General features: G+C 62.5%; 46 protein-coding genes and 1 pseudogene (1 of these 47 running past the window's edge). 23 read left to right on the top strand and 24 right to left on the bottom strand.

Translation table 11 applies throughout. The features are described from left to right. The 4 genes from dctP to ACOY6C_RS04740 all read right to left on the bottom strand — a co-directional run. Positions 1-1,627, bottom strand: partial view of a TRAP transporter substrate-binding protein DctP gene (gene dctP, locus ACOY6C_RS04755; RefSeq protein WP_420904350.1) — the 5' portion only. Its footprint begins 518 nt before the window's first position; only the first 1,627 of its 2,145 coding nucleotides appear in the window; it begins with the start codon at positions 1,625-1,627; the stop codon falls past the left edge of the window. 313 nt (positions 1,628-1,940) lie between these two features. After that, positions 1,941-2,315 (bottom strand): diacylglycerol kinase, encoded by a 375-nt coding sequence (locus ACOY6C_RS04750; RefSeq protein ID WP_420904349.1) that lies wholly within the window; start codon positions 2,313-2,315, stop codon positions 1,941-1,943. 28 nt (positions 2,316-2,343) lie between these two features. Further along, on the bottom strand, positions 2,344-2,991 hold the full coding sequence (locus ACOY6C_RS04745; RefSeq protein WP_420904348.1) for an esterase/lipase family protein: 648 nt from the start codon (positions 2,989-2,991) through the stop codon (positions 2,344-2,346). Positions 2,992-3,015: 24 nt separating this feature from the next. Further along, entirely contained in the window at positions 3,016-4,113 is a 1,098-nt protein-coding gene (locus ACOY6C_RS04740; protein ID WP_420904347.1) for an aminopeptidase, read from the bottom strand. A gap of 219 nt (positions 4,114-4,332) precedes the next feature. On the opposite strand from ACOY6C_RS04740, the gene ACOY6C_RS04735 reads away from it, so the two are divergent. Further along, positions 4,333-4,509 (top strand): hypothetical protein, encoded by a 177-nt coding sequence (locus tag ACOY6C_RS04735; RefSeq protein ID WP_420904346.1) that lies wholly within the window; start codon positions 4,333-4,335, stop codon positions 4,507-4,509. A 305-nt stretch (positions 4,510-4,814) separates the two neighbouring features. Here the strand turns inward: ACOY6C_RS04735 and ACOY6C_RS04730 are convergent, their stop codons facing one another. The 6 genes from ACOY6C_RS04730 to ACOY6C_RS04705 all read right to left on the bottom strand — a co-directional run bounded on the left by ACOY6C_RS04730 (position 4,815) and on the right by ACOY6C_RS04705 (position 10,782). Further along, positions 4,815-7,406: a putative bifunctional diguanylate cyclase/phosphodiesterase gene (locus tag ACOY6C_RS04730; RefSeq protein WP_420904345.1), complete on the bottom strand. Its 2,592-nt coding sequence runs from the start codon at positions 7,404-7,406 to the stop codon at positions 4,815-4,817. 235 nt (positions 7,407-7,641) lie between these two features. Continuing rightward, entirely contained in the window at positions 7,642-8,043 is a 402-nt protein-coding gene (locus ACOY6C_RS04725) for a PilZ domain-containing protein (protein ID WP_420904344.1), read from the bottom strand. Between the two features lie 292 nt (positions 8,044-8,335). Beyond that, positions 8,336-9,037, bottom strand: coding sequence for a FecR family protein (locus ACOY6C_RS04720; RefSeq protein ID WP_420904343.1), 702 nt, complete (start codon positions 9,035-9,037; stop codon positions 8,336-8,338). A gap of 10 nt (positions 9,038-9,047) precedes the next feature. Next, positions 9,048-9,449: a peptide-methionine (R)-S-oxide reductase MsrB gene (gene msrB, locus ACOY6C_RS04715; RefSeq protein ID WP_420904342.1), complete on the bottom strand. Its 402-nt coding sequence runs from the start codon at positions 9,447-9,449 to the stop codon at positions 9,048-9,050. A gap of 523 nt (positions 9,450-9,972) precedes the next feature. Then, a complete protein-coding gene (locus ACOY6C_RS04710) occupies positions 9,973-10,185 on the bottom strand; it encodes a cold-shock protein (RefSeq protein WP_420904341.1) in 213 nt (70 codons plus the stop codon). Between the two features lie 273 nt (positions 10,186-10,458). Next, positions 10,459-10,782: a hypothetical protein gene (locus tag ACOY6C_RS04705; protein WP_420904340.1), complete on the bottom strand. Its 324-nt coding sequence runs from the start codon at positions 10,780-10,782 to the stop codon at positions 10,459-10,461. Between the two features lie 536 nt (positions 10,783-11,318). On the opposite strand from ACOY6C_RS04705, the gene ACOY6C_RS04700 reads away from it, so the two are divergent. The 9 genes from ACOY6C_RS04700 (at position 11,319) to ACOY6C_RS04660 (ending at position 22,991) form a co-directional block, all read left to right on the top strand. Next, the gene (locus tag ACOY6C_RS04700) at positions 11,319-11,948 is read left to right on the top strand and encodes a Rieske 2Fe-2S domain-containing protein (protein ID WP_420904339.1); all 630 of its coding nucleotides are present in this window, start codon (positions 11,319-11,321) and stop codon (positions 11,946-11,948) included. 445 nt (positions 11,949-12,393) lie between these two features. Beyond that, a complete protein-coding gene (locus ACOY6C_RS04695) occupies positions 12,394-14,847 on the top strand; it encodes a tetratricopeptide repeat protein (protein WP_420904338.1) in 2,454 nt (817 codons plus the stop codon). Beyond that, positions 14,844-15,056 (top strand): hypothetical protein, encoded by a 213-nt coding sequence (locus tag ACOY6C_RS04690; protein WP_420904337.1) that lies wholly within the window; start codon positions 14,844-14,846, stop codon positions 15,054-15,056. Before ACOY6C_RS04695 ends, ACOY6C_RS04690 begins: the two co-directional genes overlap by 4 nt. Before the next feature lie 197 nt (positions 15,057-15,253). Continuing rightward, entirely contained in the window at positions 15,254-16,114 is an 861-nt protein-coding gene (locus ACOY6C_RS04685) for a tetratricopeptide repeat protein (protein WP_420904336.1), read from the top strand. Positions 16,115-16,372: 258 nt separating this feature from the next. Continuing rightward, positions 16,373-16,603, top strand: a complete 231-nt coding sequence (tatA, locus tag ACOY6C_RS04680; protein ID WP_420904335.1) for a twin-arginine translocase TatA/TatE family subunit — start codon at positions 16,373-16,375, stop codon at positions 16,601-16,603. A 50-nt stretch (positions 16,604-16,653) separates the two neighbouring features. Beyond that, positions 16,654-17,238 (top strand): Sec-independent protein translocase subunit TatA/TatB, encoded by a 585-nt coding sequence (locus ACOY6C_RS04675; RefSeq protein WP_420904334.1) that lies wholly within the window; start codon positions 16,654-16,656, stop codon positions 17,236-17,238. Continuing rightward, complete coding sequence (tatC, locus tag ACOY6C_RS04670; RefSeq protein ID WP_420904333.1) at positions 17,235-18,023, top strand: twin-arginine translocase subunit TatC; 789 nt, start codon at positions 17,235-17,237, stop codon at positions 18,021-18,023. Before ACOY6C_RS04675 ends, tatC begins: the two co-directional genes overlap by 4 nt. Beyond that, the gene (locus ACOY6C_RS04665) at positions 18,020-19,702 is read left to right on the top strand and encodes a ribonuclease J (protein WP_420904332.1); all 1,683 of its coding nucleotides are present in this window, start codon (positions 18,020-18,022) and stop codon (positions 19,700-19,702) included. Before tatC ends, ACOY6C_RS04665 begins: the two co-directional genes overlap by 4 nt. A 4-nt stretch (positions 19,703-19,706) precedes the next feature. Beyond that, positions 19,707-22,991 carry a DNA translocase FtsK gene (locus ACOY6C_RS04660; RefSeq protein WP_420904331.1) on the top strand — a complete coding sequence of 1,095 codons (3,285 nt, stop codon included), beginning with the start codon at positions 19,707-19,709 and terminating at the stop codon, positions 22,989-22,991. 355 nt (positions 22,992-23,346) lie between these two features. Here ACOY6C_RS04660 and ACOY6C_RS04655 read toward each other — a convergent pair whose 3' ends face one another. After that, a complete protein-coding gene (locus ACOY6C_RS04655; protein WP_420904330.1) occupies positions 23,347-24,198 on the bottom strand; it encodes a PilZ domain-containing protein in 852 nt (283 codons plus the stop codon). A gap of 227 nt (positions 24,199-24,425) precedes the next feature. Next, entirely contained in the window at positions 24,426-25,286 is an 861-nt protein-coding gene (locus ACOY6C_RS04650; RefSeq protein ID WP_420904329.1) for a hypothetical protein, read from the bottom strand. Positions 25,287-25,575: 289 nt separating this feature from the next. Between ACOY6C_RS04650 and ndk the strand changes: the two genes are divergently transcribed. The 7 genes and pseudogenes from ndk (at position 25,576) to ACOY6C_RS04615 (ending at position 30,130) form a co-directional block, all read left to right on the top strand. Continuing rightward, a complete protein-coding gene (ndk, locus tag ACOY6C_RS04645) occupies positions 25,576-26,001 on the top strand; it encodes a nucleoside-diphosphate kinase (protein WP_420904328.1) in 426 nt (141 codons plus the stop codon). A gap of 62 nt (positions 26,002-26,063) precedes the next feature. Further along, on the top strand, positions 26,064-27,170 hold the full coding sequence (rlmN, locus tag ACOY6C_RS04640) for a dual-specificity RNA methyltransferase RlmN (protein WP_420904327.1): 1,107 nt from the start codon (positions 26,064-26,066) through the stop codon (positions 27,168-27,170). Between the two features lie 100 nt (positions 27,171-27,270). After that, a pseudogene (rpsP, locus tag ACOY6C_RS04635) lies at positions 27,271-27,495 on the top strand (30S ribosomal protein S16); the annotation flags it as partial. Positions 27,496-27,532: 37 nt separating this feature from the next. After that, positions 27,533-28,183, top strand: a complete 651-nt coding sequence (locus tag ACOY6C_RS04630) for a ribosome maturation factor RimM (RefSeq protein WP_420904326.1) — start codon at positions 27,533-27,535, stop codon at positions 28,181-28,183. 41 nt (positions 28,184-28,224) lie between these two features. Beyond that, positions 28,225-29,043 (top strand): tRNA (guanosine(37)-N1)-methyltransferase TrmD, encoded by an 819-nt coding sequence (gene trmD, locus ACOY6C_RS04625; protein WP_420904325.1) that lies wholly within the window; start codon positions 28,225-28,227, stop codon positions 29,041-29,043. Then, on the top strand, positions 29,040-29,387 hold the full coding sequence (gene rplS, locus ACOY6C_RS04620; RefSeq protein ID WP_420904324.1) for a 50S ribosomal protein L19: 348 nt from the start codon (positions 29,040-29,042) through the stop codon (positions 29,385-29,387). The genes trmD and rplS overlap by 4 nt, the downstream gene beginning before the upstream one ends. A gap of 5 nt (positions 29,388-29,392) precedes the next feature. After that, positions 29,393-30,130, top strand: coding sequence for a ribonuclease HII (locus ACOY6C_RS04615; RefSeq protein WP_420906081.1), 738 nt, complete (start codon positions 29,393-29,395; stop codon positions 30,128-30,130). A gap of 1,127 nt (positions 30,131-31,257) precedes the next feature. Here ACOY6C_RS04615 and acpS read toward each other — a convergent pair. From acpS to ACOY6C_RS04555, 12 genes are all read right to left on the bottom strand, one after another. Continuing rightward, positions 31,258-31,662, bottom strand: coding sequence for a holo-ACP synthase (gene acpS / locus ACOY6C_RS04610; protein WP_420904323.1), 405 nt, complete (start codon positions 31,660-31,662; stop codon positions 31,258-31,260). Next, positions 31,659-32,393 (bottom strand): pyridoxine 5'-phosphate synthase, encoded by a 735-nt coding sequence (pdxJ, locus tag ACOY6C_RS04605; RefSeq protein ID WP_420904322.1) that lies wholly within the window; start codon positions 32,391-32,393, stop codon positions 31,659-31,661. Before pdxJ ends, acpS begins: the two co-directional genes overlap by 4 nt. Positions 32,394-32,568: 175 nt before the next feature. Further along, on the bottom strand, positions 32,569-33,090 hold the full coding sequence (locus ACOY6C_RS04600) for a chemotaxis protein CheD (protein WP_420904321.1): 522 nt from the start codon (positions 33,088-33,090) through the stop codon (positions 32,569-32,571). A gap of 18 nt (positions 33,091-33,108) precedes the next feature. Next, complete coding sequence (locus ACOY6C_RS04595) at positions 33,109-33,759, bottom strand: hypothetical protein (RefSeq protein WP_420904320.1); 651 nt, start codon at positions 33,757-33,759, stop codon at positions 33,109-33,111. Positions 33,760-33,771: 12 nt separating this feature from the next. Continuing rightward, positions 33,772-36,432 carry a response regulator gene (locus tag ACOY6C_RS04590; RefSeq protein WP_420904319.1) on the bottom strand — a complete coding sequence of 887 codons (2,661 nt, stop codon included), beginning with the start codon at positions 36,430-36,432 and terminating at the stop codon, positions 33,772-33,774. Positions 36,433-36,478: 46 nt separating this feature from the next. Next, complete coding sequence (locus ACOY6C_RS04585) at positions 36,479-37,990, bottom strand: response regulator (protein ID WP_420904318.1); 1,512 nt, start codon at positions 37,988-37,990, stop codon at positions 36,479-36,481. A gap of 19 nt (positions 37,991-38,009) precedes the next feature. Continuing rightward, positions 38,010-38,948: a diguanylate cyclase domain-containing protein gene (locus tag ACOY6C_RS04580; protein WP_420904317.1), complete on the bottom strand. Its 939-nt coding sequence runs from the start codon at positions 38,946-38,948 to the stop codon at positions 38,010-38,012. A gap of 21 nt (positions 38,949-38,969) precedes the next feature. Then, positions 38,970-41,741 (bottom strand): response regulator, encoded by a 2,772-nt coding sequence (locus ACOY6C_RS04575; protein WP_420904316.1) that lies wholly within the window; start codon positions 41,739-41,741, stop codon positions 38,970-38,972. A 19-nt stretch (positions 41,742-41,760) separates the two neighbouring features. Next, a complete protein-coding gene (locus tag ACOY6C_RS04570) occupies positions 41,761-42,471 on the bottom strand; it encodes a hypothetical protein (protein ID WP_420904315.1) in 711 nt (236 codons plus the stop codon). Between the two features lie 44 nt (positions 42,472-42,515). Further along, positions 42,516-42,875 carry a response regulator transcription factor gene (locus ACOY6C_RS04565; protein WP_420904314.1) on the bottom strand — a complete coding sequence of 120 codons (360 nt, stop codon included), beginning with the start codon at positions 42,873-42,875 and terminating at the stop codon, positions 42,516-42,518. A 57-nt stretch (positions 42,876-42,932) separates the two neighbouring features. Continuing rightward, positions 42,933-44,636, bottom strand: coding sequence for a chemotaxis protein CheA (locus tag ACOY6C_RS04560; RefSeq protein ID WP_420904313.1), 1,704 nt, complete (start codon positions 44,634-44,636; stop codon positions 42,933-42,935). 305 nt (positions 44,637-44,941) lie between these two features. Next, entirely contained in the window at positions 44,942-48,214 is a 3,273-nt protein-coding gene (locus ACOY6C_RS04555; protein WP_420904312.1) for a YhdP family protein, read from the bottom strand. 251 nt (positions 48,215-48,465) lie between these two features. On the opposite strand from ACOY6C_RS04555, the gene grpE reads away from it, so the two are divergent. The 6 genes from grpE to ACOY6C_RS04525 form a co-directional block, all read left to right on the top strand. Then, on the top strand, positions 48,466-49,098 hold the full coding sequence (gene grpE / locus ACOY6C_RS04550; RefSeq protein ID WP_420904311.1) for a nucleotide exchange factor GrpE: 633 nt from the start codon (positions 48,466-48,468) through the stop codon (positions 49,096-49,098). A 393-nt stretch (positions 49,099-49,491) separates the two neighbouring features. Further along, positions 49,492-51,438: a molecular chaperone DnaK gene (gene dnaK, locus ACOY6C_RS04545; protein ID WP_420904310.1), complete on the top strand. Its 1,947-nt coding sequence runs from the start codon at positions 49,492-49,494 to the stop codon at positions 51,436-51,438. Further along, a complete protein-coding gene (gene dnaJ, locus ACOY6C_RS04540) occupies positions 51,435-52,598 on the top strand; it encodes a molecular chaperone DnaJ (RefSeq protein ID WP_420904309.1) in 1,164 nt (387 codons plus the stop codon). The genes dnaK and dnaJ overlap by 4 nt, the downstream gene beginning before the upstream one ends. Positions 52,599-52,991: 393 nt before the next feature. After that, entirely contained in the window at positions 52,992-53,816 is an 825-nt protein-coding gene (gene dapB / locus ACOY6C_RS04535; RefSeq protein WP_420904308.1) for a 4-hydroxy-tetrahydrodipicolinate reductase, read from the top strand. 375 nt (positions 53,817-54,191) lie between these two features. Further along, the gene (locus ACOY6C_RS04530; RefSeq protein WP_420904307.1) at positions 54,192-54,443 is read left to right on the top strand and encodes a hypothetical protein; all 252 of its coding nucleotides are present in this window, start codon (positions 54,192-54,194) and stop codon (positions 54,441-54,443) included. Positions 54,444-54,872: 429 nt separating this feature from the next. After that, positions 54,873-57,671 (top strand): helicase associated domain-containing protein (locus ACOY6C_RS04525; RefSeq protein ID WP_420904306.1); only part of this gene is annotated, 2,799 nt, incomplete at its 3' end.

Raw genomic sequence — 57,671 nt, 5'->3', positions numbered from 1 at the left:
CACCGGTCTCCCTCAGTCTGGAGATCAACGTGTCGAACCGTTCCTGACCGTTGTCCACCCACTGGAGCACCACCGGGCGAACCCCCCTGGCGTTCAGATGGCGCGACACGATCTTCTCGAACTCCACGCCCCAGCTGGAGTTTTCGAGCACCAGTGCAATCCTGGAGCCACGCCGCAAGGCGGAATCCGCCAGAAACGGGGCGGTCCAGCGGTCGTTGAGACTCAACCGGAACACCTGATTGGGTTTGAAACCGTTCTCGGTCAGATGGCGCGCCGCCGACCAGGGCAAAAGCATAGGCAGTTCCAGGTCATGCACGAGATCCACCTCGGCAGCGACCACCGAACTTTTCTGCCCCCCCACCACAGCCACCAGATCCTCGAGGCCGGCAAAGAACTTCAGATTCTCCAACCCACGGGTGGCCAGACCATGATTGTCACGGGCCACCAGACGCATCCGACGTCCCAGCACGCCCCCCTTGTCGTTGATCGACTCGATGGCCAGACGGATCCCGCGCGACAACTCCAAACCCGCCCGCGCACTCTCTCCGGAAAGCTGCGCGTCCAGACCGATCAGGATCTCACCCACGCGCGTCGCCTCGTTCTCATGCAACATCTGCCATTCCGCCAGCTTGGCCATGACGTCGGCGCCGATATCCTCCTCGAAGCCATGCTCGACCGGGGAAAGAATCGCTCGAAACCGCTCCCTGGCCTCGGCGGGCAACTCCTCGATCCCCATGCCCATGCCGCGCAATCGTTTCATGATCTCGACCTCGCGATCGCGCTGCTCGACGCGGGTCCACCAGGCGATCTCCCGCGCCGCCTCCAGCAGGATCTCCTGTTGACGGGCCGTCAACAAATCCTGGACATCGCGACCGATCGCCAGCAGGTGGCCGAAATAGGTATGTCCGCTCAGGGTCAGATGCGCGGAGGCCAGACGATCCGAGTGACTCTCCACCCCGGAGAGCGTCTGTTCCCAAGCCTGGGCCGAAGTGTCGTCCGGGGTGACGTAACGGACTCCCAGACGGGCGAAAAAGGCCCGGTTCACCCGATTGTCCGACTCCACGACGCGCAGATCGGCAAAAGCCTCCGGACTGGACAACGGACGGTCCGCCAGCAGATGGCGACACCCCCCATCCCAAAAGGCGAGCCCCTCCAGATTGAGTTGACGCGCCTTGTCCAGCAGCACCCGACCGAACTCCCCATCCAGGGCCCGATGCAGGGCATCCCGCGATGAAAAAAGAAACGGCAGATCGAACACGCGCAAGGCCTCGATCCGCCTGGCCAGAAAGTCGCTGGTGACCAGCACCATGGAAAGCTCGCCACGGCTGACCAGTTTCAACATGCGTTCGTCGCCGCCGAACTCCGTGGAGGGGTGGATGGTGAGTTTGAGGCCATTCTGACTCAACGCGGCGAGCCGTTCGGCCAGACGGGTCGCCGCCGCGCGCGGCACCGGACCCACGCTGGTGGCGATGCCGAGCCGCAGGGCGATCTCACGGTTGTGGGCCGTCTGGGAATCGACCAGCGTCTCCACCGGATCGCCCAGACTCTTGGCGATGCGTCCGCCCAGCATTGCGAGTGCGATCACCAGCAGAACGATCAAAATGCGTTTGAAGCTCTTCTCCGACATGCCGACCGTTCAGTCCTCTCCTACCGGTTTCACGATTGAGACCTCCCTGACATGGCCAAAAGGCGGGATGCGCACACCCGGCCCGTCGGCATCGTCGCCAGAAGGGATCTGACTTGCTTGGCAACTCTGCACGCCCCTCCATCTGGTGGGGTCCAGGGGTCAATGGCCCCTGAGGGATCCAAGGGCAACGCCCTTGGGATCCGTGATATTGCCTTTTGCGCACTTTTGTACGAACCAGCACGCGGTTTACCACCTCCCTGACGGGAGGTCCACGGTACGGGGGGTAAGGAGAATCTCCCCCCATCATGCGAAGTTAGAATGACCCGAACCGCTCCCAGGCCACCAATCCCCAGACCACCACCGCCATCGCCAGTGCCACGAACACCGCCGACGAGCCGAGATCCTTGGCCCGCCCGGATAACGGATGGCGCTCCGGCCCGATCCGATCGACCACGGCCTCGACCGAAGAGTTGAGCAACTCGACGATCAGGACCACCAGCAGGGAGCCGATCAGGAGCGACCGTTCCACCGCGTTGCCCCCCAGCCACACACCGATCGGCATCAACAGCAAGACGCCGATCAACTCCTGCCGGAAGGCCGCCTCATGACGCCAGGCAGCCTGAAAACCCAGCCAGGAATATCCGGCGGCATGAATCACCCGGGTCAATCCCGTCGCTCCGGGTTTCATGCGTCCACCCGCCGATCGAAGGTTCCACTCACCATGCCGACTCCCCTGTTCTGATGAAATGTTGCACCCAATGCGCCGCCCGGCGCGAAAACACCAAGCCCACATGCATCACCGACAGGGTGGCATGGACCGCGCCCGGCAGGCAGGTCTCGGAGACCGCCACCACCCCGTCGTTGGGGGACTCCACCCCCCAGATCATATGACTCAACCCCAACGGCAAGGTGCCGGCCAACACGCCGACGCTGCGCCCCTCGGGAACCCGCCAGGCGTACTTCCCATCCAGGGCGCCGCGCATGCTCTCCCCCAGAAACCAGGATCCCACCGGCCACCTGGCCAGACGTTGCGCAGAGAAGGAGCCCTGGAACGGGCTTCCCAGCGCCACCATGCGTCCCACCGGCGCCTCGGGATGGCGTTCGAGCATGCGCAGCCCCACGAGTCCGCCGAGACTGTGGCAGATCAGATGGACCGATCCGGGCTGGACGTTCCGCATGCCCGTCCCAAAACGCAACTCCAGGAACTCCCACAGCCCATCGGCGTTCTGATCCAACCCACGCCGCACGGTGGGATAGTGAAAGGTCAAGACCCGGAATCCCGCCCGCCGCAAATGCAGATCCAACCACTTGAACTCCGTGCCATCCAACCACAGGCCATGCACCAGCACCACACTTTCGCTCACCGACATGCCATCCTCGCCTCAGCCTCACCGACGCTCCGACCCAACCGTCGTCCCGCCTCGCAAACGCTCGTTCCGCGCCTCCATCGGCAGCTCGGCCAGCGCCTGCACCGAACGATAGAACCCCTCCAGATCGCCGTGGTTCTCCTCCAGGATCCCCAAAAAAGCCGGCACCCACGCCGAATAGATCCCCACGGAGATCAGTTTGGCATTGTTGATCCCGTCGCGCCACCAGCGACCATAGGCGCGACGCGTGGCCTCGCGCTCCGGATCGCCCGGTTTTCCATCCCACCGCTCGGCCTCCAGGACCGCGTTGGCGAAGATCTCCCGCTTTCCCGAGCGCTTCTCCGCCTCGGTCGAGGGACCGGCATACAACGTGGTCAAACGTTCCCGGACCGCCTCGACCTGTTCCACGAACCGGGCCCGTTCGATCCAGTCACGCCGCAGACGCGACAACGCCTCCCCTTGCCCGGTCCTCTCCAGCCACCGCTCCACGCCGATGCGACTCACCGCCTCGGCAAACGATTCGTTGAAGGTCGTATCATCCGGTATATAGAACTTTTCGTGAGCCAGTTCATGAAACATCAAGCCGGCGAGACGCCCCTCCGGCCAGTCGATGAAGGTGTTGAGCAGCGGATCGGCAAACCACCCCAGGGTGGAGTGAGCCGGCGAAGCCGACAGATGGACATCCAACCCCTCCCGCCGCAAACTCTCGGCCTGACGCCGGGCCTCGCGGTCATCGAAATAGCCCCGATAGGCCAGACACCCCACCACCGGAAAACACCAGCGACGTGGCTCCAGGGAGAGTTCCGGCGTCGCGAACACCACCCGTGTCACGAACGGGCGCCGCAGATCCGCATAATCCCGAAACGTCCCGCTCGAAGGAAGCCGCAACTCCCCTTCGGCGAAGCGACGCAGCCGGTCGGCCAGCATCAACCGGCTCCGCAGTCCTGGCGGGGTCTCCGCGTCGGCCAGCAGCGACTCGACCGAGCGACGCTGGATAAGGATTTCCATCTCCCCGGTGGTGGCCTGCCAATAATAATAGGGCCACTCCCCGCACCCGCTCAGACCCGCCACCGCCACGAACGACGCGACCCGGAGCATCCTCCGAAACCAAGCGGTCATGGCCTTATATTCTACCCCCAATCCCATGCCCACGCCAATCCCATATGCGCTTCAAAAACGTGCGTGACGGGGATCCCCCCTCACCCCCCGACCGTGCCCCTCCCTTGCGGGAGTTCCACGACAGAAAAACATGCTGAAGGACTGCAAACTTAAGATTCACCCAACATTCATGAATCATACGTTTCCAGGATCAACCCCAAACAATGGGACAGAACGCTCATGAAAACCGACAAGAAGATACGCATGGTTCAGAAATCGCTGCGCTTTCCCGAATCCCTGGCCGAATGGCTCCACGACAGGGCGGAAGAGGAACGCCGCTCCTTCAATCAAGTGGTGATCATGACCCTGGAGCGAATGCAGCAGGAACAGACCCTTCCCACCCATCCCACGGCGTAAAGATGATCCCACGCCCCTTTCATCCCGGAGACGAACCGATGACCTGCCGCCCATACGAACCCGACGCGCATGCGGGGAATCCTCTGGACGATGCGCTGAACAACTTGCGACTCAGCCGAGTGCGCTGGCGGAACGGACCCACGCACCCGTCCGCGCGCGGTTGGCGCGCGCCACGTCTGCCCGACAATCCACTCTGCTGGCGGGATGGCGATCCAGGCGGGTCGGATTGGGATGGCGCATTCACTCGGGGTCCATGCTGAACAATCACCCCAAGGCGCGATCCGTTCTCCGGGCGTTGCGTGGGATCAGGGGTGATGCATGCTCGTGGTGAAGCGATCGATCTCGGGAAAGATGATCACCGACCCGCAACCAGAGTGCAATTTGGGAGCAAAGGCCGGCTTTTCGCGATAAAGCCGGTCCTCCTCGAGAAACTGCGCGATCTCCTCGGGAGGTACGGGTGGGCTGAACAGAAAACCCTGCACCAGATCGCACCCCAGGGAGCGCAGAAACTCCAGCTGGTCGGGATCCGACACCCCTTCGGCGACCACCTGGAGGTTCAGGTTCTTGGCCATCGACAGGATCGTCTTGGTGATCGCGGCATCGTCCGGATCGGTGATCACATCCCGCACGAACGCGCGATCGATCTTCAGGGTGTGGATCGGGAAGCGCTTCAGATAGCTCAACGAAGAGTAGCCGGTCCCGAAATCGTCGATGGAGAGTTGCAGATTCATCGTGCGCAACGTCTGCAACGTCGAGACCGTCTCGTTGGCGTCGCGCATGAACATCCCCTCGGTCAACTCCAGTTCCAGATAGCGGGCATCCAGGCCGGTATCTTCCAGGATGCGGGCCACCTTGTTGGGCAGATCGCGATTCTGGAACTGACGCGCCGACAGATTCACCGCCATGCGGATCGGGTCGAAGCCCTGATCCTGCCACTGTCGATTCTGCCGGCAGGCGGTGCGCAACACCCATTCGCCGATCGAGACGATCAGATCGCTCTCCTCGGCGATGGGGATGAAGTTGACCGGAGAGACCAATCCCATCTCCGGGCTCTTCCAGCGGATCAGCGCCTCGACACCCATCAGGCGACCCGAAGCCACATCCATCTGCGGCTGATAGAGCAGAAACAGCTCATCCCGCTCCAGGGCCAGACGCAGACCATTCTCGATGGTCATGCGCTTCACCGAAACGGCATCGATCTCCTTGGTGAAGAAATGGATGGCGTTGCCACCCTGCTCCTTGGCACGCCGCATGGCCGACTCGGCCTTCTTGAGATGGCCGTCCTCGTCCCCCTCATCCAGGGGGTAGAGGGTGATGCCGATGCTGGCGGTGAGATAGTAGCGTTCCGACTCCACCGAAAAGGGCTCGCTCAAGGTGGAGAGGAGCTTGCGGGCGATGCGTCCGGCGTTGCCGCCCTGCTGGAGACCGGTGGCCAGCACCACAAACTCGTCCCCCCCGACCCGTGCCAGCGAGTCCTCGTCACGCAGACAGTGGGCCAGGCGCACTGCCACATCGCGCAACAACCGATCCCCCACCTCGCGTCCCAGGGCGTCGTTGATCACCGTGAAACGGTCGATCCCCAGAAACAACACGCCGACGATCTGATTGAAACGGGCCGCGTAGGAGAAGGCCTGACGCATGCGGTCCTTGAGCAGCAGACGGTTGGGCAATCCGGTCAGGGCGTCGTGATGGACCAGAAAATGGAGCTGCTGTTCGGATCGCTTGATCCCGGAGAGATCGGAGAAGACCTTGACATACTGACGGACCACCCCCTCGCCATCGCGAATGGCGTTGATGTTGGCGAACTCCGGATAGACCGAACCATCCCGACGCTGACTCCACATCTCGCCACGCCAACGCCCGTGGGTGAGCAACTCCTGATCCAGCTGGCGATAGAACGCCTCGTCGTGCTGGGAGGAGAAGAGCATCAGCATCGGCTTATGGATCGCATCCTCCTCGGAGTAGCCGGTGATGGTGGTGAAGGCCGGGTTGACCGACTCGATGATCCCCTGGGCATCGGTGACCACGATCCCCTCGGTGGTGTTCTGGTAGACACTGGCCGCCAGGCACAGCTCCACATCGGTCTGGCGCCGCACCTCGACCTCGATCTGCAGGGCGTTGTTGATGCGGGTCAGCTCCCTGGTACGCTCCAGAATCCGTTTTTCCAGCTCCTCCTTGTCCAACTGGATCTGCTGGATGAATGTGTGGCGATCCTCCTCGTAGGTACAGATCTCCCGCCACAAACGTCGGATCACCAGCGCGCACAGCACGGATACGACACCCACGAGCAGGACAGTGATGAGAAACTGCTTCCACTGGGCCTCCTCCACCTGTCGCTTGAGAAGGGAGATGTCCTGACGGATCTCCATCACCCCCATGATCTGCCGTTCCGCGCCGTGGATCATGGGCAGATGGCTTTCCAGAACGGTCCGGGTGACCGGCTCATCCGGCTTCATCAGCACCGGACCCGTCTCCTCGCGGATCCGACTCTCCTTTTGACCGGAGAGCACGGCGCGCACTTTCGCATCCGAGGAACGATCCTCGCCGACCTTGGGCCGATGGATGGAGAAGATGGTGACGCCGTGTCGATTGTGGATGGTGAAATCGAGGACGGACAGTTCGGCGATGTACGGTTGGAGCTGGCCGGAAAGACGGACGATTTCAGGACTGGAGAGCAGGGCGGCGTTTTGACCTGGACGCAGGTCGATGAGCGGAGTCAGCTCGTTCCAGAGGGTGTTGGTGAGTTGTCGCGCGAGGAGTTGATGATTTTTTTCGCCCAGATCCCGTATCTGGGAAACCATCACCTGACGATGAAACAAGGTGAGAGATCCCAGAAGAAGCACGGCCACAAGAAAGCCCGCCAAGGCGATGAGCCGCATGTTGCGTGCGCCACGCATGAATCTCTCCACCCTCGAATTTTCTTTGAGCGGCGTGCCGTGCCGAGTCCGCGATCACAATTGAGAACCGTGCATGATGGGGAAAGCCCCCGCACCCCTGACCTTGAAGCCCTCTGGCGGGCATTCTCAGGTCAAAAACTGTCACCAAGTGTATCGGATGCGGGTATCTGCGTCAAAGGGTGGCGCGGCGGATCGACTCGGAATACGGACGCTCCCCCACCCGACGCGGTGACGTTCACTTCGCGAGCTTCACCGTCGCCAACTCCTGGAAAACATGGTTGGTGATCGCCAGGCCAAGCATGGCGTAATCCTGATTGAGGGTGACGCCGATGCCGTTGGGCATCAGCCGCGAAACCCGGCAATGGAAGGTGTAGGAGTCCTGGCCGAGCTGAATGGTCCCCTTGCCGAGGCGATCCAGAACCATGCTGGTTGAATAAGAGGTGGACACGAAGAACCCGCTCAGGCTGACATCCTCGGAAAACCCTTTCACCTCCTCCCCGTCGTCGAACAGGAGCGTGACCGGAAAGCGCATGCCATAACGCTCATGCCGGCGATTGTTGGCGGGTTTTTTGGTTCTTCCGATCCTCTCCCTGGTCGTGGATCTCCCGTAGGAACCACTGTCGGGCGTGTCACGCATGGCCATTTCCTCACGACAAGTCACAAGACGGGCAGACCGGTCAACCACCTCGTGCCGATGCCCGCCGGACAGGCCGGGCTCGACAAACCGAACCGTCTCTGAAAAACACATCTATTTCGAGATGAATTCTGGCACGAACGATTGCCACTTGACAAGCCATCATCGCGACGGCCTGGCATCCACGGTCAGGGATGGGCCGAAAACGACCAACTTGCACTCTCCCCCCCGACCGTGGCCCTCCCTGGCGGGAGTTCCACGGTGCGCATCAAAGAAAACGCGGCAGGAAACAACCTCAATGATCTGCGTACTCCCCCTCCTCGAAGGGGGGACGACGGTTGACCAGGGCCTCGAGCATGAACAGCTCCTCATCGGTGTGATTGACGCCCGGCGCCTTGCGGATCGGTGAGCGGGCGGTCAGGGTGCGCGCCGAGTGGTGACGCGCCTCGTAGGTTTCGGTGATCTCCGGCGCATCGCGCATGCGGATCTCGAGCCGTCCATAACAAAGACAGACATAATCCCGCTCCGGGACCACCTCCAGATAGACCGCCGTGCCGCGAATGCCCAGAATCGCGGTGGGGAGCTTGAGGGTACGGGATCCGTGCCCGAACACCGACAACACCCGTCCGGATTCCAGGGTGAACCCCGGTGAACGCAACCTGTCGGGGATGTCGTCGCTCTTCTCTCCCGGCGCGGGCGTAGGGAGCGGGATGGGATCACCGGGCATGTCGAAACGCATGCGGGTATTGACCCCCAACAAAAAGGCATCCTCGCCCATCACCAGCACGGTGCGCCCCTCGGGGCCGGTGACGATCTCATCGCCGGGCAGCACCAACGCATCCTCCCCAACCAGCCGCCCCCCGACCCGCGTCTGGCTCCCCACGCGCCGGATCCCCTGCCGAACCGGCAAAAAGGCGCATCCGCCCGGCACCAGCAGGCTCCCCAACAGCAGACCGCGCATCAGAACCAACCGTCGTGTCGCCCCGGATGCGCCCATGTCGTCCCGATCATGCCTCCGGATCGACCAGAAAACGCAAGGCCAGACCGTTGTTGCAGTAACGCATGCCGGTCGGCGAACCGGGATCCTCGAACACATGTCCCTGATGTCCACCACATCGGGCACAGTGGTATTCGGTGCGCGGCACCAACAACTTGCGATCGACCCTGGTATCCAGGGCTCCTGGAAGAGCCGCCGAAAAACTCGGCCAGCCGGTGCCACTGTCGTACTTCATCACCGAGGTGAAAAGCTCCTGTTCGCAGCCGGCGCAGACGAACCGACCGGTGCGGTGTTCCTGGTTGAGGGGACTGGAGAAAGGACGTTCGGTTCCCTCGCAGCGCAGCACCTGATAGGAACCATCCGACAGACGCGCGCGCCACGCTTCGGGGGGGAGGTCGAAATGGGGATCCATGCCGGGTTGCTCCTAATCTAATCAACCGGTCAACTATTTTACAGATAAAAAAATTCGTCAACCATTTCACCGTAGAACACCCGTCAGGGAGGTCAACGGTCGGGGGTGAAGGGGGAGGCTTCCCCCATCCTGTTTGATTGACCGTGGAACGTCCGTCAGGGAGGTCAACGGTCAGGGGGGGTGAAGGGGTTTCCCCGATCCTGTTTGATTGACCGTGGAACGCCCGTCAAGGAGGTCAACGGTCGGGGGGGGGTGAGGAGGTTCGTCCTCGATCCTGCACGTTTATATATTAAGGAAAATTTCAAGACCAACTGACGTTCAAAGCGGGATCGACAGAACGGTCACCCGCTGTCGATCCCGCCAGATCGTCGATTTTTCCATAAGAACTCCGCAAGGGAGATCCATGGTCGGGGTGAGGATATTCTCCCCCCATCGTGCAGGATTACCGCAGAACTCCCCAAGGGTGATCCATGGTCGGGGGTGAAGGTGTTCTCCCCCCATCATGCACGTTTGCGCGGCCAGATTACAAAGGCACGACGTTTTCCGCCTTGGGACCCTTGTCACCCGCGACCACGTTGAATTCCACCTTCTGACCTTCGGTCAGGGTACGGAATCCAGAGCCGGAGATGGCGCTGAAGTGGACGAAGATGTCCCCCTTGCCGCCAGCCCGCTCGATGAAACCAAAGCCCTTGCCCTCGTTGAACCACTTGACGGTTCCAGTCTCACGATCTGCCATGTTACTCTCACTTGTTCCTGATGGTTGCTAAACATATTGGCAGAACGCCCTGCAGCATGCAAACTAGGCTGTGCTCTCGATACGACTGCCGTCTCATTTTATAGCATATATCACAATCGAAGCCAAAAGCAAACGCTTTTTTTCACCCCGTGTCACGTCTTGTACAAACACCCTTTCACGCGCCCCAGGCCCGTTTGACGCACGCAATCCGGCCCGACCCATCCCCATCGGACGGACCATGCGGTTGAGGATTCCGCTCGCACCACGCCGCCATCAGGCGTGACGAATCATCCACAGAATGGCATCTTCCGGCAGAATGCGCTTGTTGCCGGAATCATCCTGATAGCCGATCCGTCCAGATTTCAACAGCGACACCACGCGCCGTTTGGCTTCGTTCTCTTTCAGGCCCGAAACCCGGCTCAACCAGGCCATATGGAATTGGAACAGATCCAAAAGGAACTCCGGCGTCAATCCCATCGGCAACTCGGTTTCGACGGAGGCATCCGTCCCCTCCCGCGCCACCAGCGGCCACTTGCCACGCACACCCGACCAACCACTGGATGGCACGATGTAGGTATCCCCATTCATGATCTCCATGACACCCTCATCATCGACAGCTTAGAATTGGCTACCAAAATTGCGACCCCACCCGGATTGGAGCGGACTGCATTGCATTAATCAGTTCCGCGATGCAGCATATGACCACACCGATCGTCGGGTCAATACATTTTCTTACATGGCGCCGTATTTTTTTAAATTGTTTTCTAGAATACTATAAATATATATCCACGCAAAACACCTCCAAATCATACATCTATTATCAATACAGAAATTAAAAGAAATGAATTGACCGGTCAATAAAATAAGAATCCATTCAAAAAATCTCATAAAAACAAGACCCGATCCTCACCCCCCGAGTCATTCCAACCACGCTCCACACCTATCAACATTCGCGATCTCATTCATCAAAACAATCAATCCAGACAACCCAACCCCATCCGGGAATCCCCCATCCTTGGAAAGATCCTCCCTGCCCGCGTTGACCCGATGACGCCATCCGATATAAGCTGTGACGCAGTGACGAATGATCCACATCAACCCATCCGCAACACCAGACAATCAAGGATACCCCCATGTCCAAAGCCCTCACCTACCTGGCCAAATCCCGTCCCGACGCGGCCACCCATCTGCTCGGATTCTACAAGCACAGCGTCCAGGCCCTCGACGAAAAGACCCGTCACCTGATCCAAATCGTCACCAAGGTGACGGTCGGCACGGAACGCGGCCTGCGCCAATACGCCCCCAAGGCGCTCAAGGCCGGCGCCAGCCGCGAGGAGATCCTGGATGCAGTGCTGATGGCCTTCCCTGCCGCCGGCCTCAACAAGGTTCTCGATGCCATCGAGATCATGCGCGAGATGGATCTGCTCCCGGAGATCCCGGACGACACCCCCACCCTGCCCAACGACAAACATCTCGGCGCCATGAACGACTTCCCGTTGCGGCGCATGCAGACCGTGCAACGTCCGGGCGCGAACATGATCGTCTTTCGCACCGACGAAACCCAGGCCATCGTCTACAGCGCCCGCTGCCCCCACTCCAAGGCCAATCTCTGCAAGGGGACCGACCATGGCGACCGGGTGGAATGTCGGGTCCACAACTGGATTTTCGATCTGGAGTCCGGCCAGTGTCTGAATCCCGCCGGCAACGCCGGCCTCGAGGTGATCCCCTCGGTGGTGCGTGACGGCCAACTGATCCTGTTGTAATCATTATGATTCAAGACCAACCATAAACACCGCCTCCTGGTCGCGCGGCTGCGCGAACGATGAAGGCCGAATCTGTTGTCCATCCATCGGTTCGGCAGCCACGCGACCGTCGGGGTCCACCCAGAGAGCGATCTCGACCTGACGGTACCCTGGACCTGGGCGCACGCCATTTTTTGAACAAACCGCACAGCAGGACCGGCCCCATGGCAAGGATGCGTTGTTCAACAAGACGGCCAGCTTGCACCACCACCAACCCCTCCCCATCCTGAACGCCATTCTGGCATGTTTTTTTCATATCCCTCTAAACCCAAACCATTTCAGGCGCCATCTTTCCCGTGGAACTCCCGCAAGGGAGGCGCACGGCTGGGGGAGTGAGGGGGGGCTCCCCCATCATGCACGTTCCGTCACGCCTGACCACACCTTCGGACGAACTGAAATCCGAACCATGGCCACTCCTCCACACCCACTCGCGCTGTCGCGCGGGGATTCCGACCCGTCCGGTCCGGTCAAATCCATCGCCCGCCCCTTGTCGAAGAAAACCCTGAGCAAACGCCCCCTCACCTCGTTGGAGCCCCGTGGCGGCGGAGCGGAAAACGGCGCCTCAACCCTGAACCGGGCCCGCGAGATCGCCGAAAAGGGGCTTTTCAAGGAGGCGGTGCTGCTTTGGGAGCGGGCCATGCGCCAGGGAGGCGTGACACCGTTGCACCCCGCCACCCCGTTGGTCTGGATGATCAACGCCGGACAGCATCTCAAGGCCGCGCGCCATTTCACCACCCATGAGGCGATTCTGCACTACGATCAGCCGGCCCTCTGGTCCTTGACGCGCGAACTGCTCGCGGTGGTCTGCCTGACACATGACAACGACACCCGACAACTGCCCCCCTTCAATCACCCCCCCTGGAATCAAGCCCCCGCGCTGCTCTCGGCCATGCGGGCCCTGGCCCATGACGACACCCTCGCGGTCCGCACCCTGTTGACCGCCATCGACGCGGACTCCCCGTTCCTTCCGATGCGGCGCATCCTCGAATCGCTGCTCGTCTCCGCCCAGGAACCGGAGCGGATCCGGACTCTGCTCGAGGAGATTCCCGACACCTCTCCCTTCGCGCCTCTGGCCCACCTGGCGCGGATGCGTGGTCTGGCCCCCCGTGAGCGGGTGAAGGCCATCCTGGAGCTGCCGCACGAAGACAAACCCCTGGCCGCCCGGTTGTGCGGAGCCACGGCACAGTGGATCAAACTCCTGGTCAAACTGGAGAAGTCCCGCGATCCGGCCCGTTTGACCGCCCTGCTGATCGCCAACGCGGATCATCTGCCCCGCGCCGCCACCCGTGCCGCCTGTCTGGAACTGCTGCCCGACTGTCCGGAAGAACGGGGCCCCTTCGAGAAAAGGTTCGGACCGTTGAGCGAGTTGGAACGGGAACGCCTGTTCGCGCTCCATCATGAACGGCACGGATCGCCGGCCAAGGCCCGCGGCTACTGGCGCAAGTGCATCCCGCTCCTGGAAAGCGCTCCGGACGCTCCAAAACAGTCGCTCCAGATCGCCCTGATTCTCCGGCACATGGCCCAACTCGAGCGGCGCGACCCCCATCCCGACACCTCGAAGATCCTGCAATGGCTGGAAAAAAGTCTGGAACACGATCCGGATCACCAGCCAACCTGGGTGGAAATTCTGGAGACCCGCCATCGGCTGGGTCGCGACCGTCTGACGTTTCACCGGCTCGCCGACCGGGCGGCGCACCGTTTTCCCGAGGATGAGGCGATCCTGACCCTGGCCTTGCGCGCGGCCATGGAGAAGGGAAGCTACAAAAAGGCCTCGGGGGTGGCGCATCGCATCCAAAAGATCAATCCCGGTCACGACGGCATCCTCTCCGAACGGCTCAGCGCCCACCTGCAACACGCCCGGAAGCGAATCCTGGAGGGCCGGTTCACGGTGGCGCGGCGTGAACTGTTCCGCGCCGAACGGCTGAGCGACGAGAAGTCGCAACCGGTCGGCCTGTTGGGCGCCATGCTGGAGTTTCTCGCCGGGGATCCGCGCCGGGGCGAGGAGATGCTGGACGAGGGGCGTCGGCTGGCCAGTCAGAAAACCCTGCATGCGGTCAAGGCCTTTCTGGAGGGGACGGCGTTGCGCCTGCCGGGATTGATGCTGGACGGATTCCGCCGCGAATTGATCCGATGCGACGCCCTGTCCGCCGAACGTTCGGAACTGGTCATCATTGCCGGTTTGATCACCCGTGTCTGGCCCACCCATCCGGATGCCGCAGGCGAGGTGATGACGCTGCTGGGGGGGCAACTGCGCGCCGGGTTGCGACTGCCGTTCGAGGCCGGGGAACTTTTGATGATCTGCGAGGCGCTGGCGCTGACCCGCCGGCATGCCATGTTGACCCAGTATGCCCGGGTCGGCGAACGGCAGTTTCCCGATGAACCGATGTTCCGCTACTTCCGGGCGCGCGGACAGTGCGAAAACCAGCCGTGGCGTCTCACGGATCACGATTTTCAACGGCTCTTCGATGCCGAAGGAACACTCAAGCAGTCCGATCCCGAGGCCGCCGCGCGCATTCGCGCCCTGTTGGCCATTCCGTCCACCCATCCGCCGATCGATCCGTTGCGCGGGGTTCCCCTCTCGCCGGCGCGGATTCCCAAGCTGCTGGAATCAAAATTGCTGCGCGAGTTGCGAGCCCGCCTGCGCGAGGAACTGCATGGTCACACCGATGCCGCATCGCTGCGCCAACTCCGCGACCGGTTGCTCGAGACCCTCGCGCCCACGGAGTTCGGGCAACGGGGACCGGCGGTGCTGGGCTATCTGTTGGACCGGGCCCTCAAACTCAAACCGCCGCGCCACGAGGAGGCCAATCGCCAACCCGTGCTCCCCCGTCAACTGGAACTGGAACTGTCCATCGAATGAACACCCCCTCGATCTGTCACGACACCTCCGCGTCCTGCCCGGATGAACGGGAGTTTCTCGCCCGTCGTCTTTTCGAACCGTGCGACATGGATCCGGGCCCGCTCATGGAGCAGGGGCCCTGGAACCCCGCGCCACCCCATCCCGCGCCCGATGAACTGCTGACCACCCTGGCCAATGGCTTGAAAAAATTCCAGATCTCCTGCTGGTGATCGCGCCGGCCCGCGGACCCCCCCGCACGGGTCCGCATGTCGGCGGTTGACGTGGCGCGCGATAGAACGTATTTACGAACCATCGCCGCTCGATCGACCCATCGACTTTCATTCAATTTTTCAGAAGGTCATGCCAAGGCACGTTCGGCGGATCGCCCATCCTCAAACACCCCGTCCCGATTGGATCGCCACCCGTCATGAGTTGGATCTGGAGCCTGCCCGTCATTCTGCTGATCGCCCTGATCGGCGTCTTCCATCCGCTCTTCACCCGTCGCGGCCACGCGCCGCTGCCGGTCGGCGTGGAAGGGGATCCGCGCGAGGCGCTTCTGTCGCGCCGCGACGCCGTGCTGGTGCAACTCAAGGAGTTGGATCTGGAGGGGAATGGCGATCCCCAACAAGGGTCCACCCGCGCCGAACTGGAACGGGAACTGGCGAGCATCCTGACCCGACTCGACGGCCTGACCGCACCCCCCTCCTCTCCAGTGGCGGGGGTGATCAAAAAATCCCCCCTCGACATGGCCATGGGCGTGGCAGGCATGCTCTCGGTCGCCTTTCTGGCCAGCCTGCTCTATCTCTGGCTGGGCACCCCGCAACCGATCGCACCGGCCAAGGAGCATCCGGCGGCCTCCGCCGACATCCTGCGCATGGTGGAACAGGCGGCTCAACGGCTGCGCGCCAATCCGGACGACATCGCCGGCTGGCAACGTCTGGCCCGCTCCTACACGGCGCTCGATCGACCCGGCGAGGCGATCGCCGCCTATCGGCACATCCTGTCGCGCCAACCCGAGGATGAGGACACGCTCCTGGCCTTGAGCGAGTTGCAGCTGCAAAACCCGGATCCGGCCATGCAGGCCGAGGCGGAGAATCGCCTTGAGTCCCTGCTGGTCCGCCATCCCGACCATCCGGACGCGCTCTGGTTTTTGGGACTCCAGGCGGCGCGCACCGGCCAGAAAAGTAAGGCCCTGACGCTGCTCAACCGGCTCAAACCCCTGCTGCCCGCCGGATCCCCGGCCATCCAGACCGTGGACCAGGCGATCGCCCAGATCGGCAAGCCGTGACGGTGATCCCGCCGCCCCTCTCCCCATGATGTCCGATCGCGCCATGATGTCCGATCGCGCCCGTCGCGCCAACTGGCGCGACACGGGCGGGCGCCGCGAAAAAAAACGTCAGGCAGCTCGGCCCGTTCCGTTACCGGGAATCCTGGTGTGAAGGCGATCAATCGGTTATCATGAAAGGATGCGCGTGAATAGCAACAGCCGGATCGTCACGCGCGCCACGCCTCTCACCCTTTCAAACTGACCAAGGAGTGCCACTTCATGGGTTTGGGAACTTCGCATTTGCTGATCATTCTGGTGATCGTTCTGGTGGTGTTCGGCGCTGGAAAACTCCCCTCGGTGATGCGGGATATCGGCCAGGGGGTCAAAAGCTTCAAGGACGCCATGAGCGGCGACAAGGATCCTCCCGACAGCGACCCCAAGCCGGAAGAGAAAATCGCCGCCGCCTCCCAGACCATCGAAGGCCAGGTCAAGAAGGACGCCTCCGCTTGATCGCGCGAGACTCGGGTGAATCGGACGCCTCGCGGGCGGAGTGATGGTCGATGTTCGGACTCAGTTGGATTGAAATCTTCATCATCCTGGTGGTGGCGCTGGTGGTCATCGGCCCCGACAAGCTGCCGGAGGTGGCGCGCGGTCTGGGACGCCTGATCCGCCAGGGTCAGAAACTGGTCAACGAGGTGCGGGATACCATCCGCATGGAGGATCTGGAGTCGCGCTACCGGGAGAATTCCCACTACACCCCTCCGGTGACGCCGCCCCACGCCCCACGCCCCGAAGATGCGCACCGACCCGTCGAACTCGGCCCAGCCCTCGCCACGATCGACCCGGCACCCGCCGCGACCACGCCGGAGGTCATCAGCGCTGCGCCGGTTGGATCGTCGCCGGTTTCAAAAGCGCCCGCCGATGGCGTGACGCCCGTTCCACCCGCGTCCACCACGTCCGGCGCGACCACCATCGGCGCAGGATCGCCCGCCACCGGATCGGGTGGCCCGCAACCTGTCGCCCTGTCGCCGGGCGCCGTCGAGACGGCCAGCCGCCATCCAGCCGCCCTGCCGCCGGAACCTACCCAGGCCGCGCCGACCGTCACGGCCCGGCCCGCCAACCAGGATCAACCGAACCACCCATGATGGGACCCAACGACACCGCGCCGCTTCTGGCGCATCTGACCGAACTGCGCAACCGCCTGATCATCTCGGTGGTGGCGATCATCATCGGCTTCGGGCTCTGCTGGGGCTTCTCCGAGGAGATCTTCTCCTTTCTGATGCGCCCCCTGAAGCAACTCCTCGGGCCGAACGACAAAATGATCTACACCGGCCTGCACGAAGCCTTCTTCACCTACCTCAAGGTCTCGGCCTTCGGCGGCTTCGTGCTTGCCCTGCCGGTGGTGCTCGGTCAGTTGTGGGGCTTCGTGGCCCCTGGACTCTACGAATCCGAAAAAAAGACCTTTCTGCCGTTCCTGATGATGACCCCGGCGCTCTTCTTTTTGGGCGCGGCCATGGCCTATACCTTCGTGTTTCCCATGGCCTTCACCTATTTCTTAAGCTTTTCCACGCCGGATATCGCCGCCATGCCGTCGATCTCCGAGTATCTCAGCCTGATCATGACCCTGATGCTGGCCTTTGGGCTGGTGTTCGAAATGCCGATCGCGCTGCTGCTGCTCATCAAGACCGGCGCGGTCAGCACCCGGACGTTGATCGACAAACGCAAATACAACATCGTGCTCTCGTTCGTCGTGGCCGGGGTGATCACCCCCCCGGATCCGATCTCCCAGATCATGCTCGCGGTGCCGATGTGTCTGATGTACGAAATCGCCATTTTCCTGGGACGCGGCATCGAACGCAAACGGGCACAAGAAAATCCGTCCGAAACGCCCACCCAGGAGACCACACCAGCCCCGGAGGCCGGAGAATGAGCAAACATCCCCTCGCGCCCATGGAGATCATGCCCCTGGGCGGACTGGGGGAGATCGGCATGAACCTCATGGTCTACGGCTACGAGAACAAACTGCTCGTGGTCGATTGCGGTCTCACCTTCCCCTCGCCTGAAACCCCGGGTGTGGATTTCGTCATCCCGGACGTGCGCTACCTGGTCGAAAACCGCGAACGGATCGTCGGCATCGTCCTCACCCACGGCCACGAGGACCACATCGGCGCCATGCCCTACATCTGGCCGCTGCTGGATGTGCCGATCCACGCCACAGCCATGACCCTGGGACTCCTGGAAGGGAAATTCCGCGAACACGGTCTGCTCAACCAGGCCGAAATGATCCAGGCCAAACACCGCCAACCGGTGCAGATCGGACCGTTCAACGTCACCTTCCTGCACGTCACCCACTCGATCGTGGACTCCTCGGCACTGGCGATCCGTACCCCGCTCGGCACCATCGTCCATACCGGCGACTTCAAAATCGATCACACCCCGGTCAACGACCGTCCGACCGACCTCTATTCGTTCGCGCAACTGGGCGAAAAGGGGGTTCTGGCGCTGCTCTCCGACTCCACCAACATCAACCGTTCCGGCTCCACCATCCCGGAACAGACGGTGAGCGAAGCGTTCGCCAAACTCTTTCCACGCGCCAAGGGGTTGTTGATCGTCGCCACCTTCTCTTCGAACATCCAACGCATCCAGCAGGTCATGGAGGCCGCCGTGGCGGCCAACCGCAAGGTGCTGCTCAACGGACGTTCGATGGTGGCCAACGTCAACGTGGCCCGCTCCCTGGGCTACATCGACATCCCGGATGACCTGCTGATCGACATCCGCAAGTTCAACAGCTACCCGCGCCATCAGGTGATGGTGATCTCCACCGGCAGCCAGGGAGAACCCAACTCCTCGCTGGTGCGCATCGCCACCGGCGAACACCAGGATATCGACATCCGCCCCGGCGACATGGTGATGCTCTCGTCGCGTTTCATTCCCGGCAACGAAGGGAGCATCTGGTCGCTGATCAATCTGTTGTTCAAGCGCGGGGCCGAGGTGATCCACGAAAAGACCCATCCGGAGGTGCACGTCTCCGGTCACGCGCCTCGGGACGATCTGCAACTGATGCTCGCCCTGACCCGACCCCGGTTCTTCATCCCGATGCACGGCGAACGGCGTCATCTCCAAAGCCATCGCGACCTGGCGATCCGCATGGGCATTCCGCCGGAGCGGGCCCTGGTGATCGAGAACGGCGATCGCGCCGTGCTCGACCGCGACTCGTTGCGCGTGGACGGCACGATCCCGAGCGGACGGGTGTTCGTGGACGGCAAAGGGGTGGGCGACGTGGGCGACATCGTGCTGCGCGACCGCATGCATCTGGCCGAGGACGGCATGGCGGTGGTGCTGCTGGTGATCAACAAGGCCACCGGCGAGGTGCTGCAACGTCCCGAACTCCTGACCCGTGGCGTGGTCTACGAGGACGAAAGCCAGGAACTCCTGGAAGAGGCCAAAGACGCCATCGAGGCGGCGTTGGCGCTCGGTTCCAAGGGGATGGACTTTGCCGACGACGAGGTGGTTGGTCCGTCGGAGATCGCGCAACGGGCCCTGCGTCGTTTCTTCAAACGCCGTCTCGGGCGGCGTCCGGCGGTCTTCCCCCTGGTCATGGAGATGTGATCCCATGACCACCAAGCGACGTCCCACACCGACGGCTCCCAAGGCCGCCGCCGATGCGCCGCTCACGCCCGGCGCACAGATTGTGCGCGAGGCGCTGGGTCTGATCATGCTGTTCCTGGGCGCCTTTCTGCTGTTGACCCTGCTCTCCCACAATCCCGAGGATCCCTCGTTCAACTACGCCAGCGACAACGCGGCGGTACACAATCTGGCCGGTCGCACCGGCGCCCTGCTCTCGGACGGACTCTATCAGGCGCTCGGATACGGCGCCTTCTGGCTGGTCTTTTTTCTGCTTGTGCCCGGATATCGGCTGCTGCGTTCCAAACCCGAGGAGATCTTCTATTTGGACCGGGTGATGGCCGCACCGATGGTGGCCCTGGTCACCATGACCCTGCACGCCCTGTTGACCAACACCACCTCCTCCCCGGACGCCTTTCCGCCCGCCGGACCCGGCGGCGTGATCGGCGGGGCGATGGCCGAAACCATGCGTCACGCCTTTGGCCTGTGGGGTGGACTGCTGCTGATCACCCCGTTGGGAGTGCTCGCCCTGATGGTGCTGCTGCGGGTTTCGTTCACCGGCATCATGGAGTGGGTGCAGGATCTGCGCGAGGTCTCGTTGCCCAAGCCTACCTCCATCCCGGAGGCCCGGCAAATGGTCAGCCGCTCGGGAGCGGATCTCTTCTCCAAGGCCCTGAGCTTAAGCGGCAAGCTGCTCATCGGAATCGTGGGCGTCGTCGCAGCCCTGCCGATGCTGATGCATGCACTGCATGACCGGCTGCGCGCCGCCATACCGAAAGCCCGTCCCACGCCCCCTTCGTCCCCCGCACAACCGCTCGGCGCGCCCCTCCTGGAGACGCGGGTGGAGCCGGTGATCGATCTTCCGCCGACTCCCGCACCGGAACTGCGCGATCTGCTGGCGAAAACCGCGCTCACCGCGCCGGAATCCGCCCCCGTCATGCCGGCTCCGGTTCCAGAACCGCCCCCCCGCGAACAGGATGCGACGCCCGAAACGGAACGAAGCGCCGAAGCGCCGGTCCGCACGCCCGAGATCACGGCTCCCCCGTCGGAGCCGATCACCTCGGCCTCGTTGTTCACCGGGCAGCGTCCCGAACCCACCGTCGCGCCTGTGGCCCCGACCCGGCAGGAGTCCCTCCAACCGGCACCTCCCGCCGAGGTTGTTGCCGCGAACGGCGCGCCCGGCCTGTCGATCGAGAAGGCCACCCTGTCGCTCTCTCTGGGCGGTTCGGCCACGCCGGGCGTATCGATCGAACAGCCCAGGATCTCGTTCTCGTTGGGAAGCGCGCCAGCCACCCCGGCCCGTGACGCGCAACCGGACCAGGCAAATGCCAAGGATGCCGACGCCGCTCCCGCGCGGCGTCAGGGTGTGGTGTTCTTGAAAAAATCTCCGGAAGCCGAAACCACCGGGAGCGCGCTGGAGATGACATCCCCCAGTCAGCCTGGTTCCGATTTCGGGGAGAGGACGGACGGGAGTTCGAGCGTGTCGAGTCTCCGTCCCGAGCCGGTGGAGCTGGATCCGGACGAGGAGTTGCCGCCGGACGAGGGGATTCCGCCCCTGGCCCCCTGGTCGCGGGCGTCCGACAACGGCATGGGGTTCGACGGCCCCGGCGAGGCGATTCCCGCTACACGCATGCCGAGCCCGGAGTTGAGTTTCGCGGATGCGACGCTCGAGACCTATGCGGATCCCGACCTGGAGAGCGAGGAGGACTCCGACGACGCCTGCTTCGACGCCTCGTCGAACCTGGAGGATGCCCCGACCCCATTGCCGCCGTTGTCGTTGTTGGCATTGCCGGAGGATACCGGCTATCACGGCCCGAGTCGCGAGGAGTTGCAGTCCACGGCGCGGCTGTTGGAGCAAAAGCTCGAGGACTTCAAGGTCAAGGGGCAGATCATCGACGCCCATCCGGGACCGGTGATCACCACCTATGAACTCGACCCCGCGCCAGGTCTGCGCGCCGCCAAGGTGATCGGGCTGGCGGACGATCTGGCCCGTTCGATCTCGGCGGTATCGGTGCGCGTGGTGGGGAACATTCCCGGCAAGAACGTCATCGGCATCGAGATCCCGAACGCCAACCGACGCACGGTCTATCTGCGGGAGATTCTCGATTCCGACATCTTCCGGCAGGTGAAGAGCCCATTGGCCATGGCGTTGGGTTCGGACATCAACGGGCGTCCGGTGGTGGGGAATCTCGCCAAGATGCCGCATCTGCTGGTCGCAGGCACCACCGGTTCGGGCAAATCGGTGGCGGTGAACGCCATGATCTGCTCGATCCTGTTTTCGTGTCGTCCCGAGGATGTGCGGTTTCTGATGGTCGATCCGAAGATGCTGGAGCTCTCCATCTACGAGGGAATTCCGCATTTGTTGGCCCCGGTGGTCACCGATGTCAACAAGGCGGCGGCGTTGCTCAAGTGGGCGGTGGCCGAAATGGAGGAGCGCTATCGGCTGATGTCGGAGCTGGGGGTGCGCAATCTCTCCGGTTACAACCAGCGCATTCAGGAGTGTCTGATCTCCGGCGAGGAGCCGACCCGGCGGGTGAAGGTTGGGTTCGATCCCGAGACCGGGCGTCCGGTGGAGCAGGAAGAGCCGATCCCGCTCGAGAAAAAGCCGTTGATCGTGATCATCATCGACGAGTTGGCCGATCTGATGATCCAGGTGGGCAAGGATGTGGAGCCGGCCATCGCGCGATTGGCGCAGATGGCGCGTGCGGCGGGATTGCATCTGATCATCGCCACGCAGCGTCCGTCGGTGGATGTGATCACCGGGTTGATCAAGGCCAACTTTCCGACCCGTTTGGCGTTTCAGGTCTCGTCAAAAATCGACTCGCGCACGATTCTCGACTCCATGGGCGCGGACCGGTTGTTGGGCATGGGTGACGGGTTGTTCCAGCCCCCTGGGACCGGACTGTTGCAGCGCATTCACGCCCCGTTCGTGGCGGATGGAGAGGTTCACACTCTGGTGAAGTTCCTCAAGTCCACCGGGCGTCCCGAGTATGATCTCTCCATTCTCGCTCATGGCACGGGTGGGGATGAGGGGGACGACATGGGGATGGGAGACGGGATGACGGACGAGTATGATCCGTTGTACGACCAGGCGGTGGCGGTGGTGATCCGGGCGCGCAAGGTGAGCACGAGCATGGTGCAGCGGCATTTCAAGATCGGATACAACCGTGCGGCGCGGATTGTGGATCGGATGGCGATGGATGGTTTGATCTCCGAGCCGAACCATTCCGGCAAGCGGGAGGTGTTGGCCCCGAATCAGGGAGGAGAGCGGTGAGCCAGGCGGGTTGCCAGCCAGGCGGGATTGTTTTAACCGTCGCGGGGAACAGGAGGCCGAAGGCCACCGCAACAGTCAAACCGGGTAACGCTTCAGGTCCCCCTCTCTATACGGGGGGCCGGGGGCGATTATCGCCCCCGGTGGGGTTCGGGGCGAAGCCCTGAGGTTTGGATTTTATGATGTTGACTTTGCCTTTCGCGCATTTTTATGATAATAGATTTTTTAGAAAAATGCGCAAGCGCGCGCTGTCCTTTGTACATTCCCCCGTTGACCGCAGGGAAACGGGGGAATATGAATTTGCATGAGGGGGGGTGAATCGTTACCAAACCGATTCCTTCCTCGCCTCTCCCCTACCTCACACCCCTACCCGCTTGCGCGTATGCTTGCCCCCACCCGGCGACGGTCCCTGCGCGACCGACTCCACCGCCTCCACCAACCGATCCACGGTCATGGCATCGGCCACCGACAGCATCACGAACCGAACGCCATACAACTGCCGCGATACCTGCACATCCTTGCTGTCTCGCGCCTTGGTGATGGTCGTGACCGTGCCGTAGGTGTTGATCGGCGTGCCCATCAGAATCTCACCACGAATGGACACCCCGATCCTGTCTCCACTTTCCAACGCAACCGGCGGGATGTTGCAGGTGAACGACAAACCACCCTGGGAGATGTCCACCACCTGAGCGGAAAAAGGCTCGGCACCACGCTTGTGAACCTGAACCTCCAACAACATCTCATTCGGGATCTCCACCCGCTGCTGCAACCGCTTGGTGGCCACCTGAAAACCCGGTGGCCAGGAAAGCTCGATCGCCTGCCCGGTCTCGATCCGTTGTACCTTGCGAAAGGTCACCACGGTACGAAAATACTCCAAGCCCAGACAAAACCCCAACAACACCTTGGCCGCCTTGCGAATGCGCATGTTTCCATCCGGCGGCTCGAGCGGGGTGATCAGAATCCATTGCTCCTCGGCCTGGGGCACGGCATCCGCCGTGGCGACAGCCGGCTGGATCTTGGCGGCGAACTGGGCCAACACCAGATCAGCGGTCTTTTTCTTGAAATGGCTGGGATCCTCGGAGAGCGACAACAAACGGGCGCCGTAATGCTTCTCCTCGCCGTCCAGGCGCACCTCCAACAACACGCTCTCACGCACGGCACGTTGCAGGGTATCAAATGTCGAAAGCTTGCCGGGTACGTTTTTGTCCATGACCATGCTCTTTCAAGGCCCCCTTCCAAATCACGCGAACAGACATGAACAGATCAAATCAGAATTGATATGATTTGCACATTCAAGCAATAATCACACCACAAGCAAGCCATCATCCATCCTCATCCCAGCCGTCGCGATCCCGATTCAGGTTGGAACCCGTCGTGGCAACGATGCGCGGCCCGGCCTGTCAACGCTCCCCGCATCCCCACGGTGGAACGATGGATCTATTGATAGCGAGGGGCTTTCCTGGGGTCCGCCGGAGGCTGCGGAGGCTGGGCTGGGGGCAGGCCAGGCCCCTCGGCGCCCAGAGGCGGCGGCGGATTGACCTGCTTGTAGCCGGCGGGCAACTGGAACAGGGCGGCATCCTGGGGGCCCTCGCGGATGGCGGTGACCTCCATGGCGGCCTGACGCCCCTCGCCGAGCCGAACCGGAATGCGCAACGCGGCATCCACCCACTGCTGGTAGCTGTTCTTCCTCTCCTTGAAACTGTGGGTGATCTCCCACTTTTCCGTATCGCGTCCCTCGATCTTCTCGATGCCGAGAAGCTTGCGCTCCATCACCGGACCGTCATCCGGCTGCTGACGAATGACGATGCGTCGCCCGGCATCGACCCAGATGCGCACGACATGTTGGGCACCCTGCCCCTTGGCCTTGACCGACCATTTTTCGGTCTGGATCCCATGGATGGTCTCGGATCCATCGTGGGTGCAGGCGAGTTGCGGATCGAGTTTGCACGGACCTTGCGGGTCATCCGGCATCTTTTCCACATCCGGACGGGGTGGCATGAGCGCCTCGCTCAACCCTTCGTGATACTCTTTCCTGTCCGGTATCAGGGTATAGGCCTTGCGTTCCGGAATGTTGACGATCAACACTTTTCGGGTACCCTGATAGACCCCCTCGGAACGCAGACGGTCGGCGCCCACATACAGCTTGCCGGAGGCCCGATCCTTGGGATCCACGGGGCTGACCATCACGGTATCCGCCGAGAAAGGGGCGCCATACCACGAAGCGGCGCCAGCGAGGCCGGGAGTGAGCACCGCAAGAGCCGCGAGCGTGCTCTTGAACAAGGATCGGGACATGGACATCAATGCAAAGACTCCCTCTCATGCCAGATTGAATGATTTTTGATGGGGGGAGCCCCCCTCACCCCCGACCGTGAACCTCCCTGGCAGGAGTTTCACGAAAAAATATGGCGGTTCACGACCGCAAATGTCGAATATATCTTGGCGCAAACCCAAAAATCAAGCTATACAACAATCCCGCGCGCACGCGCACCCAAAACCATTTCAGAACAAAAACGCGCGCCCAACCGAGCGGAAACGCCACACCCCTTTGTCCAATCATCCAACGCAACCGCGATCAGGAGTCCATACCATGGCCATTCAACGTACCCTTTCCATGATCAAGCCCGACGCCGTGGCCAAGAATGTCATCGGTGCCATCTACTCCCGTTTCGAGGCCGCCGGCCTGCGCATCGTGGCTTCCAAGATGCTCCATCTGTCGCCAGCCCAGGCGGGCGCCTTCTACGGCGTGCACAAGGGCAAGCCGTTCTATGACGATCTGGTGCGCTACATGAGTTCCGGACCGATCATGGCGCAGATCCTCGAAGGCGAGGAGGCCATCGCCAAGAATCGCGAGGTGATGGGGGCCACCAATCCGGCCAAGGCCGCGCCAGGAACGATCCGCGCCGATTTCGCCGAAAGCATCGAGGCCAATGCCGTGCATGGCTCCGACGCCCCGGAAACCGCGGCCCAGGAGATCGCCTTCTTCTTCGGTCAAATGGAGATCTGTCCGCGTTGATGCCTCTCGCTTCCTCTGCCCCACCGCCCGCCGGGGAACCGCCCGCCGGGGAACCGCCCGAAATGGGCGCTGCCCCGACGGCGCCGGTGTTCACACCGTCGGCGCCCCTGCGCCTGACCGACATGACCCGCGAGGAGTTGACCCAACTCATGATCGCGTGGGGCGAAAAACCCTATCGAGCCCAGCAGGCATGGTCCTGGGTGTATGCCAGGCTGGCCGGAACGGTCGAGGAGATGACCGATCTCTCCAAATCGTTCCGCGCCCGACTGGCGGAGGTGATCGCGCCGCTGCGCCCGCCCGTGATCTCCCATCGGGTCTCCACAGATGGGACGGAGAAGTGGCTTCTGGACTGCGGCGACGGCGTGGCCGCGGAGACGGTCTTCATTCCCGATGAAGAGCGCGGCACGGTGTGCGTCTCGTCCCAGGCCGGATGCAGCCTCGCCTGCCCCTTCTGCCGCACCGGCACCCTGCCCCTGCGCCGCAACCTCACCACCGCCGAGATCGTCGAACAGGTGCTGTTCGTGCGCGCCACCATGGCAGCGCGCGGGGTGCGGGTCACCAACGTGGTGCTGATGGGCATGGGCGAACCGTTGTACAACCTCGCGGCGGTCACCCGGGCGGTGCGGATCATCATGGACAACACGGGACTTGCGATCGGCTGTCGCAAACTCACCCTCTCCACCTCCGGGGTGGTCAACAAGATGGAAGAGGCGGGACTCAACCTGAACGTCAACCTCGCCATCTCCCTGCACAGCGTCCGCGACGCGGTGCGCGATCAACTGGTGCCGATCAACCGCAAGTTCAATCTGGCGGCACTGCGCCGCGCCGCCCTCGCCTGGCCGATGCGCGGACGCGATCGCATCACCTGGGAATATGTGCTGCTCGATGGGGTCAACGATTCGCTTCAGGATGCCCGCGAACTGGTCAACTGGCTCAAGGGGATCCCTTCCAAGGTGAACCTGCTGGCCTTCAACCCCTGGCCAGGCGCACCCTATGCCCCCACCCCGCGGGAGCAGATCCTGCGCTTTCAAGAAGTCGTGGCCAATGCCGGATTGGTGACCATCATCCGGGACAGTCGCGGGGCGGATGTGGGGGCGGCCTGCGGTCAATTGGCCGGCACGGCAGGGGAGTTGGGGTTATTTAATCCCCTTCATGCAACGGAAGCTTGACTCTCGAAAAAAAATGCATAGAATATAGGGTTTTCGTCGCAGATGCGCCGAACGTGGCGCACAAGACATCTCCATCCAGAAGAAAAGAGGCACGAGATCAATGGCGGTTCGTATTCGCATGCAACGCAGAGGCTCCAAGAAACGTCCCTTCTACGCCGTGGTCGCGGCGGATGCCCGCATGCCGCGGGATGGTCGTTTCCTGGAAAAACTCGGCGTTTTCAATCCGCTCCTGGAGACCGATCGCGTCTCCCTGGACATGGAGCGCGTCAACCACTGGTTGAGCGTCGGCGCGGTGCCTTCGGATACCGTGGGTCGCCTGATCAAGCAGATCCAGGCTTCGGCCTGATCGGCCTCGGCCCGACATGATCGACTCGGGCGCCAACTGGGTCGCCATGGGGCGAATCAAGGGGGCGTTCGGGGTGCGGGGTGAGGCGCGGGTGGCGCCCTGTTTTCTACCCGTTGCCAGAATCCTGCCGGATACGGCCCCCATGCGAGAGCTGTCCAGCGATTGGTTGCTCACGCAAACCCGTTGGGAGTTGGGCAAGGCGGCCCCGCCCGAAGTCCAGGTGACCGTGCGTTCCGGTCGCCGACACGGCGATGACCTCCTGGTGACGCTCGAGAACTGGGAAGTTCGGGAGCAGATCCAAACCCTGGCGGGCATGGCCATCTGGTTGCCGGTGGACCAATTGCCGGATCCAGGCGCGGGACGACACTACTGGTTCCGTCTGCTCGGCTGTCGGGTGGTGGCCATGCCGGACCCGGAGATGGAGGCGTCGGATGGTTCCGCGACCTGCCCGCCCGAAGAGGCCGGTCCAGGGTTGCCGAACGCGGGGGCCGGTCTGGAGCGCGAAATCGGCGTGGTGAGCGAACTGCTGGGAACCGGCTCCAACGATGTGTTGGTGGTGACCCAACCCGATGGAGAAGAGCGTCTGCTGCCGGTGATTCGCGATGTGATCCTGGCGGTTGACGAGGCTGGCAAGACGATTCGGGTCCGGCTCATGCCGGGTCTATGAATGGTCGTTCGCCCATGACTGAGTAGCCGGTGCTTGTTAGGATGCGCTTCTCGATTCTCACCCTGTTTCCCGAGATGTTCGCCCCGGTGCTGGATGGTTCCATCCTCGGGCGGGCCAGAGAGCGGGGGGTGATCGAAACCCGTCTGATCCAGATTCGCGATTTCGCGCTGGACAAGCACAACCGGGTCGATGACGCCCCGTTCGGAGGCGGACCAGGCATGGTGCTCAAGCCCGATGTGCTGGAACGGGCGGTGCATGCGACACGCAGCGCGTGTCCTGGTCGGGTGATCTGGTTGACCCCGCAAGGACGGCGGTTTGGGCAGGACGAGGCGGTTCGTTTGAGTCTGGAACCGCATGTGATTTTGGTTTGCGGCCACTATGAGGGCGCAGACGAACGGTGGGTGGCGCAGTCGGTTGACGAAGAGCTTTCCATCGGCGATTTTATCCTGACCGGCGGCGAACTGCCCGCCATGCTGATTCTCGACGCGGTGGCCCGGCTGGTTCCCGGTGTCTTGGGCGACGAGGAAAGCGCACAGGCGGAATCGTTTTCGCAAGGTTTGTTGGATCACCCGCATTACACCCGCCCGGCCCGGTGGCCAACCCTTTCCGGGGAAGTGGTTTCGGCACCTTCGGTGCTGTTGTCCGGGAACCACGGGGCGGTTGCGGCGTGGAGAAGAAGACAGTCGCTGTTGCGCACCCTGATCCGACGTCCGGAGTTGTTGACGCGGGTTGCCTGGAGTCGCCAGGAGCGGCGGTTGATCGAAGAGTTGGCCAAGGATCTGGAGGCCATGGATGTCACCGATGAACCCTCCGAGGGTGGAGGGTTTGAGAACACGCATGACGGGATGAAAAGATCATGAACGAATTACAGTTGTTTGAGCAGGCGCAGATCAAGGCCGATGTCCCCAAATTCAACGCGGGCGACACCTTGCGGGTGCATGTGCGCGTGATCGAGGGAAGCCGCGAGCGCATTCAGATGTTCGAAGGTGTGTGCATCGCGCTGCGCAACGCCGGCAACCGTACCACCTTCACGGTGCGCAAGGTCTCGTTCGGCGAGGGTGTGGAGCGTCTCTTCCCGCTCTACTCCCCGAAGCTGGACAAGATCGAGGTGCTGCGCAAGGGCGACGTGCGCCGCGCCAAGCTCTACTATCTGCGTGACCGCACCGGCAAGGGCGCCCGCATCCGGGAGAAACGGGACTGGTAGCCCGGATTCGTCCAGGTCTCGACCTGGAACAGGAACTTCAAGCGACCGGCTTCACGCTGATTTGTGGCGTGGACGAAGCCGGTCGCGGTCCCTTGTGCGGTCCGGTCGTGGCCGCCGCCGTCATTCTGCCCCCTTTTCGGGCACTCCCCCCTTCCCTTGTCCACATCGACGACTCCAAGCGCCTGACCGCCGCGCAACGGGATATCCTTGCCGTGACGATCCGCGCCGAGGCCCTCGCCTTTGGCATTGGCCTCTGCGAGGCGGTGGAGATCGACCGGCTCAACATCCTCCGTGCCTCGCTGTTGGCGATGAACCGCGCGGTGGCGGCGTTGCGCGCGACCGGGGTACAGGGGGCGACGAATCCTCCCCAAACCGCGCCTGACGCAATGCCTGCTTTCGACGGAGGGAACGCCTCTGTCCCCCATGTCGAGCCAGAGGCTCGGATCGTACCGGGATTCGTCCTGGTGGATGGTCGCGACGTGCCTCCCGGTCTCCCCTGTCCGGCGCGGGCGGTGATCAAAGGGGACCAATTGTCCGCCTCGATTGCGGCGGCAGCGATTCTGGCCAAGACCCATCGGGATGGGATCATGGCCGAACTGGCACGACGTCATCCGGGTTACGGCTGGGAGCACAATGCCGGTTATCCCACCCAAGAGCATCTGGCGGCATTGGAACGACTGGGGGTAACCCCGGAGCACCGACGCAACTATGGCCCGGTGGCACGCCTGCTGGGATTGTGCTGAAAAGGGATCCGTGAAAAAAAAACAGGGATCCGGCTTGAGGGGGGGAGGCCGGATCCCTGGAAGAGGCATGGACGAACCACGCCTCGGTCTTCATGAAAAAGAACCAAGGGTCAGCTTGAGGGGGGGGAGGCCGACCCTTGGTCGGGACGACTGGCGTCCCGTTGCCATGAAAAAGAACCAAGGGTCAGCTTGAGGGGGGGGAGGCCGACCCTTGGTCGGGACGACTGGCGTCCCGTTGCCATGAAAAAGAACCAAGGGTCAGCTTGAGGGGGGGGGAGGCCGACCCTTGGTCGGGACGACTGGCGTCCCGTTGCCATGAAAAAGAACCAAGGGTCAGCTTGAGGGGGGGGGAGGCCGACCCTTGGTCGGGACGACTGGCGTCCCGTTGCTATGATAAAGAACCAAGGGTCAGCTTGAGGGGGGGGAGGCCGACCCTTGGTCGGGACGACTGGCGTCCCTTTTCGAAATTCGTTTTCATTCTCCCCTTTTCAAAAAGGGGAGAGGAGGATCAAGGGCTGGATGGGGGGGAGAGTATCCAACCCTTGATCCGGGCCGTGCGCGAACCAAGCCCTGTTCCTTCCACTTCTACTTCCACATCTACTTCTACATCCACTTCCACTGTGCCACTGCAACAACAGAACTGCCACACAACATGCTCACTGCTGCACAAATGCTTGAACCATCCTTAGTCCGTATGCTTGTTCCTTGACTTGATAAATATCAAACAACGTGCCAAGATTGAATTTTGATGTTTTCATTTTAAAAATCAATTAATTGACAAAATACGGCCGCCACCCACCCTGTTTCGACTGGTGCAAAAAATTCATTCATTTTGCATTGCAATATAGCATTCATCAGGAGACCCTTAAATAGAAACAAATTATAATCAATCAGTTAAAAGGTGGTGGCGATTTTTTTTACAAGAAAGCCATGGAGAATGAAAAATTTTCGCAAGGGCGCAGGCACGCACAGGGGCTCGAACGTCGGAAAAGAAAGACCACCCCACAAGACGCGCGCATGGATCGGCACGGACGTATCACGCCCGCTTGAGACCTGGAACCCCATGTGTAAAAAAAAGGATCGATCCAGAAACAACGGATCAAGAACAACGCTGTCAACACACCTGGTTACGCAGAAAACACCCCTTCCAGAACCACATAGGCCAACGCAAGGCCGCTCTCATCGGCCAGGGAGAGATGAATCACCACCTCGCGCGCGCCAGACCGGACCCGCAACGCCTCGAGCCGCCGTGCCGTCTCCCCGTTCACCCGCAGCGTCGGGCGGCCCAACGGGTCGTTCCCCACCTCCATGCCGGTGAACCACACCCCATCGCGCATGCCGGTCCCCAGCGCCTTGGCCAACGCCTCCTTGGCGGCAAAACGTTTGGCAAGACACGCTGTCTCCTGTCGCAACGCGCAGGCTTGTCGCTCCGCGTCGGTGTACACCTTGGCCGAGAACCGCTCCGGATGGCGTTCCAGCGCCTTGCCGATCCGATCGATGGCCACCAGATCGGTGCCGATCCCCAGAATCACGTCCGCCAGCCCGCAGCTTCCACCATCAACCGCTTCATCTCCCGCACCGCCCGTTCCATCCCGTCGAACAGCGCCCGCGCGATGATCGCATGGCCGATGTTCAACTCCGTCAGGCCGGGGATTGCCGCGATCGGTTGCACGTTGTGGTAATGCAACCCATGTCCGGCGTTCACCGTCAACCCGCGCGCCAGAGCCAGGTCCACCGCATGACGGATGCGGCTCAACGCCTCCGCGCGCCGCCCCTCGTCGTGACTCTCGGCATAGGCCCCGGTATGCAACTCCACCACCGGCGCGCCCACCGCCACCGCCGCGCGGATCTGTTCAGGGTCGGGATCGATGAACAGGGAGACCCGTATCCCGGCCTGGGAGAGCGCCTCCGTGGCCCGTCGTACCGTATCCTTGTTGGCCAGGATGTCCAGGCCCCCTTCGGTGGTCAACTCGGCCCGTTTTTCCGGCACCAGGCAGCAGTCCGCCGGACGCAGTTGGCAGGCCAGGGCCACCATCTCGTCGCTGGCGGCCATCTCCAGGTTGACCTTGGTCTGGGCCATCTCCAGCAGCAGTCGCACGTCCCGTTCCTGGATGTGGCGCCGGTCCTCGCGCAGATGCACGGTGATGCCGTCCGCGCCGGCCCGTTCGGCCACCAGGGCCGCCTCGACCGGATCCGGGTAGCGGCTTCCGCGTGCCTGACGCACCGTGGCGATATGATCGACGTTCACACCGAGTGTCAACATGGCGTATTCCAATTCAAAAATCGTAAACCGCAACCGTCATGGCGATGCGTGGTTTTCCGCAAGGCTGCGCGCGGCGCCTTTTTCTCAAAAGACACGAACAAGGCTTCTTTGTAAAGAGCGCGCCAAAGTCAAAACCAACCCCCTGGGAGCGGAATCCCATTCCCCACGCCACCCCTCACCCCAACTGCTCCAACCTCTCCAACTCCTGCGCCGACTTGCGATACCGCTTCAACCGGATCTCCCCGGTATCGGTGAAAAACACGATCTGCCGCGCCCATGGCCCCCCCACATCCGAGGCGGTGAGATGCAACCTCCGGGAACGGATGAACTCCATCGCCGTATCCACATTGCGCTTGCCCATCCCCAGACCCGTTCCGCCCGCCAGGGAGTTGGCAAACATCATCGCACCCCCGAATAATTTTACCTCCAACTCCGATCTCGGCACGCCGCGCGTGTCAAACCAGGCCAGCATGAACTCCAACGAGCAGCGTACATGATCGCCCAACTCGCGACACACCTTCAACCCCGTGGTCGCGGGCCTGCACACATGGTCGGGCTTGCGACCATGACAGATCGCGCCCAATTTAAGCCGTTCATGAAAAAAAACGATGGAAACGCAAGAACCCAGAACGGTATGCACCTCGGCGGGCGCGGTTCCGATGTAGAGTTCCCCTGGATCGAGTCGGATGATCTCCATGGAGAGGGTCCGTGCGCATCACGACATGTGGGTGGTGATGAAGTGATCGATCTCCGTCTTCAGAAACGGCAACCCATCACCATCCATCCAGGTCAACAAGGCACCGGTAACCCCCTTGCCGGTCATGAGGAAGTCCACCCGCAACATCAGCAATTCCTGACTCTCGTCTTGTTCCTCCAGTCCCAGTTGAATCGACAACGCCTCCGGATCGCCACGGAAAAAAAAGGGCTTCTGACAGTCGATATCCGACTCCAACAACGCGCTCAAACTGCTGGCACAGGTATACAGCAACACATCTCCGGCCAGTTGCATGGAATCGGCCTCGATCTGCCCGATCATCTCCACGGGGATGGCATCCCCATGCAAGGCCTCGAGAAACAGGCACAGATCCGTGGCACGCACCAATAAAACCGCCATGCCCGGCACCACCCGCTCGGAAGGGAAGGTGAACTGGTAACGCATGCCCACCAGACCGATCGAGTCACCGAACAGTTGATGGATCTGCACCAGCAGCGAACGGGGGGAGGGGCTGGAGAAACTCGGCACCGACAACACGATCTCCGCATCCACCATCTCGCTCAAGGTGGCAGCGGTGGCGCCGAGGCTCAAGTTGAACAACTCCTTGAAGGCATCTTCCTCAACCTCGTTGAGCGACAACGGCGTAGTCATTTCGACTCCATTTCACGCGGGCTGTGCGAGACTGGCACGCTTTTGAAGGGTCTCGAGCATCTTCCAGTGGATGATCGGCGCATCCAGCAGACCGGCCCACGACAAACGCACCAGGTCGCCGGACTCCTCCATCCGGAAGCGCCAGGGACAGCTTCCCGAATTCAGATAGGCCCACTCGCCGAAGAACCCCCCGGCCTCGATCATCCCCACCACCGCGTCGGTCGGGTCGCACATCGCCACCCGACCGGAGGAGACCAGCCACAACACCGGCGGATTCCCGGTCATTTCGATCCAGCTTCCTTGTTCGACGCGGATCGTCTCGAGATTGCGGGTGAGTGTGGCCAGAAAGACGAAGGAGGTCTGTTCACCGAACAGCCAGGTATGCCGCAGGAAACGGATTTGTTCCAACACCCCGGCCAGGTTGGCGTAGAGACCACGGTTTTCCAGAAAGATCCGCAGCATCCGGGCGGGAATCCGCAACACCGCGCTGTGGGAGACCGAACGATACCCACCCTCGTCGGACTGGATCTCCGGAAAGATCCCCTGCAACCCCATGAAAGAGCCGAAACCCAGGTGATAACGAATGCCGAAATCCGCATCCAGATAGACGATATCCCCGCAGATGGTCATCTCCACGAAATCGTGGACATCCGACTCCCAACGGATGAAGGAGCCGGCGTTGTACTTGACGATCGGCCCGTTGATCAGCATGCGGATGTCGTCATCGGAGATCTCCGGGAAGAGATCCCGCAGGTAGTAGAAGGCCCTCTGCCGACGGTAGTCCTGCTCGCCGGGGATCAGGATATCCAGGGCGCCGAAGGTGGACTCCGAGCCGATCTCCATCTCCTCGGTGGTCAGATCGCGGGAGAGGTGGGCCAGGATGCGGCGTCCGGAGGGATCACCCCTGAAGTCCTGGGCCATGCCGTGGATCATCCCGCCGCCGATATCCAGCTTTTTCAGATCCGCCGGAAAGTGGTAACTCGCCTTGATGTGTTCCACCTGCTCCCTGGGGACCGCAAACGGTCCGGGATTGGTCATCCGGTCGAGCACCGCGAAAGAGGTCAGATCGGTCCAGTGGGCATAGGTGCGATAGCCATCCTCGGCCAGGGTGCGAAAGAGCAGCAGCGAGGTCTCCACCGGATGGGGCGAGTAGATCGGGCGCACCTCCAGACCACCGCACTGGTTCCAGACGTCGAACTCCAGATCGTGGATCTCGAAGAACTGGTTGAACTTGTCCTCGTCAAAGGACATGAGCGCGGCCAGTTTCTTGGCCACCGACGAACGCACCATGGGGGTGGCATAGTACTTGAGGCGCCGATCGGTCTGGATCAGGGCCGGCAGACCGGCGAAGTGGTCGTCGTGGGCGTGGGTGTGGAAGATCCCCTCCACCTCGCTGATGTCGATGCCCATGGCGGTCAGCACGTTGAGCACGCCGGGAATGGCATCGATGAGGTAGAAGCGTCCCTGGAACATCAGCACGCTGCTCATGCTGGGACGTTCCGGATCCCAGCCATCCCCCTCGCCGGTGTGCAACACCGCGAAGTAGTGGCGCGGCACCCGATGAAATCCCAATGGATAGGGGGATTTGTAAACCGTGTCCTTGGGCAGGTTCAGATCGATCTCGGCGCTCTGGTCGCGAAAGGCGATACGGAAACGGTTCGAACCCACCCTCTGGATGGTCGCGCCGTTGCGGATCTCCTGGGGTTTGTCCGTGACGACCAGGGTATCGAGAAACTCCGAAGGCTCGCGAATCCGCCCGAAGGCGAACTGCAACTTGATGCGCATCATCATCTCGACGGTCGTTTCGTCCAAACCGACCTCTTCCAACTCCTCGCGGGAGAGTCCGTAGTTGCCGCGATGGATGTAGGCCAGCTGCGCCTCGACCTGATCTTCCGCGCCCATCAGCAACGGCTTGACCCCGGTGTTGTTCGGATGGCCCGGCAGGATCATCCCCTGCCGGTAGAGCATCTGCAACACCGGGAACTCGGCCATGTTGGAGAAGCCGCCGTTCTGCATCAGCAGATCCGACAGCAGAATGACGTTCGGACCGGTTTCGAAGTGGACTCCGTTCTTGATGGCCGGGGCGTTGAGCCCCTTGTGCATCAGCAACTTGACCACCTCGCTCGGACAGCCGCACAGAATGTAGAGGCCAGCCTCGGGGATCTGCAACCAGTAGACCCCCGGACCAACCCGGATGGTCAGGAGATTGCCCATGGAGGAGCGCAACGCCTCCTTGGCCTGTTCCAGATCCTGGGTGCGTTCCGCGACCTGCCGTTCCAGCACGCGACTCTGATCGGCCAGGGCCATGTGGTTACGCACGCGCGCGCGCAAAAGACCGGGGCGAATCGGCTTGAACAGATAATCCACCGCGCCCAGGCCAAGCCCCTCATCCTCGTCCTCGGTGCGATCGCGCTCGGCCACGAAAATCACCGTGATTCCGCGCGTTGCCGGATTGGCCTTGAGGCGTCGGCACACCTCCAGCCCGTCCATGCCGGGCATGGCGACATCCAACAGGATCAGATCGGGCTTGGGATCCTCGCCGGCCAACCGCAACGCCTCGGGGCCGCTCTCGGCCACCACGGTCCGATAGGTCTCGGCGAGCAGACCGGTCAATGTCTCCACATGGGTCCGCTCGTCATCAACTATCAGAATCCTGCCTTGAGTTTCTTGCATGTCGCGGTCTCTTGTTTCGTTGTAGCCAACCGGTTAACCGGGAATCTCACGCGAATCGGCCCTGATATTCCTTCCAGATCTCCAGCACCTTGCGTCGGATCTCCGGAAACGGCGTGTCCTTCCGAAGGGTATAGCGGGCGCCATGGGCCAGACAGATGGTCCATTTTTCCTGATCCACCGAGGAGGTCAGGATGATCACGCAGGCGTTGGGATCCACGGCCAGCAACGCCTTGAGCGTCTCCAGGCCATCCATCACCGGCATCTCAATATCGCAGATCACCACATCGGGTTTCAATGCCTGATAGAGCGCCAATCCCTCCCGTCCATCCCTGGCTTCTCCGACCCACTCAAACCCCTGTTCGGCGAACGCCTTGGCGTACATGAGACGCAAGACCGGATCGTCGTCGATCAAAAGCATGCGCAACGCCTTGCCCTCGGCAAGGGCCGGACGCACACGGGTGGGGATAATCTCATGGGAGCCGTCCGGAAGAAAACAGGTAAAGATCGCCCCACGATCGGCGTTGTTGGCCACCACGATCTCACCATGATGAGCATCGACGATTCGTTTGACAATGGACAACCCAAGTCCAGTGCTCTTTTCCTGGGCCGTGGGCCGGGTGCTCAGTCGCTGAAACTCCCCGAAAAGCCGATGACGCTCCGCATCCGGGATACCCGGCCCCTGATCGACCACCTGAAGAAAACAGCGGTCGTGCAGTCGTCCGCAGCGCACGGTGATCTCGGAGCCGACCGGAGAGAACTTGACGGCGTTGCCGACCAGGTTATCGACCACCTGGGCCAGACGGTCCGGATCCGCGGCAACGGGCGCCATCGACGGGCACTCTTCCCGGATCGTCACCCCCTTCTCCCGCGCGGCGATGCGCATCAACTCCACCCGTTCGCCAATCAGCGTGGCGAGATCGGTGGGACGTTTCTCCAGGGCAAAGGCGCCGGATTCGATGCTGCTGACATCGAGGAGATCGTGGATCAGCTTGAGCATCTGACCGGCCACATCGTGGATGGTCTGAATGAAGCTGCGATTCTCCTGCTCGTCGAGCGGCATGGTCAGCAGAATTTCGCTCAGGCCGCTGATCGAGTTGAGGGGATTGCGCAGGTCATGGGCCGCCATGGCCAGAAACCGGTTCTTGAGTTCGTTGAGCGCAACCAGGTGATGCCTCTGCCGTTGCAGGGCCAAATGGGTCTGGATGCGCGCCAGGGTCACCACCGGACTGAACGGCTTGCGGATGAAATCCACCGCCCCCACCGACAATCCACGGGTTTCATCCTGTTCCGACTCCTTGCCGGTGATGAAGATGATGGGGATGTCGCGGGTCTCGGAACGCTCCTTCAGGCGCCGGCACACCTCGAAACCGTCGATGTCGGGCAACACGATATCCAGAAGGATCAGATCCGGACAGGGCTTGACCAGGGCGCGCCGCAACGCCTGATCGCCGGTCTTGGCGACCACGGTCTTGCACTCCTCCGCCAAAAGTTCCACCAGCACGTCGATGTTGGTGGTCTCGTCATCGACGATCAAAATCTTGGGAAACTCCGCGCCCATCAGATCCCGCTCCTCATGCTCACGCTTCCTCCGTTTCCGAAACCTGTCCCAGGGTGGACATCTGGTTGCGCCCAGCCCGCTTGGCCTTGTACAACGCCTGATCCGCACGAGTGATCAGATCCAGAGGGTGTTTTTCCGTGTTGGGAATCATGCAGGCCACGCCGATGCTTACCGTCACATGCTCTCCGGCCTTGGAGTGGGCATGGGGAATCTTGAGCGCCCGCACCGACCCCAGGATCCTCTGGGCCACCGCCTGGGCGCCGTTCTCATGGGTCTCCGGCAGCACGCAGGCGAACTCCTCGCCGCCGTACCGGGCCGCCAGATCCATGGCACGCGGCATGGAGGTGGCGATCGCCTCGGCCACCCGGCGCAGACAGGCATCCCCCTGGGCATGGCCGTAAAGATCGTTGTACATCTTGAAATAGTCGATGTCCAACAGCAACAGCGAAAACGGATGGGCATGCCGCTGGGAGCGGTTCCACTCGTACTCGAGGAACTGATCGAAACGGCGCCGGTTGGGAATGCTCGTCAAGCCGTCGAGCACCGCCAGCCGCTCCAGAAGATCCCCGCGCCTTTTCAGCTCGACGTGGGTTCTGACCCGCGCCAGGGCGATCCCGGGGCGATACGGCTTGGTGATGTAATCGACCGCGCCGACCTCGAAGCCGCGCGTCTCGTCCTCCTCGGAGGCGTTCGAGGTGATGAAGATCACCGGAATGTCACGGGTACGGGGATTCAGCTTCAACCGCTCGCACACCTGATAACCATCCAGACCGGGCATGATCACATCCAGGAGGATCAGATCCGGCAGGGTCTGGGTATCGAGTCGCGCCAGAGCGCTCTCACCGCTCTTGGCCGACACCACCCGGTAAAAAGGACGCAGCAGACCGGACAAGACGTCGATGCTGACCGTCTCGTCATCGATGATCAACACCTTGGGGCGATTCTCATTCTGTTCCACGGTTCCACACCCCACAACACCTCACAAGGACAACTCGGCCACGATCCCTTTCAAAGTCTCCCGCGCCATCTCGAACTCGTAATCGTTGATCTGGGCAGCCATGCGCTCCATGCTTCCGGCAACCGGCGAACCGGCCAACAACTCCCTGGCCATGATCGCACACTCCTGGGCATCCGAATCCCCCTCCTCGATCAGACCGGCCAGTTTGTCGAAAATCCCCCGCAACCGATCGACATCCAGAGGTTCGACCCCGACCACCGGCTGGACGACCGTCTCCCGCCCGACGTTGACCCCGGCCAACCCATGCATCATCCGCTCCACCACCGGTGTCCACGCCGGGATGAGCATCTCGACCCGTTCCAACGCGCCCTCGACCAGCGCCTCCTCGATCTGACCGGAAAGACGCTGCGCCTCCCGCGCGCCCAGCGTGCCGACCACCCCCTTGAAGGTGTGGATCAACCGCCGCGCCTCGTCGCGATTTCCCCCGTCCAGCTCCACCCGCAGACGGGCCGCCACATCCTGAAAGCGGGCATGCACATCCCCGAGGATCTTGAGGTAGAGCTTGCGGTTGCCATTCAGATTGGCGAGCCCGGCCAGCATGTCCACCCCGTCGAGCCGCTCGGGCAGACCGGTCTCCTCGCGCGGCGGCTCGGGTGGCAAAACCGGGGCCTCGACACGCCCGCCCGATTCGACCACCGGGCCGACCACCGGGCCGACCGCCGCCACCTCGGGGAGGCGCGCACGGGCCGGAACGTGACGGGCCATGGTGGCGAACATGGTGACCGGATGGATCGGCTTGCTGATGTGGTCGTTCATGCCCGCGGCCATGCACTTCTCCCGATCCCCGGCCATGGCGTTGGCGGTCATGGCGATGATCGGCAACCCCTTGAAACGCTCGTCGGCGCGTATCGCCCGCGACGCGGCATAGCCGTCCATGATCGGCATCTGCACATCCATCAGCACCAGATCGAACGGCTCGCGACGCACCGCCTCCACCGCCTCCTCGCCGTTGCCGGCGATGCTCACCACCATTCCCTCCTCTTCCAGGAGTTCCCGCGCCACCTGCTGGTTGATCTCGTTGTCCTCGACCAACAGCGCCCGCACCCCGCGCCAGTCGGAACGGGGCGTCTCGCCGATCCTTCCCCGCGACACCACCATCTCCCGCGGCCCGTTCCCCTCGCGACGCTCGGCATCCTGCTTCAACACCGACAGCACGGTCTCGAAAAGCACCGACAGGTTGATCGGCTTGGTCAGAAAGGCATCGATCCCCGCCCCATCCGCCGCCAGGATGATATCCTCCCGTGAGTAGGCGGTCACCATGACGATCTTGGGAATGTGCGCCTGGGGAAACCGACGGGTGATCTCCCGCGCGGTGCGAATGCCATCCATCTCGCCCATCTGCCAGTCCAGATAGACCATCCGATACGGATGACGCGTGGCGATGGCCCGCTCCATCTCGAAAACCGCCTCCTCCCCGGAGGCCACACAGGTGACCTTGAAGGAGAACGATTCAAAGGACTTCTGCAAGATCTCCCGCGACACCGGGTTGTCGTCGGCCACCAGCACCCGCATGCCGACCAATTCCCGCGTGGGAAGCCGGAAACGACGCCGATCGGTCCCCTTCTGGCCCAGGATCGCGGTGAAATGAAAGGTACTGCCCACCCCCGGTGCGCTCTCCACCCAGATGCGCCCGTGCATCATCTCCACCAGCCGCTTGCTGATGGTCAATCCCAGACCGGTCCCGCCGAACCGGCGCGTCGTCGAGGAGTCGGCCTGGGTAAAGGCGGTGAACAACCGGGACATCTGCTCCTCGGACATGCCGATGCCGGTATCCTCAACCGTGAAATGCAACCCCACCCGGTGTTCGCTGGTCTCGTGACGGATCACCCGCACGGAGACGACGATGTTCCCCTTCTTCGTGAACTTCACCGCGTTGTTGGTGAGGTTGACCAGGATCTGACCGAGCCGCAACGGATCGCCGATCAGGTTCAGCGGCACCCCCTGGGAAACGTGGAAGTTCACCTCCAATCCCTGCTCCTCGGCGCGCAACGCCACCAGATTGGCCACGTTGTTGAGCACGTCCTCCAGATAGAACGGCACCGACTCCATGGTCAGCTTGCCGGCCTCGATCTTGGAGAAGTCCAGGATGTCGTTGATGATCCCCAACAGCGACTGAGCCGACGAGTGGACCTTGGTGATGTAGTCGCGCTGCTTGGGATTGAGTTCGGTCTTCAAGGCCAGATGGGTCATGCCGATGATGGCGTTCATCGGCGTGCGGATCTCGTGGCTCATGTTGGCCAGAAAATCGCTTTTGGCCTTGTTGGCCTCCTGGGCGCTCTCCTTGGCGGCCTGAAGCTCCTGGGCCTGGGTGCGCAGCATCCTCTCGCGGGAGACGGTGTTGGTGATGTCCTGGATCTGGATCAGACAGTAGCGGATCTCGGCGGCATCCCGGATCGCCTTGATCAACACCATCTGGCTCATGCGCGGCGGGCGGTCGTCGCTCTTTTCCGAGGCGGTGAACAAGGGAAACGGGGTCGGCGTGAGCCGGTGGGAGAGCATGGTCGGCAGACCGGAGTGCAAGGCGCTCTCCACGGCGCGGGCAATGCGCGAGTTGGCCAACTCGGGAAAAATGTCGAAAAGGGCGCGATGCAACACCTCATCGGCATGCAGACATGCACCCTTCTCCATCCAATCGTTCCAGAAGACCACCCTCTGGTCGGAATCGAGCAGAATCGTCCCTACGGCGCTGACCTCCAGGGCCCTGGTCAGCAGAATGATATCCAGCTCACTCATGGAATTGACGCAACAACCATCATAAATTGGCCAAAATCACCTTCAGCTCCCGCTTGAGGATCTCCATCGAGTGTTGCGAGAACAACAACACCACGAAACCGCTCAAGGTACGCTGGGCCTCCTCCTCGTCATGGGTCTTGAAGTCCATCATCAGCACGAAGGCCCTCTCCCCCCCAGCGTCCTCCTCGTCGAACAGAGCGCGACGCTGCGCCGCCAGATGCGAGGAGATATCCAACAGGAAACTGCTGCTCCCCTTGAGAAACTCCGCAGCCTCGAACTCGAACTGGATCGACATCATCTGGGTGAAGCTCTCCAGAAAGGCGTTCAACACCACGTTGCCCACATCCTGAAGCGTCTCCTGTTCCAGCTCGACCAGCACCTCCAGGGGCATCTGCTCGTTCAGAAGGGTGCGCACCAGCTCCAGACTCTCGGCGCCGGGAAAGATCAACAACGCCGTACCCGTCAACTCGCCGGTGAAGTTCTGGCGGATCGCCACCAGCTTCTCCTCGCCGTTGGAGACCAGCATGCGGGTCGCCTCCTCATAGGAGACCACCTTCAACTGCGGCAGGGAGAGCAGCACCTCGTTGTCCACCATCTGGCTCAACGAGGCCGCGGCCATGCCCAGCCCCATGTTGAAGAACTCCTTCAAGGCATCCTCTTCCATCTCGGTCAGGAAAAACATTTCGTCACCGCCCCCCGGCCCGGCCCGTTCATCGCTACCCGTGTGCATGTGCTTGGCATCCCAATGGTTCACCCCCCCTCGGGACCACCCCCCTAGACGAATGATCTCAAGATCTCCGCGATCTTGTTCTCGGCGATCGGTTTCTTGATGAAACCGATCCCCATGCTCTCCGCCCGCTGATGCATACGCTCCTGAATGTTGGCAGTCACCAGATAGACCGAAATGCGAGGATTGCATGCCATCAGCCTTTCAGCCAGCTCGATGCCATTCATGCCCGGCATGTTGAAATCCACAAGCGCCAAACGCACCTCATCGCTGGTGAGAGACAGCGCCTCATCCCCATCCTTGGCTTCGATCAGTTTCCAATCCGGAAAACGGGTGGCAAAGATCTTGCGCACCATCATGCGCGCCAGACTGCTGTCGTCCACGATCAATACCGAGTTCTTCTCCATGACGCCTCTGCTCCGCGCTTCGCTCAGATGGGGGGTAAAATTCTCATAAAATAACGATTATTTGATCAATTCCGGCACATTCAACAGAAACGACACCGAACCGTCCGGCAGCACCGCGGTACCAGCCAGAATCGGAATGTCGGCGAAGATCCGGTTCACCGGCTTGATCACCAGATTGGCCGGCTCCTTGATATCATCCACGTCGAGGGCGAACAGACGCTCCTCGGATTGCAGCACCACCACATGCAGCACCGGCTCGGCCAGGATCTTCTCCACGCTCCGGGCCCGTTGGGCCGCCTGACCGGGATGGGCCACCGCCTCGCGCAACGCCACCATGAAATGGAGCCGTTCGCGCACCCGCACCATCGGCGCTTGCATCTTCCCTTCCACATGTCCGGCGATCTCGGCCCCGTGGTAGGAGACCAACTCCACGATGTTCACCTGAGGCACGGCATAGGTCTCGCCGGCGGCGGTGACCAGCAGCACCGGCACGATCGCCATGGTCTGGGGAATGCGCAGCCGAAAACGGGATCCCACACCGGGCTGGCTGGAGATGGACACCGATCCGCCCAGCTTGTCGATGGCGGCCTGGACCACATCCATGCCGGTGCCGCGTCCGGAGATCTTGCTGACCTGCTCGACGGTGGAGAAACCGGGCGCCATGATCAATCGCATCAGCTCGGCCTCGGACATCTCCCCGGCCTGTTCGTGGGTGATCAACCCCCGCTCGAGGGCCTTAAAGCGCACCCGCGCCACGTCGATGCCGCGTCCGTCGTCGGTGATCTCCAGATAGATCTGTCCCTGCTTCTGCTCGGCCAGAAGACGCACCCGGCCCACCGGCGACTTGCCCTGCGCCACGCGCTCTTCCGGGGTTTCGATGCCGTGATCCACGGCATTGCGGATCAGATGACCCAACACCTCCTTGATGGAGATGAGCACGTTGCGATCGACCTCGGTCTCCTCGCCGACCAGATCGAGCAGCACCTTCTTTCTGGTCTCCACCGCCAGATCGCGCACCAGCCGATGGTAGGTGTCGAGGATGCGACCGATCGGTTGCAGCCGATACTGCAACACCTCGCCCTGGAGGGTCTGGATCTGTTGACCGAGATTCTCGAGCACCTGATCGAGTTGGGAGACGTTGCGCGCCAGGGCGTATTTCACCTGATTGAAGGTGGCGCCCAGTTCGCCGACCTGACTCATCAGGCCATCCAACCGCTCGATGGAGAGTCGGATCGAATCGAGCTTGCCCGTCGCGGCATCGTTCTCCCCGCGCCCGGTCGGCTCATCGGACGGCGTTCCGGGAGTCGGCGCATGACCGGCCTCGCCCTCGTCCGCTTCGTCGTGATCCATCGAGATCACCGCGCCCAGGGGGGTCTGCAACCGCTCGAGCTGCCGGATCGACGCGGAGAAATCGGCATCCCCCTCGGAACCGCTCCGCTCGATCTCCTCCAGGGTGCGTCGCACCGTATCCAGCACGCTCAACAGCTGATTGCCGATCAGCACATCGATCACCAACCGGCCATCGCGCATGGCATCGAGCAGCGATTCAGCGGTGTGGGTCAACTCCTCGAGCCGCTCGAACCCCATCATCCGGCAGTTGCCCTTGACGGTATGCATGTCGCGGAACACGGAGTTGAGCAGATCCCGGCTCTCCGGCGCGGTCTCGAGTTGCAGCAGTCCCCGTTCGATCCGGTCCAACGCCTCCCGGTTCTCGGAGAAGAACTCCTGCATGAGTGCCTGCTGGCTGGCTTCGTCGAACATGCGCCCCTTGTGAAACCCGGATCCCATCCATCCGCGAATGATGCTCGCCAGACTTGTCACGTTGGGGAAAGTCTGACCCTCACCCCCCCGACCGTGAGCCTTCCCTTACGCAAGCTGCACGGCAAATATCAAAAAATATTCCAATACAGCCATTCCGCGCAATCCCGCGCGAACCATCCGTGTGATATTCCTGACAAAGCCGATACAATGCGTTACAAACCAACCGTTCGCCAGCATCCCTCTTCACACCCGGCGGGTCGGCGGTGCAAGGTTCCCTGGCGCCACCCTCCGGCGCGGCGGACGATCTACTTTTTGCCGGTGGCCCGCTTGATCCAGTCGATCGGGGCATTGATCCAGTCGCGCAACAGGCCGGGGGCCAAACTGGAGACCGGACGGATGGTCGCTTGCGGGGCGCTCGTCGAGCCGGTGACATCGAACTGGGTCTCCACCACGGCCTGACGGTCGCCGGTGACCAGTTTTCCCAGCAACGGCACGGTATTGACCAACGAATCGAGCGTCTGCAACGGGCGCATCCCCACCAACAGCTCCACCGCGTCGCCGGGAAAATCGATCCTGCCGGTGACCACCATGTTCATCGACGGGCTGAGCAGTTGCATGCGATCGATCACCCAGACGCTCTCGCGAATGGCGAAATCGCCCTGAAACTCCCGATAGTGCAGCCCGGTCACGTCCAGGTCGGGCCTCGCCCCCACCACGAGCTTGGGCAGATCCTTCAGGGAGAAGAGTCCAAGCAGGGTGGCCACGAAACCGAGACGACGCACCTTGCCATCCTGGAACTTGAAACGGGCGGTTCCGGAGAGGGTGTCGATCCAGCGTTGACCGGGCGGCTTGAAGCCATCCAGGGAGACCTCCATCTGTCCGCTCCCCCCCTCCAGACCTTCGTTGAGGTCCAGGGATCTGAACAGTCTGCCGAAATCGGCGCCGTTCATGAGCAAACGCCCGGAATAACCGCCGGAGCCGATGCGGCTCGACCACAAAAACTCCCCATTGCCGCTCACCTCGCCCCCGGCCTGAAGCATGGAAAAGGCGACGATGCGCAAAATGCGCCGTTCGATCTCCACCTCGGTGTCGAGCCGGGCGGCCCGTTCGCCGTTGGCCAGCAGCAAATGCTCGGCACGCAGCTTCATGGCCACCCGGGGCCAACTCCGTTCCGGGTCGATCCGTTCCGTCTCCCCGATGGCGGCACGGGACTCCCCCGATCCGCCCGGATGGCTCCACAGGGGGCCCATGTCGAGCTGCTTCCAGGCGGCATCGATCGACCAACCCACCCCTCCCTTGCCGGGCGCGCGGGTCAACGTCACCTTGCCGTGGCTCTTGTCCAGGCTCAACTCCCCGAACGCCACCTCGCCGTAGTTCCCGGCCAGATCCCAATCGAGACGACCCGCGCCGCTCAAGTTCCCCGCGCCCACCTTGAACGTGGTCAGTTTCAACCGGCCATCGCTGGCCAGACTCCCCTCGCCACGGATCTCCCCCTCTTCCCCTGCCCCCTTGCTCCAGCCCATGCGTCCGAGCGCGGCGATCTCCTTGAGGTCCGCCATTCCCTCCACGACAAACCCGGCGCTTCCCGGCTGTCGCGTGAACGCGATCTCCACCGGCGCGCGCCCCCGGATCTCCCCCTCCTCGCCGAGAAGCGGGGCCAACCATTCGGCCAGACGTTCCGCCTCCACCCGCGTCTTGACGCGCGCGGTGAAGGCGGTCTTGCCAGGCTGCCGGTAGTTGCGGACCGCCGCCTCGCCGGAGAGCGGAAACGCCCCCAGCTTGCCGCTCTCAAGATGGATGTCGAGCCGTTCGGAATCGATGGCGAGCGTTCCGGCGGCCTCGGAAAGAGGGTGGTCGAGAAAACGAGGATGGAACAGGGTCTGTTTCATCTCCACCCGGCCCGAATAACGCAGCGTGGCGAGATTTTCCAGCGGCAGCGAGAGCTTGAATGTCCCGGACCCCTGCCCGGCGGCCCTGGCGCCCCCCATGCCGACCGCCTCGTCCCAACGCAGTTTCGGATGGGTGACGATCTCCTTCCACACCGAACCCAGATCGATCTGGGGGGACTCGGCCACGATCTCCACCACCGGGTTATCCACCATGTTGTCGATCCGCACCTCCCCCTTGACCTGGCGGGTCTCCCCGTAGTTCGCCTCGGAGACCCGCGCGGTGAAGGAATAGCGGTCGAAGATCAGATGGGTGGTGGCCTGGGTGAGGGGCACCAGGGGCGGGAAATAGTTCAGGGTGGCGCCCGTGACATCGGCCTCGATGTGGAAACGGTCATCCGGCGGGTCGTTGGGACCGGCGGGCATGTTGGCCAGGTGCCCCTTGATGTACGCCGAAGCCCGCTTGACCTGACCATCCCTGATGGCGTTGTCGAGCCATTGGACCAGCGAGGGGGCCATGATCGGGGTGGGATAGTAAAAACCGGCCTTGCTGGCCGGATTGCCGGAAGCCTCGGCCTTGAGATCCATGAAGGGGGAGCCCGGACCGCCGATCCCGGTCACCAGCACCGAACCCTGGGCCCGTCCGTGGGCGGAGCGCAGCTCGAAACCCTGCACATCGACGCGCCAACCGCTGGCATCTCGACCGACCCCGCCGCGGGCGGTGAGGCGGGAGATGGGGAGCGGCCAGCGGAACAGCGACGGCCAGGCCAGTTCGCCGGCACCGAGTTCCGCCCGCCAGTCGGCCTTGACGAGATCGCGCTCCAGGCCGGTCAACTCCACGGTCGCATCGATCGGGGCAGTCAGGCCGTTCAACGGCTCGGCGTCGCGAAGGTATGGCTTGAGCGGCGCGACCAGGCCATGATGCAGCGTCAGACGGGCATTCCAGCGACCGCCCCGGAGACGCTCGCCGGTGAATTCCAGACGCCCCCCCTCCCCAAAGGCGGGCAGCCGGGCCGATCCGTTCACCCGTCCCTGCCCGGCCCGTTCCAGAAAGGCGGACAGGGTGATGTCGTCCACCACGAATCGGAGCGCCCCCCCTCCCGCGTCGGGGACAGTCTCATCGATCCAGATCCACTCCGCCCCGCGCAGATCGACGGCATTAAGCAGCAGCCAGGAGTGATCGAGGGCCGGACTCCCCTCCCCGCCGGCCAGAAGCAGACCGCCGAGATGGAGATTCCCCGCCGCGTCGCGTCGCAGGGTGGCCCTGGGTCGCTCCAGGGTGATGGCGACCGGCACCCCCCCGCGGGCGAGGGCCAGCGGCGAGACGCGCAACAGGATCCGTTCGGCGGACAGCAGGGGCGCGCCGCTCACCGGGTCGCCGATCTCCACCCCCTGTCCGACCACGGCCAACGACAGACCGGGGGTCAAATCGAGGCCGGCCAGCCGGACGGAGAGTCCGCTCTTTTCGGAGAGAAAGGCCGCCAGGGTTTCGACATGCGGGGTGAGATCAGGGGGATGGACGGTGACATAGGCCACCGCCCCCCCCAACAGAAGCGCCAGCGCCAGCACCGGCGCCAGACACCAAAGCAGCAGCCGGGAGATCCGCTCCAGACCATGCATCAACCCGGATCGACCTGGCTTGCCAGGTGGCGGGGAGGGAGGATCTGAAGGGATGGATTCGCGGATGGACATGCCCGAACATTCAATGACCACGATGAATGGAACCAATCGGCATGATAGGCCCAAATCCCCGCGCCGGGCAATCGATGGCGCACGCACGGCCAGGAATCGCGGAGAATTTCCCTCGCCCCGGTTGACTTTTTCCCAAGGCGACCTATCTGAAATGGGGGATGCCCGCGAACCGACCCGGCACGACGTCCGGTTGGCATCGTTCATCCCACGTCCCATCGTCATTTCAAGCCAAAGCGGGAACAAACGCGACCATGAGCAACAACAGCACCCAAAACCAGGAAGAGACCCCAGCCAACGGGGAGACCGAATTCGTCGCGGCAACCGAGGAGTCCCCGGTCACCCCGGACGCGGACGGCGCGCTGGACGAAGCCTCGGTCGAGGCCGGGGATGCCTCCTCCGAGAAGCAGGAGGGATACATCTCGCCGATGGAGATGCTGATCCAGGCGCAAGCCAAGGCCGAGGAGTATCGCAACGACTACCTGCGCGCCCTGGCGGACATGAAGAATCTCCGCCAGCGCACCGAACGGGAGATGCAGCAGGCGCGACAATTCGCCATCGAATCGTTCGCCAAGGATCTGTTGCAGGTGGCGGACAACCTGGAACGGGCCCTGGGGGCGATTCCGGCCAGCGACGATCCGGTGGCCGTGGCCCTGACCGACGGGGTGCGCATGGTGGCCACCGGGCTGGAGAGCACCCTGAAAAAACACGGCGTCACCCGCATCCAGGCCCTGAACACCCCATTTGATCCCAATCTTCACCAGGCGGTGATGCAGATCGAGGATCCGGAAGTCCCCCCGGACCAGGTGGTGCGCGAACTCCAGACCGGTTATCTGCTGAACCAGCGACTGCTGCGCCCGTCGATGGTGGGAATCTCCAGAAATTGATGCCATAATCCGGATACGGATCACGGGATGTTCATCGGCGTCCATTTCCAAAGAGCGCGGATGGACAACCCGCTCTGGTTATCAACCCACAAAAAGCGTCCTCAATCCCAACAACCCCCCAAAGGGTGGATCCGGCGTGCCTCCCAAGCCTGGCGTGTCCAGCCCGACTTCCACGCCAACCCAAGAAAAACAGTAACGCACCAACCGGCATCACGAACAGCGTGAAACAGCGCCATGAGCGCGCGAAGGGGAATCGTAATTCTTGATCGCAACGCTCTTGACAACGCGCCAGACCATTCCCATATCAAAGCTCGAAATCCGCAAACGCACGGCGGGTTTTGAATCTGAAATATAAAACGCATCGCCACACGGCTTTAACGAGGATATTCGAACATGGGCAAAGTCATCGGTATTGATCTGGGTACCACCAACTCCTGCGTGGCCATCATGGAAGGGGGCGACCCCAAGGTGATCGAAAACAGCGAGGGCAGCCGCACCACGCCATCCATGGTCGCCTTCACCTCGGGCAACGAGCGTCTGGTCGGCCAGTCGGCCAAGCGTCAGGCGGTCACCAACCCCAAAAACACCCTGTTCGCCATCAAGCGGCTGATCGGACGGCGTTTCGAGGATCCCACCACCCGTCGCGACCAGAAACTGGTGCCCTACGACATCATCAAGGCCGACAACGGCGACGCCTGGGTGCGCTGCGCGGACAAAAAAATGAGCCCCTCGGAAATCTCGGCAATGATTCTGCAAAAAATGAAGCAGACCGCCGAGGACTATCTGGGTGAAAAGGTGACCGACGCCGTGGTCACCGTGCCGGCCTATTTCAACGATGCCCAGCGTCAGGCCACCAAGGATGCCGGTCGGATCGCCGGACTGAACGTCATGCGCATCATCAACGAGCCCACCGCCGCAGCCCTGGCCTACGGTCTCGACAAGAAGGGCAGCCAGACCATCGCGGTCTACGACCTGGGCGGCGGCACCTTCGACATCTCGATCCTCGACATCGGCGACGGCGTGTTCGAGGTCAAATCGACCAACGGCGACACCTTCCTGGGCGGCGAGGATTTCGACCACGCCATCATCCAGTATCTGGCCGAAACCTTCCAGAAAGAGACCGGCATCAACCTGCGTCAGGACAACATGGCGCTGCAACGGCTCAAGGAAGCCGCCGAAAAGGCCAAGATTGAGCTTTCCAACAGCACCCAGACCGACATCAATCTGCCCTTCATCACCGCAGATGCCAGCGGTCCGAAACATCTCAACATCAGCATGTCCCGCGCCAAGCTCGAATCCCTGGTCGATGACCTGCTGCAACGCACCCTGGAACCCTGCCGCATCGCCCTGAAGGATGCCGGCATCTCCACCCGCGATGTCCACGAGGTGATCCTGGTGGGCGGCATGACCCGCATGCCCAAGGTGCAGAGCCTGGTGGCCGAGTTCTTCGGCAAGGATCCCCACAAGGGGGTCAATCCGGATGAGGTCGTGGCCATCGGCGCGGCGATCCAGGGTGGCGTGCTCAAGGGCGAGGTCAAGGATGTCCTGCTGCTGGATGTCACCCCGTTGTCGCTGGGCATCGAGACCCTGGGCGGCATCTTCACCAAGCTGATCGACAAGAACACCACGGTCCCGACCCGCAAATCGCAGATCTTCTCGACCGCCTCGGACAGCCAGTCGGCGGTGACCATTCGCGTGGCCCAGGGCGAGCGCGACATGTTCTCGGACAACAAGCTTTTGGGGCAGTTCGACCTGGTGGGGATTCCGCCGGCTCCGCGCGGCATGCCGCAGATCGAGGTCACCTTCGACATCAACGCCGATGGCATGGTGCATGTGTCGGCCAAGGACAAGGGGACCGGTCGCGAGCAGTCGATCAAGATCCAGGCCTCGGGCGGTCTGACCAAGGACGAAATCGACAAGATGGTGCGTGACGCCGAGTCCCACGCCAGCGAGGACGCCAAGAAGCGCAAACTGATCGATGCCCGCAACCATGCGGACTCGCTGGTCTACTCCACCGAAAAATCCTTGAAGGAGCACGGAGACAAGGTGGATGCGGGCGTGAAGAAGTCCATCGAGGATGCCGTGGCCGCCTTGAAAGGCGTGATCAACGGCGATGACGCGGAAAAGATCGAAAATCTCACCCAGGCGTTGATGGAAGCCTCGCTCAAACTGGGTGAAGCGGTGTACAAGGAGAGTCAGGAGGCCCAGGCTGGCGCCGGCGCGGAAGGTTTTGGCGCCGATCCCCACGCGACCGGCAACAAAGAGGGCCATGGCGGCAAACGCGACGATGTGGTCGATGCCGATTACGAGGAAGTCAAGACCGATAAAGACGGTAAGTGATGTCCAGAGACCTCTACGAAATCCTCGGCGTTCCCAAGGATGCCTCGGACGCCGCCATCAAGAAGGCCTACCGGGCCTTGGCCATGGAGCTGCACCCGGACCGCAATCCGGGTGACAAGGTGGCCGAGTCCAAATTCAAGGAGGTCAACGGCGCCTACGAGGTGTTGAAGGATCCGAAGAAGCGCGCCATCTACGACCAGTATGGACACGCCGGACTCAACCAGTCCGCGGGCGGCGGCGGAGGTGGCGGCTTCTCCGGGGATCCTTCCGGATTCGGCGGCGGATTCGGCGATATCTTCGAGGAGTTCTTCGGCGACATCTTCGGTGGCGGTGGTGGCGGCGGTCGCGGCGGTGGCCGAGGCGGACCGCAAAAGGGCGAAGATTTCCGCTACGACATGACCGTGACGCTGGAAACGGTCATGCACGGCGCCAGCGAGCGGATCCGCATCCCCTCGATCGTGCGCTGCGAAACCTGTCGCGGCTCGGGCTCCCGTCCGGGCAGCGGACCCGAAACCTGCAGCTCGTGCGGCGGCTCCGGTCAGGTGCGCACCCAGCAGGGGTTCTTCTCCATCTCCCGCCCCTGCCCGAACTGTCGCGGTCAGGGACGCATCATCCGCAACCCGTGCGGCGAATGTCAGGGTCAGGGACGGCAACGTTCCGAAAAGACCCTCACGGTCAAGATTCCGCCCGGCGTGGAGACCGGCACGCGCATCCGTCTGACCGGCGAGGGGGGCGCCGGCCCTCTGGGAGGGCCGTCCGGGGATCTGTACATCATCATCGACGTGGCCCCGCATCCGATCTTCGAGCGGTTCGGACCGGACATCCTCTGTCACGCGCCGATCACCTTCCCGCAGGCGGCCCTCGGCGGCAAGCTGGAGGTGCCCACCCTGGTGGGACGCGCCATCGTCACCCTGCCCCCCGGCGTGCAGACCGGCAAGCGTCTGGCGCTGCGCGGCAAGGGGTTGCCCCATCTCAACCGACCCGGCGTCTTCGGCGACCTGGTAGTCGAGGTGCGGGTGGAAACCCCGGTCACCCTGACCAAGCGTCAGAAAGAGCTGTTGGAGGAGTTCGAGAATCTTTCCAACCAGGAGTCGCAACCCGAATCCCACTCCTTCCTCGACAAGGTGAAGGAGTTTCTGGACAAGATGTCCTCGAAATGACGCTTCCCTGACTCAGCCCGCACATCGGACCGATCGCATCCCCGATAAACGAACCTCCCGATTCCGCGCTCCCTCCGTGCCACGCCAGCACAGAGGGAGCGCAGACCACACCACCAGACTCACCACGATCACCCACTCCGAATCTCGTTTCAACACCGGATCCGAGGTCAGCCGGTGGGCCGCGCCGTGCGTGCCTGGGCCATCAGGATCCGATCGAACGGATCGCGCTGCTGCCAGGACACCCGATTCCGCGCCGCAAACAATCCGGCAACGTCCCTTGCCAAGCGGCAAGCAATCTTGCAAGCTGATGGACCTTCCGGATGGCGCCTTCACCGACTGCCGCCACCCGGACCGATCTTCATCCTGACCGCTCCATTCCAAGGAATCTTTAGCATGTCACACATCCAAATCGCCGTTGTCGGCGCCGCAGGCCGCATGGGCCGCATGTTGATCCAGGCCATCCAGGCCCGTTCCGCCAACGCCCGCCTGGTGGCCGCCACCGAACACCCCGCATCCCCCTTCATCGGCCAGGATGCCGGCGAGGTGGCCGGCGTCGGCAAACTCGGGGTAGCCATCTCCCCGGAGGCGGAAAGCGCCTTCCGGCCTGGGGTGGTGGTGATCGATTTTACCCTGCCGGCGGCAACTCTTGCCCATCTGGAACTGGCCACCCGTCACCAGGCGGCCATGGTCATCGGCACCACCGGGATCGATGCCGCCGGGGTCCAGGCGATCGGGCAGGCCGCGACCTCCATTCCGATCGTCTTCGCGCCCAACTTCTCGGTGGGGGTCAATCTCATGTTCCGCCTGGTCGCCGAGGCCGCCAAGGCACTGGGCGAAATGGTCGATATCGAGATCATCGAGGCCCACCATCGCCACAAGGTGGATGCCCCCTCCGGCACCGCGCTGGGCATCGGCAAGGCGATCGCATCCGCTTTGGATCGCAACTTGCAGGAGGTTGCGGTGTATGGCCGGGAAGGACATACCGGCGCCCGTGACCGCCAGACCATCGGCTTTGCCACGGTGCGCGGCGGGGATATCGTCGGGGATCACACCGCGCTCTTTGCCGGAGAGGGCGAACGGCTGGAGATCACCCATCGCGCCTCCAGCCGCATGACCTTCGCCCAAGGGGCGGTCCGGGCCGCGCTCTGGGTCGCAGACCAAAAGGCCGGTCTGTTCGACATGGGCCATATTTTGGGATTCAAGACCAGTCAAGGGTAACGCACGAATCCGATTCGGATTTTCAGACGCGGCCCACTGGGCCGCGTTTCTGATCGTGGCGCTTCCACAAGGAAGATCCACGGTCGGGGAGCAGAAAGTTCTCCCCTGACAGACATTTTTTGTTTGAACTTTCTCGCGGCTTGTGCTGTCATACAGTTAAACAAGCTGGTGAATAAGCACGATTCAGCGCGTGAAGCATGAACAAGCGTCCGTTAATATCAACCCCAACCCATCCTGAAAAAGTCGAAACACCGTCTCGAAAAATGCCCCAACAACCACACCAGGGGCATGAGGCAAAGCGCATCCAACGGACCGCTTATTGGGAAACATGCCACAAGGTCTGAATGCACTCTACCTAATGAAGGAGACTACACCATGAACACGACCTATCAAACCTTCGCGCAAGACCTCCACAAGCTTTACCAAGGCGCGCGCGAACATGTCCACATCGCCCTGGGGGACAACGGCTACAGCATCTGCCACAACGATCATCCGCAGGTCGGTGACTGCATGATCGAAGGGATCCCGGAACTTGGCATCGCCCAGGAGTTGAGCGAAATGCTGACCGGTGAGCTGGAAAACGGCTTCCTGGATGCCCATCAGCGGTCCGGTCTGGTTTTCGGTTGAACCCACTGGCCAGGTCCGATCTCCATTCAAGGCGCTTTGACCACGGATAAACATCCGATGCGCGCCTTGAATGGTCGCAAAGTTACCAACCCGTTTCACCCACGCGCATCGATCCCATCGATCCGCATACCTGGCCTGATTCCATGGATGGAGTCGTTTGAGAGTCTCTGACTGTCAAGAACGCGCAAACGCATCTGCGACATCGCAATCTGCGTTTGCGCGTTCTCAAAACATCCCCGATCGACCCCCCCCGCCCCCGTCTTGACCATTAACGTCCATCAGACCTTGAACTCCGATCCGCCCGCCATTATAAACGAATTCGGCATGCTCGCCGCCGCAATCACGCGCCACCATGGCACCCACACCCGCCCGCGCGCACCATGACACGCTGGCGACCTTTCAAGAAAAGTCCGGTGAATTAACGCCCTCATGCTGCCCCGACACCCGAAAGCCAAACATCTCCTTGAGACCGGACTGTTCCAGGAGATCACCCGTTTCGAGCAACTCGAAGCGCGCATCCGCGCGCTGGCCACGCCCGAGGAGCAACAGGCCGCCTTCGGGCTGTTCGTCGAAGGGATCCTCACCACCCGCGCGTTGCACCGGGCGGTGGAGATCTGGCCAAGCGGCGAAATTCCGCTCGAGGCACGCCGCCGACTGTCGCTGCCCGAGCGCATTCCAGGGGCAGATGGTCTCTTCCGCTCCCTGGAAGGGGAGATTCACGCCTATCAGATCGCCTTCCGACCGGATCGATCCATCCCCCTTTCCGAGGAACGGGATCGTTTTCTCCCCTTTGCCACGAGTGCGCCGCGCCCGCTGCTCATCACCAACGGCGATCGGATCGAGCATTTGAGCAAGGCCAAACAGGCCCACGCCATGCGCGGGTCCGACCTGGACCGCCTGGAGGCGCGCCAGTTTCAGACGCTGCGCCGCTGGCTGCAAGGAGCCGGTTCCGCCATCGAACGTCCCCTGCCCATCGCCGCCCACGCCTGGGCCATGGAGCAGATCAACGAAACGCTGACCCGCGCGGATCACGCCGAGTTGCATCTGGCTCCAGGCGCGGAAGGGGAGATCCTGGCGCTGCGGCTGGCGCTGCGGCTGGGGGGACGTCGGGTGGTGGTGGTGATCGCCACGGATTTCGAACAGCTCATCCAGCTGGTGCGACGGTGGCGACACCATCTGGGCTGGGGGGATCTGGCGGTGCTCCAGGTGACCGAAGAGCCAGGCGCCACCTTCCACCCCCTGGAACTCGACTTCCCCTTGACCCATCCGGTGGATGGCATTCGCCGGTTTCTGGCCTGGAGCCACACCGGCGCTCGAGTGATCCTGACCACCCGAGCCGCCATGGGCACGGTAGCGCGCGCCATGATCGGCACGCCTCGGGCGGATCTGGCGATCGGCTTTGACACGCTGGCCGAACCGATCGCCGCCGCCAAACGGATCCGACTCACCGCGCCCCTCCTGCCCCGGCCCGTCGCGACCGAAGCGGGCGTGGTGATGGCGCCCGCGCGTCCATGGCGACTCGTGCTGGTGCCAACGGAGCGTGCGGAACCGGCATTTGGCGAGATATCCGCCCGACTGGAGCGGTTTGAGCGTTGCGATCATCTGTTCGCGCTCGTGCCACGGGAGATCCAGAGTCCGGATGATCAGCCCTCGACATGGAGCTGGCATCCCCTGCCCGAGGAGCGGGCTCTCCTGGTCCGTGAACCGGTTTTCACCGCCTTCGACCAGGCTGACCGGGCGATCCTGGCCATCAAACCCGCGCAACTGGGCAGGCACCTCCCCGCCGTGGATGGGGCGATTCTGCTGACCGCGCTCAATCCGGCGCAGTTGACCGCGCTGCTCGAACCGCTGCTTGCCGCCTCACGGGCCGAAACACCAGCGCTCCTGATCGTCCCGTTGGTGATCGACGCGGATGGAATCGGGTCCAACCCGCTGTTGTGGGAGCTGTTGAAGGGGCTTGTCGCCTGGGATCCTACCCTGGGCGCGCACATTCGCGCCGCCATGGAACAATGGGGACGAAGCGGCATCTTCGATGCCGAACCGTTCCTGACCCGGATGCGGATTCTCCCCGGTGGGGCCGCGGTGGATGGGGAGGCTCTGGTCACGGCGCTGTTGCGGGTGTTGGGCGATCCCCAGGACCAGCGTTACGGGGAGCTGGTTCAATTCTGTCGGCTGCATGGTCATGGCGCGGTGCCGACCCACCTGCCCCAGACTCCGGAACTGGCCGCCTGGGCAGGCAGGATGCGTCTGGCCCGTGTCCGTGGTCAGCTGGACCCGGCATGGGAGGCACGACTCGAAAAGGTCGGCTTTGTCTGGGATCTGGAGGCCCACGCCTGGGCCGGGGAGCTGACCCGCCTCAAGCGACACATCGCCCGGACCGGTCAGGCCCTCATACCCAACCCATGCCCGGAGGATCCGGAACTGGGTGACTGGGCGGAACGCCAGCGTCTGGCGCGCAAGCGGGAAAAACTGGCGCCCGCGCGCCTGGAAGAGCTGGAACGGTTGGGATTCGTCTGGGATCTGGAGGCCCATGCCTGGACCCTGGAGATGACCCGTTTCCAACGTTTCATCGACCAGAACGGTCACGCCCGGATCCCGGATCCCTGCCCCGAAGAGCCGGAGCTGTCTGAATGGGCCGAGCGGGTGCGCCAGCTGCACAAGAAAGGACGGCTGCAACCGGAACGGGTGGAAGAGCTGGAGCGGTTGGGGTTTGTCTGGGATCCGGCTCGTCTGCTCTGGGATGAACGTTGCAGCGCCCTGGAAGTTTTTTTCGCCGCGCATGGACACTTTGATCCCAGCCGGAACGCACCGGAGGATCCGGAACTGACCGTCTGGATCAAAGGAGTACGCGCCTCCCGCGAGAAAGGTCGGCTGGAGGCGGACAAACAGGCGCGGCTGGAGGCGATCGGCTTTATCTGGGATGGTCGCCAGGCGGCGTGGGAGGCCCGGTTCCAGGCCCTGGCACGGTTTCGCGCCGCCCGCAACCACTGTCTGGTGCCGGCGCGTTGGGAGGAGGATCCGGATCTGGCCCGCTGGGTGGAGCAACAGCGCCGCGAATACCGCGCCAACCAGCTTCCTCCGGACCGGATCGCCCGTTTGGAGGCGTTGGGCTTCTTGTGGGACTCCAAGGCGATCTTCTGGGAAGAGATGTATGCCGCCTTGACCGACTATCGCGCCCGGCATGGGGACTGTCTGGTGCCCGAGGGGTCGGCGGAGCTGTCGCAACTG

Source organism: Candidatus Magnetaquiglobus chichijimensis (assembly GCF_045865675.1).
GTDB classification, from domain to species: Bacteria; Pseudomonadota; Magnetococcia; order Magnetococcales; family Magnetaquicoccaceae; genus Magnetaquiglobus; species Magnetaquiglobus chichijimensis.
This window is presented reverse-complemented; position numbering and strand designations above follow the sequence as displayed.

Excerpts from the sequence above, each read along its gene's own strand:
- tatC (WP_420904333.1), top strand. The coding sequence starts at position 17,235 with ATGATGGGACCCAACGACACCGCGCCGCTTCTGGCGCATCTGACCGAA.
- ACOY6C_RS04600 (WP_420904321.1), bottom strand. The coding sequence starts at position 33,090 with ATGGAGATCATCCGACTCGATCCAGGGGAACTCTACATCGGAACCGCG.
- trmD (WP_420904325.1), top strand. The coding sequence starts at position 28,225 with ATGCGCTTCTCGATTCTCACCCTGTTTCCCGAGATGTTCGCCCCGGTG.
- ACOY6C_RS04655 (WP_420904330.1), bottom strand. The coding sequence starts at position 24,198 with ATGGACAAAAACGTACCCGGCAAGCTTTCGACATTTGATACCCTGCAA.
- ACOY6C_RS04675 (WP_420904334.1), top strand. The coding sequence starts at position 16,654 with ATGTTCGGACTCAGTTGGATTGAAATCTTCATCATCCTGGTGGTGGCG.
- ACOY6C_RS04595 (WP_420904320.1), bottom strand. The coding sequence starts at position 33,759 with ATGACTACGCCGTTGTCGCTCAACGAGGTTGAGGAAGATGCCTTCAAG.
- tatA (WP_420904335.1), top strand. The coding sequence starts at position 16,373 with ATGGGTTTGGGAACTTCGCATTTGCTGATCATTCTGGTGATCGTTCTG.
- ACOY6C_RS04585 (WP_420904318.1), bottom strand. The coding sequence starts at position 37,990 with ATGGGCGCGGAGTTTCCCAAGATTTTGATCGTCGATGACGAGACCACC.
- dapB (WP_420904308.1), top strand. The coding sequence starts at position 52,992 with ATGTCACACATCCAAATCGCCGTTGTCGGCGCCGCAGGCCGCATGGGC.
- ACOY6C_RS04710 (WP_420904341.1), bottom strand. The coding sequence starts at position 10,185 with ATGGCAGATCGTGAGACTGGAACCGTCAAGTGGTTCAACGAGGGCAAG.
- ACOY6C_RS04690 (WP_420904337.1), top strand. The coding sequence starts at position 14,844 with ATGAACACCCCCTCGATCTGTCACGACACCTCCGCGTCCTGCCCGGAT.
- ACOY6C_RS04705 (WP_420904340.1), bottom strand. The coding sequence starts at position 10,782 with ATGGAGATCATGAATGGGGATACCTACATCGTGCCATCCAGTGGTTGG.
- ACOY6C_RS04750 (WP_420904349.1), bottom strand. The coding sequence starts at position 2,315 with ATGAAACCCGGAGCGACGGGATTGACCCGGGTGATTCATGCCGCCGGA.
- ACOY6C_RS04530 (WP_420904307.1), top strand. The coding sequence starts at position 54,192 with ATGAACACGACCTATCAAACCTTCGCGCAAGACCTCCACAAGCTTTAC.
- dnaK (WP_420904310.1), top strand. The coding sequence starts at position 49,492 with ATGGGCAAAGTCATCGGTATTGATCTGGGTACCACCAACTCCTGCGTG.
- ACOY6C_RS04630 (WP_420904326.1), top strand. The coding sequence starts at position 27,533 with ATGATCGACTCGGGCGCCAACTGGGTCGCCATGGGGCGAATCAAGGGG.
- ACOY6C_RS04720 (WP_420904343.1), bottom strand. The coding sequence starts at position 9,037 with ATGGGCGCATCCGGGGCGACACGACGGTTGGTTCTGATGCGCGGTCTG.
- ndk (WP_420904328.1), top strand. The coding sequence starts at position 25,576 with ATGGCCATTCAACGTACCCTTTCCATGATCAAGCCCGACGCCGTGGCC.
- ACOY6C_RS04560 (WP_420904313.1), bottom strand. The coding sequence starts at position 44,636 with ATGTTCGACGAAGCCAGCCAGCAGGCACTCATGCAGGAGTTCTTCTCC.
- ACOY6C_RS04590 (WP_420904319.1), bottom strand. The coding sequence starts at position 36,432 with ATGCAAGAAACTCAAGGCAGGATTCTGATAGTTGATGACGAGCGGACC.
- pdxJ (WP_420904322.1), bottom strand. The coding sequence starts at position 32,393 with ATGTTGACACTCGGTGTGAACGTCGATCATATCGCCACGGTGCGTCAG.
- ACOY6C_RS04740 (WP_420904347.1), bottom strand. The coding sequence starts at position 4,113 with ATGACCGCTTGGTTTCGGAGGATGCTCCGGGTCGCGTCGTTCGTGGCG.
- grpE (WP_420904311.1), top strand. The coding sequence starts at position 48,466 with ATGAGCAACAACAGCACCCAAAACCAGGAAGAGACCCCAGCCAACGGG.
- ACOY6C_RS04685 (WP_420904336.1), top strand. The coding sequence starts at position 15,254 with ATGAGTTGGATCTGGAGCCTGCCCGTCATTCTGCTGATCGCCCTGATC.
- ACOY6C_RS04555 (WP_420904312.1), bottom strand. The coding sequence starts at position 48,214 with ATGTCCATCCGCGAATCCATCCCTTCAGATCCTCCCTCCCCGCCACCT.
- ACOY6C_RS04700 (WP_420904339.1), top strand. The coding sequence starts at position 11,319 with ATGTCCAAAGCCCTCACCTACCTGGCCAAATCCCGTCCCGACGCGGCC.
- ACOY6C_RS04735 (WP_420904346.1), top strand. The coding sequence starts at position 4,333 with ATGAAAACCGACAAGAAGATACGCATGGTTCAGAAATCGCTGCGCTTT.
- msrB (WP_420904342.1), bottom strand. The coding sequence starts at position 9,449 with ATGGATCCCCATTTCGACCTCCCCCCCGAAGCGTGGCGCGCGCGTCTG.
- ACOY6C_RS04565 (WP_420904314.1), bottom strand. The coding sequence starts at position 42,875 with ATGGAGAAGAACTCGGTATTGATCGTGGACGACAGCAGTCTGGCGCGC.
- rlmN (WP_420904327.1), top strand. The coding sequence starts at position 26,064 with ATGGGCGCTGCCCCGACGGCGCCGGTGTTCACACCGTCGGCGCCCCTG.
- ACOY6C_RS04725 (WP_420904344.1), bottom strand. The coding sequence starts at position 8,043 with ATGCGTGACACGCCCGACAGTGGTTCCTACGGGAGATCCACGACCAGG.
- ACOY6C_RS04575 (WP_420904316.1), bottom strand. The coding sequence starts at position 41,741 with ATGAGTGAGCTGGATATCATTCTGCTGACCAGGGCCCTGGAGGTCAGC.
- rplS (WP_420904324.1), top strand. The coding sequence starts at position 29,040 with ATGAACGAATTACAGTTGTTTGAGCAGGCGCAGATCAAGGCCGATGTC.
- ACOY6C_RS04695 (WP_420904338.1), top strand. The coding sequence starts at position 12,394 with ATGGCCACTCCTCCACACCCACTCGCGCTGTCGCGCGGGGATTCCGAC.
- ACOY6C_RS04570 (WP_420904315.1), bottom strand. The coding sequence starts at position 42,471 with ATGCACACGGGTAGCGATGAACGGGCCGGGCCGGGGGGCGGTGACGAA.
- ACOY6C_RS04650 (WP_420904329.1), bottom strand. The coding sequence starts at position 25,286 with ATGTCCATGTCCCGATCCTTGTTCAAGAGCACGCTCGCGGCTCTTGCG.
- ACOY6C_RS04730 (WP_420904345.1), bottom strand. The coding sequence starts at position 7,406 with ATGCGTGGCGCACGCAACATGCGGCTCATCGCCTTGGCGGGCTTTCTT.
- ACOY6C_RS04660 (WP_420904331.1), top strand. The coding sequence starts at position 19,707 with ATGACCACCAAGCGACGTCCCACACCGACGGCTCCCAAGGCCGCCGCC.
- ACOY6C_RS04665 (WP_420904332.1), top strand. The coding sequence starts at position 18,020 with ATGAGCAAACATCCCCTCGCGCCCATGGAGATCATGCCCCTGGGCGGA.